Genomic DNA, 54,484 nt, shown 5'->3' with positions numbered 1-54,484 from the left:
CAAAAGCCCGCCCTGGCCGCCTTCGCCCTGAGCGAGCCCGGAAACGGCTCCGACGCCGCCGCCCTCAGGACCCGGGCCGTGCGCCAAGGGGACCACTACGTCCTGAACGGCACCAAGATGTGGATCTCCAACGGGGGCGAGGCGGAGTGGGTGGTGGTCTTCGCCACGGTGAACCCCGAGCTCCGCCACAAGGGCGTGGTGGCCTTGGTGGTGGAAAAGGGCACCCCAGGCTTCCAGGCGGTGAAGATTCACGGCAAGATGGGGCAAAGGGCGAGCGGCACCTACGAGCTCATCTTTGAGGACGTGAAGGTGCCCGTGGAAAACCGCCTGGGGGAGGAAGGGGAAGGGTTCAAGATCGCCATGAACACCCTGAACAAGACCCGCATCCCCGTGGCGGCGGGAAGCGTGGGGGTGGCCCGCAGGGCCTTGGACGAGGCCAAAAAGTACGCCAAGGAGCGGGAAGCCTTCGGCCAGCCCATCGCCAACTTCCAGGCCATCCAGTTCAAGCTGGCGGACATGATGATCGGCATTGAAACGGCCCGCATGTACACCTACTACGCCGCCTGGCTCGCCGACCAGGGCCTACCCCACGCCCACGCCAGCGCCATCGCCAAGGCCTACGCCTCGGAAATCGCCTTTGAAGCGGCCAACCAGGCCATCCAAATCCACGGGGGTTACGGCTACGTGCGGGAGTTCCCGGTGGAAAAGCTCCTTAGGGATGTGAAGCTCAACCAGATCTACGAGGGCACCAACGAGATCCAGCGGCTCATCATCGCCAGGCACGTCCTGGCGGAGTGAAAGGAGGCAGGATGAAGTTCGTTGCGGTGATCCGGCAAGTCCCCGACGGGGAGAGCAGGCTCAAGATCCAAGGGAGCCGGGTGGACCTTTCCGGGGCCACCCTGATCCTGGACCAGATGGACGAGTACGCCGTGGAGGAGACCCTGCGCCTCAAGGAAAAGCACGGGGGCGAGGCCATCGTGGTGGGGTTTGGCCCCGAGCGCACGGAGGAGGCCATCCGCACCGCCTTGGCCATGGGGGCGGACCGGGGCATCCACGTGGTCTATGAAGGCTTCGCCGACCCCGTGGCGGTGGCCGAAGCTTTGGCTGGGGTCATCCAGGAGGAAGCCCCCACCCTGGTCGTCACCGGGGGGCAGCAGGCGGACTGGGACAGCCAAGCCCTGGGCGCCGCCTTGGCGGAGGCTTTGGGGGTGCCCGTGGTGTCCTGGACCACCGCCTTGGAGCTGGAGGGCGAGACCGCCAAGGCCAAGCACGACCTGGACGAGGGGGCGGAATGGGTTAGGGTGCGGCTTCCCGCCGTCTTCACCACGCAGCAGGGCCTGAACGAGCCCCGCTACCCCACCCTGCCCGGGATCATGAAGGCCAAGAAGAAGGAGGTCAAGAAGGTGGCCTTCCAGGGCGCGCCTAAGGTGGAGATCCTCGAGGAAACCATCCAGGAGAAGACCCGCCTGCAAAAGATCCTGGACGGCAAGGACCCCGTGGCGGCGGCGGAGGAGCTGGTGCGGCTCCTCCACGAAGAGGCCAAGGTCCTCTAGGAGGTGGCTATGGTGCTGGTGGTTTTGGACCACGATGGGAACAAGCTGCGGAAGGGAAGCCTCGAGGCCCTCACCCGGGCCCGGGCCCTGGCGGAGGCCCTGGGGAGCAAGGTGGTGGGGGTTCTTCTGGCGGAGGAAAAGGCCCCGGCGGAGGAAGCCCTAGCCTACGTGGAAACCCTTTACACCGCCACCCTAGGCCCCTACACCGCGGAGAAGTGGGCGGCCGGGGTCTTGGCGGCGGCGCGGCAGGTGGGGGCCCAGGCGGTGGTGGCCCCCTCCTCCCGGCAAAGCCGCACCTACTTGGGCCGGGTGGCCTACGCCCTTAAAGCGGGGCTTCTAGAGGACACCCTGGAGAGCACGGTGGAGGGCAGGGCGGTGGTGGCCACCCGCTACGCCTACCTGAACCGGGTGACGCAGAAGGTGCGGGCCGCCTTGCCCGTGGTCCTCACGGCAAAGCCCAACACCACTCCCCTGGCGGAACCCCTCCCGACCCGGGGAGAGGTGAAAACCCTGGAAGTGCCCTCCGTGCCCACCGTGGAGGTGCTGGAACGCCTCCAGGAGGAGAAGAAGGGGGTTTCCCTCACCGAGGCGGACATCGTGGTCACGGGGGGCCGGGGCATGGGGAGCGCCGAGGCCTTCCGCCTGGTGGAGGAGCTCGCCGCCCTCTTGGGCGGGGCCGTGGGGGCCACCCGGGCGGTGGTGGACGCGGGCTGGCGGCCCTACAGCGAGCAGGTGGGCCAGACGGGCAAGACGGTGCAGCCTTCCCTCTACATCGCCCTGGGCGTCTCGGGGGCGGTGCAGCACCTGGCGGGGATGAACAAGAGCAAGTACATCGTGGCGGTGAACAAGGACCCCGAGGCCCCCATCTTCAAGCACGCCGATTACGGCATCGTGGGGGACGTGCACCAAGTGGTGCCCGCCCTCATTGAGGCGGTGAAGAGGCTAAAGGACTAAGGCAAAAGCCAACCCGCCGGGGCGGTCCCCGGCGGGGCTTTTTATCCCTAGCGGCTCGAGGGCGGGGGAGGTCCCCCCTCCTCGGTCATGCGGGAAGCCTCGAGGTCCTCGGGGTTTGGGGTGGGCGCGGAGGCCTTGGCCGCCTCGTACCCCCGCAAGAGCCGCAGGAGGAGGTACAAGAGCAAAGCCGCCGCCACCACGCCCACGGCGTACGGCCACACGGGAGCACCACCTCCCGCCGGCACCTCCGGCAGGGATAGGGGCGGGGCGGGAGCCTTGAAGACCTCCTCCTCCAGCTTCCCCACCCGCTCGGCAAGCCCCTTCACGGCCTCTTCCTGGGCGCTCACCCGGGCCTCCAGGGCCGCCACCTTAGCCTTCAGCCCCTGATAGGCGGCGTACACCGCATACCCTCCCCAGGCCAAAAGCCCCGCGAGGAGGAGCGCTAGGAGATACCAAAACCACTTTCGCACGCTTCACCTCCTTCCCAGGCGGCCTTTCCTGGAAGCCTGCCCGGTTTCCTATTGTATCATGACGGCCAGTATGGCGGACAACGCCCGGCTCATCCTGGACGAGCTCTTGGCGGAGCTTGAAGAGCGGCGCAAAAAGGTGCTTCTGGGCGGGGGAAGGGAGCGCATAGAAAAACAGCACCAGCAGGGCAAGCTCACCGCGAGGGAGCGCCTAGACTACCTCCTGGACCCGGGGAGTTTCGTGGAGCTCATGCCCTTCGCCGAGCACCTGGAAACCGGGCTCATGGAGGGGACAGAAGCCCCCGCGGACGGGGTGGTGACGGGCTACGGCACCATTGGGGGCCGCCTGGTCTTCGTCTTCAGCCAGGACTTCACCGTGCTGGGCGGCTCCCTGGGCAAGATGCACGGCCGCAAGATCGCAAGCCTCATGGACCTCGCGGCCAAGGTGGGGGCCCCCATCGTCGGCCTGAACGACTCCGCCGGGGCCCGGATCCAAGAGGGGGTGGACAGCCTCTCGGGCTACGGGGAGGTCTTCTACCGGAACGCCATCTACTCCGGGGTCGTCCCCCAGATCTCCGCCATCCTGGGACCTTGCGCCGGGGGCGCCGTCTACAGCCCCGCCATGACCGACTTCGTCCTCATGAGCCGGGGCACGAGCTACATGTTCATCACCGGCCCCGAGGTGATCAAGAGCGTCACCAAGGAGGAGGTGACCTTTGAGGAGCTCGGGGGGGCCGACGTCCACATGGAGAAAAGCGGGGTGGCCCACCTGGAGGGGAAGGACGACAAAGAGGTCCTGGACCTCATCAAGAAGCTCCTCTCCTACCTGCCCCAAAACAGCCGGGAAAAGCCCCCCGTCCTCACCCCCACGGACGACCCCTTCCGCCCCACCCCGGAGCTTCTGGAGATCGTCCACCCCGACGCCCGCCGCCCCTACAACATGCACCAGGTGATCCGCACCCTCCTGGACGACGGGGAGTTCCTGGAGATCCAGCCCCGCTTCGCCCGGAACATCATCGTGGGCCTGGGGCGGCTTGGGGGGTACCCCGTGGGGGTCATCGCCAACAACCCCCGCTTCATGGCCGGGGCGTTGGACATCAACGCCTCGGACAAGGCGGCCCGCTTCATCCGCACCATGGACGCCTTCAACATCCCCCTCCTCACCCTGGTGGACGTGACGGGCTTCCTGCCCGGTGTGGCCCAGGAGCACGGGGGGATCATCCGCCACGGGGCCAAGATGCTCTTCGCCTACGCCGAGGCCACGGTGCCCAAGATCACCCTCATCGCCCGCAAGGCCTACGGGGGGGCCTACCTCGCCATGAACTCCAAGGACATGGGGGCGGACGTGGTCCTGGCCTGGCCCACGGCGGCGGTGGCGGTGATGGGGGCGGAGGGGGCGGCGAACATCATCTACCGCAGGGAGATCCAGTCCTCCCCTAACCCCGAGGAGACCCGGAGGAGGAAGATTGAGGAGTACCGCCGGGCCTTTGACAACCCCTGGGTGGCGGCGGGGCGGGGCTACATTGACGACGTCATTGACCCCACCCACACCCGGCGCGTCCTCTACGGGCACCTAAGGATGCTCTGGGAGAAGCAGGAGGAGAGGCCCAGGAAGAAGCACGACAACATCCCCCTGTAGGCACCTTCCCCCGTAGGACCAAAGTCTTAGGACTTTGGTCTGTTTCCCTTTTGGATGGGCCTGGATAGCCTCTAGGCAAGGAGGTGAAGCAGACCTATCTGGCGGAACTCAGCGCTAGCGACCCCGGTGGGGTCTCCGAGCCCGTGAGCCTCACCTGCGCGCCGGCGGAGGGAACGTACATCCCCATCGGGACCACCCAGACCGTGGTCTGTACCGCCACGGAAAGCGCCACCTACCGCGCCCCCGTAAGCTCGGCGCCCCCTCCTCCCAACGTGAGCCAAGCGAGCTTCACGGTCCACGTGACCCTGGATGTCCACCCCGCGGGCTTCCTGTCCCCCTTGCGCATGGCCCCGCCCTACAGCGCCCACAAGCGGGGCTCCACCGTGCCTCACAAGCTCTACCCACCCCGCTACGCCGACGGGACCCCGGCCACGGACCTGGCGGAAGGCCTTCGGTTGGTCCTCTACCCCTTGGGCGCCTGCGATGCCGAACCCGCTTCCGACATTAGCGGCAACGACTACCCCAGCGGCTCCACCACTTGGCGCTACGACCCCAAAAGCGGCCAGTACATCTTCAACCTCAAAACCCAAAGCGCCTGGAACCTGGGTTGCTACCGCGCGGAGGTCAGCTACGCCGGGATCCTCCTGGCCAAGACCCACTTCAACCTGACCCGTTAGGGCTCCTTTAGGTTAAACTGGGGCCAGGCCATGATCCGGGTCTGGCTCCAGTTTCCCTCGCTCGCCTTGAAGGAGGCCGTGGCCGAGGCCTTAAAGGCGGAGGGCCTCGAGGCCGCCCCCCACCCCTTGGGTGCCCAGGTGGCCCTGGTCCTGGTGGAACGGGAGGTGCCCCCTCCCCCACCCCTCCCCTCCCTGGCCCTCCTTCGGGAAAACGACCAAGCCCCCCAGACCCTCAAGCGGGGGTACCGGGGCTACCTCTACCCGGACCAAGGCCTCGATGTACTGGTGAAGGCGCTGAAGGCCGTGGCCCAGGGGGAGGTCTGGGCCGAGCGCCGCAAGGTGGCCGAGGCCCTGGAGGAACCTCCTCCTCATCTCACCCTCCGGGAGAAAGAGGTGGCCGCCTTGGCCGCCTTGGGCCTCAGCAACAAGGAGATCGCCAAGGAGCTCGGCATCTCCGAGAAAACCGTCAAGGCCCACCTCACCCTCGTCTTCCAAAAGCTCGGAATAAAGCGCCGCTCGGAGCTCACCCACGTGCGCTTCCTTTCCTAGGGTTTGGGGCTTACGCCCTTGGACCTAGGCCTTTCTTTTCATAAGGCCTAAGTCCAAAGTCGCTTGAGCCCACGCGGGCCCGGGGCCCACCCTTAAGGGGAAACCTGGTGCCCAAGGACTCCGGGGCCTACACCTTAAGCGAGGTGCCCCCGCCTCCCGGGTGGTGGCCCGCAGGCAGGTGGCTCCCCACCACCCCCACCTCTGGCGAGGTGACCGTGGGCTCCTCCGATGTCCACGGCCCGGACTTCGGCAACGTCTGCCTGGGCCCGGGCGGGGGGAGGACCCTGGGCTTCTGGAGCAACAAGAACGGCCAGAACACCATGAACGGCCTAGGGATGGACGCGATCCTGGCCGAGCTCAGGGCCCTCAACCTGGTGGACGCCTCCGGGAACCCCTTTGACCCCATGGGCTACAGCGGGTTCCGCTCCTGGCTCCTCGGGGCGAACGCCACCAACATGGCCTACATGCTCTCCGCCCAGATGGCGGCCATGTACCTGAACGTGCGGGCGGGCTTCGTGAGCGGGAGCGCCCTCATCTACGCCCCGGGGACGCAAAGCGCGAACCCCGCGGGCTTCGCCACGGTGAGCGCCCTCCTGGAAGAGGCCAACGCCGAGCTTGGCCTCCACCCCACCGCCTACAGCGGCGATCCCTGGCGGAGCTACCAGGAGGCCCTCAAAGACGCCTTTGACCAGGCCAACAACAACCGGACCTTCGTCCAGCCCGGCCCCGAGGCCTGCCCCTTTGACTCCCCCTACTGAGGCCACCGGGCCTAACCCCCCGCCCTTGGGGCGGGGGGTTTGCTACCCTTTTAGGCGTGGACCTCGAGACCTTCCGCACGGAGCTTGCCGCCTGCCGCCTCTGCCCCAGGCTCGTGGCCTGGCGGGAGGAGGTGGTGGGGAGGAAGCGGGCCTTCCGGGGCGAGCCCTACTGGGCCAAACCGGTTCCGGGCTTCGGCGATCCCGAGGCCAAGATCCTCCTCTTCGGCCTCGCCCCCGGGGCCCACGGGTCCAACCGCACGGGCCGCCCCTTCACCGGGGACGCCTCCGGGGCCTTCCTCTACCCCTTGCTCCATGAGGCGGGCCTCGCCAGCAAGCCGGAAAGCCTTCCCGGGGACGACCTCAGGCTCCACGGGGTCTACCTCACCGCGGCGGTGCGCTGCGCCCCGCCTGAGAACAAGCCCACCCCCGAGGAGCTCCGCGCCTGCGCCCGCTGGACGGCGCTGGAGCTCGGCCTCCTCCCCGAGGTGCGGGTCTACCTGGCCCTGGGGAGGGTGGCCCTCGAGGTCCTCCTCGCCCACTTCGGCCTGAGGAAGAGCGCCTACCCCTTCCGCCACGGGGCCCACTACCCTCTCCCCGGGGGAAGGCACCTCCTCGCAAGCTACCACGTCTCCCGGCAGAACACCCAGACGGGAAGGCTCACCCGGGAGATGTTCCTGGAGGTCCTCAAAGAGGCTAAGCGCCTCGCCGGGCTTTGAGCCAGGAGAGGAGGTCCTCGTAGTCCAAAGTGTTGAGCACCCGCTCGGGGCCGATCCAGGCCCTTTGCGCCGTGCCCACAGCGAGCTCCATGAAGCGGAGGTGGTCGGTCTGGTGGGCGTCGGTGGAGAGGCTTACCCAAAGCCCCATGCCGTAGGCCATCCGGGCGAGGTCGTCGGGGAGGTCCATGCGGTCGTAGTAGCCGTCAATCTCCACCGCCACGCCCTTTTCCTTGGCCTTCCGGAAGACCGCCTCCCAGTCGGCCTCAATGGGGGCGCGGCGGCCCAAAAGCCTCGCCGTGGGGTGGGCGAGGACGTGGACGAAGGGGTTCTCCAGGGCCTTGAGGAGGCGCCTGGTCTGGTCGGCCTTGGGGAGGTTGAAGCGGGAGTGGACGGAGACCAAAACCAGGTCCAGCTCCCTTAAGACCCAGTCCGGGTAGTCCAGGGTGCCGTCGGGGTGGATGTCCACCTCGGCCCCGGCGAGGAGGTAGGGGGGGCCATGGGTCTCGTTGAAGCGGCGGATCTCCTCCACGCGCTTCAAGGCCTCCTCGGGGGAAGGCCCCCCCGCCACCCGCACCGCCGGGGAGTGGTCGGTCACGGCGAGGTAGCGGTAGCCCATGGTCTTGGCCGCTTCCCAGAGCTCCTCCAAGGTGTTCTGGCCGTCGGAGTAGGTGGAGTGGACCTGGAGGTCCCCCTTGACCTGGGGAAGCTCCAGGAGCTTGGGAAGCCTGCCCTCCAGGGCGGCCTCCACCTCCCCCTGGTCCTCCCGGAGGGGGGGCGGGATCCAGGGGAGGCCCAAGGCGGCGTAGACCTCCTCCTCCGTCTCCCCGGCGATCCTTTTCTCCCCTCGGAAGACCCCGTACTCGGAAAGCTTCAGGCCCTTCTCCTGGGCGAGGGCGCGAAGGCGGATGGAGTGGGCCTTGCTCCCCGTGAGGTACTGGAGGCCCGCCCCGTAGCTTTCCAAGGGGACCACCCTGAGGTCCACCTGGAGGCCGTTTTTCAGGAAGACCGTGGCCCGTTCCCTGCCCTTGGCGTAGACCTCCTTCACCTGCGGCAGGGCCACGAAGCCCTCCACCACCCGGGCGGGCTCGAGGCTCGCCGCCAGGTAGTCCAAATCGCCCACGGTGTCCTTGTAACGCCGGGCCGAGCCGCAAAGCTCGGCTCCCTGCACCCCCGGTAGGGCGCGGAGGGCCTCGAGGAGGTTTCTGGCCAGGGAAAGCACCGCCCCCAAGGGCCGCCGCTTCCCCGCGGCCTGGGCCAAGGCCAAGCCCTCCCGGATGCGCTCCGCCTTCTTGGGGCCAAAGCCCTTGAGCTTTAGGAGGTCGCCCCGCTCCAGGGCTTCTTTGAGCTTTTCCAGGGAGTCTATCCCGAGCGCATCGTAAAGCTGCCGGGCGGTCTTGGGGCCCACCCCGGGCACCTCCATGACCTGGAGGACGCCCCGCGGCACCTTTCTCGCCAGTTCCCCGTGCTTGGCGATTTTCCCCGTATTCAAAAACTCCAAAATCTTCTCCGCGAGATCAGGCCCGATACCGGGAAGCTCCAGGAGGGCTTCCTTGCCCCTTTTGGCGACCTCCTCAATGGGGGTGTCCAGGTCATAGAGGGTGCGGGCCGCCTGGTGGTAGGCCCGGACCCGGAAGGGGTTATCCCCCAAGAACTCGCTCATAAGCCCGATCTCCTCAAAGAGGCGGGCAAGCTCCTGGTTTCGCATGCCCTCACTATACGGGTATACTGAGGCCCCATGCCCAGGCCGGACCGGTTCCGCAAACGGGTGGTGGCCCTCCTTAAGGAGGCGGGGCGGCCCCTGCACTACACCGAGGTGGGCCGGCGCCTGAAGGAGGAAGGCTTTTGGCAGGCGGTGCGGGAGCCGGAGAAGATCGCCAAGGTAAGGCTTTCCGCCTTGGCCCGGTGGGAGCGAAGCCCGGTGGTGGCCCTGGGAGGCGGGCTTTACGCCCTCAGGGAAGAAGCCGGTACGAACCCAGAACCTTGAGGTAGTTGGCCCGCTCCAAGGCGGCGGGCTCCGCCACCTTCTGGTAGCTCATCACCCCCCGCATCTCCGCCACGCTGGCGTATTCCTTCTCCTCCATGAAGGCCTTTAGCTCGGCCAACACCGTGCGGAAGTGGCCCGGGCCCCGCTCCAGGATGGCCGAGGTCATCATCACCACCTGGGCACCGGCCAGGAGGCCCTTCACCGCCTCCTTGCCCGTGTGGACACCCCCGGTTAAGGCCAGCTCCAGCCCCACCCGGCCATAGAGGAGGGCGATCCAGTGGATGCGCAGAAGCGCCTCGTAGGGCCGGGACAGGGAGAGGGTGGGGACAACGGACAGGGTTTCCAGGTCAAAATCCGGTTGGTAGAAGCGGTTAAAGAGGACGAGCGCCTTGGCCACCGCCCCCAGGCCCGTGGCCTTGGAGGCCTGCCCCCCGGTGTTGGAGTAGACCTCCGTGTCCAAGACTAAAACCTTCACGTTCGCCCCCGAGGCCAGGACGTGGTCCAGGCCCCCGTAGCCGATGTCATAGGCCCAGCCATCCCCGCCCACAATCCAGACCGAGTGGGGGATGAGGGCGTCCGCCACCGCCAGGAGGTCCCGGGCCTTAGGGTCATCCAGCCCGCTAAGCCGCTCCCGCAAGAGGGCCACATCCCTTCGCCGCTCCGTCACGCCCTCCAGCCCCACCTCGGCAAGAAGCCGCGCCAAGAGGTCTTCCCCGAGCACCTCACGGAACTCCGGCAGGAGCTTTTTGGCGTGCTCCGCCTTTTTGTCCAGGGCCAGGCGCATGCCCAGGCCGAACTCAGCGTTGTCCTCAAAGAGGGAGTTGGCCCAGGCGGGGCCCCGGCCTTCCTTGTTCTTGCTCCAGGGGGTGGTGGGGAGGTTGCCCCCGTAGATGGAGCTGCACCCCGTGGCGTTGGCCACGATGAGGCGGTCGCCAAAGAGCTGGGAAAGGAGTCTAAGGTAGGGGGTTTCCCCGCACCCGGCGCAGGCCCCGGGGAACTCAAACAGGGGCTCCAGGAGCTGCACGTCCTTGACCGCGTGGAGCTTGAGGCCGGCACGTGGGGTTTCCGGTAGGGACAGGAAGAAGTTCCAGTGCCGGTTCATGGCCTCCCGGACCTCGAGGCGGGGCACCAGGTGCGGGTGATGAGGTAGATGGCGATGACCTCGGAGAGGCGGTAGGCGACCCGGGCCACCGCCTCGTTCCCGTCCACGGTAATGGGACGCATAGGCTTCACCTCGCCTCCACCTTAGCCCCCAAAAGGGGTGAGGAATGTCCCAGGGCCGCGAAGGTAAGATGGAAACATGGCCGCTTGGGTGCGCTACCTTGTAACCCTGGTCCTTCTCCTTCTGGCCCTGGTCCTGCCCGACCACCGCCCCTTCCTCCTCCTCCTGGCGGGCCTAGCCCTCCTCCTCAGCCGGCCCCGCGCCTGCCCCCGGGCTTGACGGGAAGCCCCAGGGGGAAAAGACTTGGGGGCGTGGACGCTTTTAAGGAACAGCTAGAGAAGCTCGCCGAGCTGGCCATCCGCGTGGGCCTAAACCTGGAAAGGGGCCAAGAGGTCATCGCCACCGCCCCCATTGAGGCTTTGGACTTCGTCCGCCTCCTGGCGGAAAAGGCCTACCGGGAAGGGGCAAGCCTCTTCACCGTGATCTATGGGGACAACGCCCTCTCCCGCAAGCGCCTCTCCTTGACCCCGGAAGAGGGCTTGGATAAGGCTCCCGCCTGGCTCTACGAGGGGATGGCCAAGGCCTTCCGGGAAGGGGCGGCCAGGCTTGCCGTCTCCGGCAACGACCCCAAGGCCCTAGAAGGCCTTCCCCCCGAGCGGATTGGTAAGGCGCAGCAGGCCAACGCCCGGGCCTACAAGCCCGCCTTGGAGGCCATCACCGAGTTCGTCACCAACTGGACCATCGTCCCCTTCGCCCACCCGGGCTGGGCCCAGGCGGTCTTCCCGGGGCTTCCCGAGAAGGAGGCGGTAGGGCGGCTTTGGCAGGCCATCTTCCAGGCCACCCGGGTGGACCAAGAAGACCCCATCGCCGCCTGGGAGGCCCACAACCGCTTCCTGCACGAGAAGGTGGCCTACCTGAACGCCCGCCGCTTCCACGCCCTCCACTTCCGGGGCCCCGGCACAGACCTGGTGGTGGGCCTCGCCGAGGGGCACCTGTGGCAAGGTGGGGCCACGCCCACGAAGAAGGGGCGGCTTTGCAACCCCAACCTGCCCACGGAGGAGGTCTTCACCGCCCCCCACCGGGGGCGGGTGGAAGGGGTGGTGCGGGCCTCGAGGCCCCTAGCCCTCGGGGGCACCTTGGTGGAGGGCATCTGGGCCCGGTTTGAGGGGGGCGTGGCCGTGGAGGTGGGGGCAGAAAAGGGAGAAGAGGTCCTAAGGAAGGTCCTCGCCACGGACGAGGGGGCGAGGCGCCTTGGGGAGGTGGCCCTGGTCTCCGCCGACAACCCCATCGCCAAGACGGGCCTGGTCTTCTTTGATACCCTCTTTGACGAGAACGCCGCAAGCCACATCGCCTTCGGCCAGGCCTACCAGGAAAACCTGGAGGGCCGCCCTTCCGGGGAGGAGTTCCGGAGGCGGGGCGGGAACGAGAGCCTGATCCACATTGACTGGATGATCGGCTCGGAGGAGGTGGACGTGGATGGCCTCCTCGAGGACGGCACCCGCACACCCCTCATGCGGCGGGGGGTCTGGGTGGTGTAGGTCCGAAGGGCTTTCCCACCCCGCCACAGCGGCGGGGTATGTTCTTTTTTTTCACGATAAAATCCGCTTGTGCTTTCCCTCTCCCCTCAGACCGCGGCCAAGGCCTCGCGGAAAAGTGCCTCCAGGTCCCCGGCGTCCTCCAGGCCCACGGAAACCCGGACGAGGCCTGGGGTAACCCCGGCCTCGAGGCGGGCCTCCTCCTTCAGGCGGCTATGGGTGGTGGTCCAGGGGTGGACGAGAAGGGTGCGGGCGTCCCCCACATTGGGCGCCTTGAGGAGGCGGATGGTCCTAAGGAAGCGGCTTGCCGCCTCGAGGCTTCCCAGGTCCAAGGTGAAGATCCCGCCCCCGGCGGCCAAGTACTTCCTGGCGTGGGGGTAGGCGGGGTCGTCGGGAAGCCAAGGGTAGCGGAGGGCCTTCACCTTGGGGTGGCCCCGCAAGGCTTCCGCAAGCCTGAGGGCGGTCTCGCTCATGCGCCTCACCCTGAGGGCCACGGTCTCCAGGCCTTGGAAGAGGAGGTAGGCGTTAAAGGGGGAAAGGGCCATGCCCGCCAGGGAGAGCCCCAGGGTGCGCACCCTTTCTGGGAAGCACCGGGGCCCCAGGGCCTCCCAGGGGACCTGCCCCTTGAGGTCGGGCTCCAGGAACTGGGGAAAGCGCCCCCATAGCTCCGTTTCCCGGGAAAGCGCCGCCCCGCCCAAAACCGAGCCATGGCCCGAGGCCCACTTGGTGAGGCTTTGCACCACGGCGTGCGCCCCCCACCGGAGGGGCTTAGCGAGCGCCCCGGCAGCGCCAAAGGTGTTGTCCACCACCAGGGCCACGCCCCTCTCCTCCGCCAAGGTGGCCAGGGCCTCGAGGTCCGGCACCAAAAGGGCGGGGTTGGCCACGATCTCCACGAAGACCAAGCGGGTCCTTTCCGTAAGAGCCTCCCGCACCGCCTCCGGGGCGGGATCCACATAGCGCACCCGCACACCCCATGGGGCCAAGACCTGGTTAAAAAGCCCAATCGTCTGGCCGAAAAGCCCCTTGGCCGCCACCACCTCGTCCCCGGGGCGCAAAAGGGCGAGCAGAGCAGCGAAGGTGGCCGCCTGGCCCGTGGCCAGGGCCACGGCGTCCAGGGCCTCTTCCAGGGCCTTTAGCCGCTCCTCCAGGGCCCGGGTGGTGGGGTCCTTCTGCCGGGCGTAGACGTACCCTTCCCCCGTGGCGAAGCGCTCCTGCCCCTCTTCCAGCGTCTTGAAGCCATAGGCCGCCACGGCGTAGATGGGAAGGCCCACCGCCCCAAAGGGGTCCTCTGGTAAGCCGGCAAGCACCGCCAGGGTCTCGTACTCCACGGACTCCTCCTAGCGCACCAAGAGCACGGGACAAGGGGCCTCGGCCACCACCTTCTGGCTTTGGCTCCCCAAGAAGAGGCTTCCCAGGGCCCCAAGCCCCCGGGTACCCATGACGATGAGGTCCGCCTTTTCCCCCAAGGCCGCCTGGAGGATGGCGGAGGCGGGCTCCCCTTCCAGAAGCAAGGCATCCGCTCGCGACACCCCAGTGAGGGCCACCGCCTCGGCCAAGACCTTTTCCGCCCGCTCCAGGCGGCGCTTGAGCGCCTCCTCAAAGAAGGGCTCCCCCAGGTAGTCGGGCACGGGCTCGTAGGCGTGGACCACGACAAGCCTTGCCCCGTGGGCCTCCGCCTCGGCTTTGGCCACCCTTGCCGCCCGCTTGGCGTGCTCCGAGCCGTCGTAGGCCAGGAGAATGGTCCTGAACATGCCTTAAGCTTACCCCACTAGGCCTGGGCCCGCCCCGCTGGGAGCTCCACCTTGCGCCCGCAGCGGCAGGTGTCCCCCTCTATGCGAAAGACCGTCCCGTCCGCCTTGGGGTAAAGCCATAGCGCCCCGCAGTCGGGGCAGCGCACCTCCGCCACCAGGGCGCGGATCTCCTCGGGGGAGAAGCGGTAGACCTCGCCGCACCAGTGGCAAACCACCTCCGCGCCCCCGTCTTGGACGATCATCTCCTCCCGCTCCTCGGGGGTGAAGAAGACCAAAGCCTCCAAGGCCTTTTCCCGGTTGCAGCGGCAGCGGAAGCGGGCGGGGATCTCGTTCGCCCCGTAGCCCAAGGCCCTGAGGTCGGTGCGGGCGAAGCCGAGGCCGGCCAAGAGGTCCTCCAAAGCCCCCTCCAAGCCCTTTTCCCTGAGCAGGGGGGTGATGCCGGGAATGCCCTTAAGGTTGGCCTCGAGGCGGCTCAGCACCTCCTCGGAGGCCCCGGGCATCACCTGCACCGCCACCCCTCCAGCCACCTCCACCTCCCCTTCCCCCTTGACCCGAACGCCCAGGAGGATGGCGGAAGGCACCTGCTCGGACTGCCAGAGGTAGTGGGCCAGGTCCTCGGCGATCTCCCCGGAAACCAGGGGCACGGTGCTGGTGTAAACCTCCCCACTGGGCAGGCTCCGGTCCACCCGCAAGACCCCAGCCCCGATAAGCTCGCCCACGTTGAGCTTGCCGTCTTCCCGCAAGGGCACCTCCGCCCTGGGGTTTTGCACATACCCCCGCACGTTCCCCAAGGCGTCCGCCTCCACCACCAGGCCCCCCAAGGGCCCCGTGCCCTCCATGCGCAAGGTGATGCGCTCCTTGGGGGTCTTGAGGAGGAGCTGGGCCAAAAGGAGAGCCCCGGTCATGGCCCGGCCCAAGGCGGCGGTGGCCGTGGGGGAAAGGCCGTGGCGGCGCCGGGCTTCCTCCACGATATCCCCCGTTTCCGCCGCCACCACCCTAAGGTTTCCCTCCCCCGCTAGGCCCCGAAGGATCCTTCCCATACCCCGCCATTATGCCACGAAGCCTATAATCCTCCCTATGGGCCTTGTCCTCTACGATACGCTCAGGCGAAAGAAGGTGCCCTTTGAACCGGCCACGCCCGGGCACGTGGGCATCTACGTGTGCGGCCCCACCGTCTACTCCGACCCCCACCTGGGCCACGCCCGGGGTCCGGTGGTCTACGACGTCCTCCGGCGCTACCTCCTCCATCAGGGCTACAAGGTGCGCTTCGTCTCCAACATCACCGACGTGGGCCACCTCACCGACGACGCCGACCAGGGGGAGGACAAGATCGCCAAGCGGGCCAAGCTGGAGCAACTAGAACCCATGGAGGTGGCGGAAAAGTACATGTGGAGCTACTTTGACGCCATCCAGGCCCTGAACGTCCTCCGCCCCTCCATCGCCCCCAGGGCGAGCGGCCACATCCCGGAGCAGATTGAGCTCACCGAGCGGCTTCTAAACCTGGGGTACGCCTACGAGCGGAACGGAAGCGTCTACTTCCGCGTGCGGGCCTTCCCCGAGTACGGGAAGCTTTCGGGTAAGCGCCTGGAGGAGCTACGGGCCGGGGCCCGGGTGGAGGTGCGGGAGGAAAAGGAAGACCCCCTGGACTTCGCCCTTTGGAAGCGGGCAGAGCCCGGGCACCTCATGCGCTGGAAGAGCCCCTGGGGGGAAGGCTACCCAGGGTGGCACATTGAGTGCACCGCCATGAGCCTCAAGTACCTGGGGGAAGGGTTCGACATCCACGCGGGGGGGATTGACCTGCAGTTCCCCCACCACGAGTGCGAGATCGCCCAGGCGGAGGCGGCGGGCTACCGCTTCGCCCGGCACTGGATGCACCACAACCACGTCCTCCTGGAGGGGGAGAAGATGGCCAAGAGCACGGGGAACCTGATCCTCCTCCACGACCTCCTGCAGGCCCACGAACCCATGGCCCTCCGCTTCTACCTCCTCCAGACCCACTACCGAAGCCCCATGGACTTCACCTGGGAGGGGCTGGAAAGCGCCAAGCGGGGCTACGCCCGCCTCCTCCAGGCCTACCGGGAGGTGCGCCAAAGGCGGAAGGGTGCTCAAAGCGGCACCACCCCCGAGCTGGAACGGGCCCTAGACGCCCTGGAAAAGGCCTTCTTCGCCGCTTTGGAGGACGACCTCTCCACCCCCGAGGCCCTGGCCGCCTTCTTCACCTTCCTGCCCGAGCTCAACCGCCTCCTACCCGAGGCCAAGGGGGATAGCCTGGCCCGGGCCGAGGCCCTCTTGCACACCTTGGGGGAGGGCATCCTGGGCCTCTTCCCCCCACGGGTCTTGGAGGACAAGCTTTCCGGGCCCCTTCTGGAAGGCCTCATCGCCCTCCTTCTGGAGCTCCGGGAAGAGGCCAGGAGGGCCAAGGACTTCGCCAAAAGCGACCGCATCCGCGAGCGGTTAAAGGACCTTGGGGTCATCGTGGAGGACACCAAGGAAGGCCCCAAATGGCGGCTGGAGCTAACCTAAAAAGCCCCCGGGGTACCCCGGGGGCCAAACGCTTGGGAGGCTAGCGGGGGATGGGGTAGCCCCCGGCCTCGAGGACCGCCTCCGCCACCTTCCGCCGCAGGGCCACCAGGTCCACCGGGTCCCGCTTGGTGAGGCGGCGGGCGGCGGAGTAGACCACCCGAGCCTCGTCCCCTTCCACCAGCCGGGGCAAGACGGCCAGGGCCCCCGCCTGGGCCCGGTCCAGGGCCTGGGCCAGGTAGAGGGCCGTCATGGCCTCGGCGATGCCCCCGAGCCGCCTGGCCCTGAGCAGGGCGCTTTCGGCGGCGTAGGCGTCAATCAGGATGTCCGCCACCGCCCCCAGGACCTCCTGCTCCTCCTCCACCTTCTGCCCGTACTTCTGGGCGGCCAGGCCCGCCACCATCAGGGCCAGCTTCTTGAGGTTCGTCACCTGGTGCAGGGCCAGGTCCTCGGGCTCCTCAAAGCTGGGCTCCAGAAGCTCCTTCTGGAGCCGCATGGCCGCCTGGAAGAGGGGTAGCTGCCCCTTTAGCGCCCGCCGGAGGAGCATGCCCGGGATCAGGAGGCGGTTGATCTCGTTGGTTCCCTCAAAGATGCGGTTGATGCGGGCGTCGCGGTAAGCCCGCTCAATGGGGTATTCCTGGGAGTACCCGTAGCCCCCGTGGATCTGGACCCCCTCGTCCACCACGTAGTCCAAAACCTCGGAGCCCAGCACCTTGATGATGCTGGCCTCCACGGCGTACTCCTCAATCCCAGCCATCACCGCCTCGGCCCCCTTCTTGCCCAAAAGGGCCTCGTCAATGAGGCCTACGGTGCGGTAGACGGCGCTTTCCGCGGCGTAGATGCGGCTCGCCATCTCCCCCAGCTTCTGCTGGATGAGGCCGAAGCTCCCGATGGGGCGGCCAAACTGCTCCCGGGCCTTGGCGTACTTGGCGGAAAGCTCCAACGCCCGCTTGGCCCCGCCCACGGCCCCCGCCCCCAGCTTGTAGCGGCCCACGTTGAGGACGTTGAAGGCGATCTTGTGCCCCTTGCCGATTTCGCCCAGGACGTTTTCCACGGGCACCTTCACGTCCTCCAGGATCACCTGGCGGGTGCTGGAGGCCTTAATGCCCATCTTCTTCTCCTCCGGGCCGAAGGAAAGGCCCGGGGTGTCCCGCTCCACCAAGAAGGCGGTGAAGTGCTCCCCGTCCACCTTGGCAAAAACGGTGAAGAGCTGGGCGAAGCCGGCATTGGAAATCCACTGCTTGACGCCATTTAGGATGTAGTACTTGCCGTCCTCGCTCAAGGTGGCCCGGGTCTTTGCGGCCAAAGCATCTGAGCCGGAGCCTGGCTCGGTGAGGCAGTAAGCGGCGATCCACTCCCCGCTGGCCAGCTTGGGGAGGTACTTTCGCTTTTGCTCCTCCGTGCCGAAGTAGACCAGGGGCAGGGTGCCGATGGAGGTGTGGGCCCCGTAGGTAACGGAAAAGCCCCCGCTTCCGGAAAGCTCCTCCGCCACCACCGTGGAAATGACCTTGGGGAGGTCCAAGCCCCCGTACTCCTCAGGCACGTCTATGGCCAAAAGGCCCAGCTCCCCCGCCTTGCGCATGAGGGGAACGTTCAGTTCCAGCTCCCCGTGCTCCATGCGCTCCAGCAAGGGGAGCACCTCCTTCTCCACGAAGGTGCGGGTGGTGCGGGCGATCTCCTTGACGCTCTCGTCAAAGTCCTCCGGGGTGTAGACCCGCTCGGGAACCTCCAAGAGCCAGCCGCCTCCCTTTTGCCAGAGCTTCTTTTCCTCGGTCATGGCTTCCTCCTATGCGGGATAGACTTCAAACACGCCGGCGGCCCCCATGCCGCCGCCAATGCACATGGTGACAAGGCCGTAGCCCCCCCCACGACGGGAAAGCTCGCTGATGAGCTGGGCCGTGAGCTTGGCCCCCGTGGCCCCCAAGGGGTGGCCCAAGGCGATGGCCCCGCCATTCACGTTGGTCTTCTCCTCCGGCATGCCCAGGGTGCGCATCACCGCCAGAACCTGGGCGGCGAAGGCCTCGTTGAACTCTATGAGGTCAATCTGGTCCAGGGTGAGGCCTGCCCGCGCCAGGGCCTTGGGTACCGCCTTCACCGGACCGATGCCCATGACGTCGGGCTCCACCCCCGCCACGGCGAAGCTGACAAAACGGGCGAGGGGCTTTAGGCCCAAGGCCTCCGCCTTTTCCCGGCTCATGACGACCACCGCCGCTGCCCCGTCGGAGTAAGGGCTGGCGTTCCCCGCGGTCACCGTGCCCCCCTTCTTGAAGGCGGGGCGGAGTTTGGCCAGGGCCTCGAGGCTGGTGTCCGGGCGCACCGTCTCGTCCCGGTCAAACACCCTCTCCTCCACCAGCTTCCTCGTCCCCTGGTAGCGCACCTTGGGCACCCGGATGGGCACCACCTCGGTGAAGCGGCCCTCAGCCCAAGCCTGCGCCGCCTTCTGGTGGCTCCGGTACGCCCACTGGTCCTGGTCTTCCCGGCTGATGCCGAACCGCTCCGCCACCCGCTCGGCGGTGAAGCCCATGCCGATATAGGTGGAGTAGGTTTCTGGGCTCCACTCCGTGGGGGTGAGGTCGGGGTGAAGCCGGGTGTGGAAGCCGGACATGGGCACCTGGCTCATCATCTCCACCCCGCCCGCCAGCACCGCATCGGCCATGCCGGTCATCACCGCTTGGGCGGCCATGGCGATGGTCTGCAAGCCCGAGGAGCAAAAGCGGTTAATGGTGGCCCCCGCCACCTCCACGGGGAAGCCCGCCCTCAGGAGGGCCAAGCGGGCGATGTTCAGCCCCTGGGCCGCCTCGGGCATGGCGCACCCCCAAAGGACGTCCTCCACCTCCTTGGGGTCAAGGCCGACCCGCTCCACGGCGTGCCGCATCACCTGGGCCGAGAGGTCCACGGGGTGGAGCTCGGCCAAGGCCCCGTCCTTCTTGCCCCGGGCCACGGGGCTACGCACCGCGCTGACGATCACCGCTTCCTGCATGGTCCCACCTCTAGTTCCTCAGGGGCTTGCCCGTCTTTAGGGTGTAGGCAATGCGCTCTTGGGTCTTGCGGGTGCCGAGGAGCTTCAAGAAGGCTTCCCGCTCCAGGTCCAAAAGGTCCCACTCGGAAACCTCCCGCGCCGGCCCCTCCCCGCCGGAAAGCACATGGGCGATTTCCAGGCCGATGCGCATGTCGTGGTCCGAGATCTCCCCCGCCTCGCGGAAAGCCCACACGGCGTAGCGGAGGTTGCCCAAGGCCTCGCTGCCCAAGACCCGGACCTGGGGGGGCAAAGGCGGGCGGTAGTCGGGGGCGAGTTCCAGAACGCGCCGCTTGGCGTCGGCGATGAGGAAGTCCCGGTTCATGCTGATCCGGTCCCGGTCGCGGAGGAAGCCCATCTTCTTGGCCTCGAGGGCGCTCGTAGAGGTCTTGGCCAAGGCGATGAGGTTGAAGGCCCGCCTCACCCCCTCAAAGGGGTCCGCCTCCTCGTAGGGCAAGAGTTCCTGGGTGAACCGGAGGAGCATCTCCTTGGTGCCCCCCCCGGCGGGCAGAAGCCCCACCCCCGCCTCCACCAAGCCCATGTAGAGCTCGGCGTGGGCCTGCACCGCATCCGCATGCAGGGTGAACTCCGCCCCACCGCCCAGGGTGAGGCCAAAGGGTGCCACCACCACGGGGAAGGGGCTGTAGCGCAAGGACATGGAGGCCTTCTGGAACTGCCGCACCGCCAAGGAAAGCTCGTCCCAGTCCCCTTCCTGGGCCAGGGAAAGGATCAGGGCCAGGTTGGCCCCGGCGGAGAAGGCCCGGGGGTCCTCGTTGCCGATGACGAGACCCACGTAGCCCTTCTCCTCCACGTACTCCAGGCTCTTCTGGAGCATGCGGATGACCCCTTCCCCGATGGCGTTCATCTTGGTGCGGAACTCCAGAAGGGCCACCCCGTCCCCCAGGTCCAGAAGGGCCGCCTCCTTGCTCTCCAAAAGCGTCTTCCCCTCCGCCTTCAGGGCCTTGAGGGAGATGACCCCTTCCCGCTTGGGCAAGGGGTGGTACGCCCCGTCAAAGCCCAAGTAGGTCCCATTCCGGTAAAAGCTCTCCTCCGCCCGCTGCAAAAGCCGAGGCTCACCCAAACCGTGCTCCGCCAGCAAGGCCTTAACCCGCTGGTGGCCCACGGCGTCCATGTTCTTGAAAGGCCCCGCTTCCCAGCCAAAGCCCCACTGCAAGGCTTGGTCCACGGAAACCAGGTCGTAGGCGATCTCCTCCGCCTTTTCCAAGGTGTAGTGGGCGGTGCGGGCAAAGAGCTCGCGCAAAAAGGCCCCGTACTTGCCCGGCAGGTCCAGGGCCCCGCGCAGCCTTTCCGCCAGGGGAAGCTCCCGCAACGCCCTTAGCTCGGGCAGGTCCACCTTGGCCCGGGGCACGTACTCCATGGTCCGGTAGTCCAGGGTGAGGATCTCCCCGTTCACCCGCTTGTAGAACCCTTGGCCCGACTTCTCCCCAAGCCGCCCCTCCTCCACAAGGCGCAAGACCCAATCGGGAAGGGCGAAGTCCTCCCCGGTGGCCTGTGCCAGCTCCTCCGTCACCAGCTTGAGCACGTCCAGGCCCGTGAGGTCGGCGGTGCGGAAGGTGGCGGAGTTGGGCCGGCCCAAAAGGGGCCCGGTGAGGGCGTCCACCTCGTCAATGGTGAGGCCGTGCTTTTCCATGAGGCGCACCGCCTGGACCATCCCGTACACCCCCAAACGGTTGGCGATGAAACCGGGTCGGTCCTTGGCCAAGACGGTGCCCTTGCCCAAGATGCGCTCGCCGAAGCGGCGGATCTCCGCCAGAACCTCAGGGGCGGTTTCCGGCGTGGGGATGAGCTCCAGGAGGTGGAGGTAGCGGGGGGGGTTGAAGAAGTGGGTGCCCAAAAAGCGGCGCCGGAAGGCTTCCGAGCGCCCTTGCAGGAGAATCGCCATGGGGATGCCGCTGGTGTTGGAGCTCACGATGGCGCTGGGCTTGAGGATGGCCTCCAGCTTTTCGTAAAGCGCCCGCTTGGGCTCGGGCTTTTCTATGATGACCTCCACCACCCAGTCGCAGTCTTTGAGCTTGTCCAGGTGGTCCTCGGTGTTGCCGATTTCCACATAGCGGGCAAGCTCGGGGTCCATGAAGGCCGCGGGCTTGGCCTTTAGGGCCCGCTCCAGTCCCCGCTTGGCGAACTCGTTGCGGTCCTCCTTGCCGGGGATGTCCAGAAGGACCACCGGGATCCCGGCGCTGGCCACCAGGGCGGCGATCCCACTGCCCATGGTCCCTGCGCCCACCACGCCCACCTTCTTGATCATGGCCACCTCCTTATACTGAGTCAAAGTTTACGCCAAGGAGGCGATCCCTGTCAAAGGGGACGTCCTATCGGTCGGCGAACAGGTAAAGCACCTCCAGCAGGGCCTCGGGGTAGTCCCGGGGCCTTAGGCCCTTCTTCTCCAGGCGGAAGCCAGGGGGGTACTGGCTGAGCTCCAGGCGGAACGGAAGCGCCTTGAGCCCCCGCGCGTCGTAGTCTAAGGGCCAGTGCCCAAAAATCGCCTGGAGATGGGTGAGGTCCTCCGTGAGGGAGACCACCCCCTTTCGCTCCGCCACCAGGCGGAGCCGAGCGAGGTTCACGAAGTTCTCCGCCTCCTCCGGCAAGGGCCCGTAGCGCTCTTTAAGTTCCCGCACCAGCCGGGAAAGCTCCGCCAAGCTCCTGGCCTCGGCGAAGCGGCCGTAGTAGCGGCTCCTGGCCTCGAGGCTCCCCACGTACTCCGCGGGCAGACGGGCGGAAAGGGCGAGGTCCAGGGTGACGTGGGGCCTTTCCTCCTGGGCCTCCCCTTTGAGCTTGCGGATGGCCTCCTCCAAGAGCTCGGTGTAGACCTCCAGGGAAAGGGCCCGGATGTGCCCGTGCTGCTCGGGGCCCAGAAGGTTTCCCACCCCCCGGATCTCCATGTCCTTTTCCGCCAGGAGGTGGCCCGAGCCCAGGTCCGAGAGGTCGGCGATGGCGGCGAGGCGCTTCTCCGCCGCCTCCGTGAGCCGGGGCGGGTGGAAGAGGTAGGCGTAAGCCTCCTGGTCCCGGCGGCCCACCCGGCCCCGGAGCTGGTAAAGCGTGGCCAAGCCGAGCCGGTCCGCCCGCTCAATCAGGATGGTGTTGGCCTCGGGGACGTCCAGCCCTGACTCAATGATGGTGGTGGCCAGCAGGACGTCGTAAGCTCCTTCGGCGAAGAGGAGCATGGTTTCTTCTATGAGCCCCTCCGGCATCTGGCCGTGGACCACGCCGATGCGGGCCTCAGGAACAAGGTTTTCCAGGTAGCGCCGCCTGGCCTCTATGGAGGCCACCCGGTCGTGGACGTAAAAGACCTTCCCCCCCCGCTCCAGCTCAAAGAGGATGGCCTCCCGCACGAGAAGGGGGTCAAAGGGGGCGAGGAAGGTCTTGATGGGCTTGCGCCCCGGGGGTGGGGTCTTGATGCTGGAAAGGTCCTTTAGGCCCACCAGGGCGCTATAAAGGGTGCGGGGAATGGGCGTGGCGGAAAGGTAGAGGGTGTCCACCTCCGCCTTGAGCTCCCGGATCCTTTCCTTCTGGGCCACGCCGAAGCGGTGCTCCTCGTCCACGATGAGGAGGCCCAGGTCCTTGAAGCGCACATCGGGCTGGAGAAGGCGGTGGGTGCCGATGACGATGTCCACCGTACCCTCCGCCAGGCCCTTAAGGATTTCCGCTTCCTCCTTCTCCGGGGTGAAGCGGGAGAGGACCGCCACCCGCACGGGAAGCCCATGGTAGCGCTCGCGGAAGGTCTTGCCGTGCTGCTCGGCGAGCAGGGTGGTGGGCACCAAAAAGGCCACCTGGGCCCCGTGCCCCACCACCCGGTGGGCGGCCCTCAGGGCCACCTCCGTCTTGCCGAAGCCCACGTCCCCCGAAACCAGGCGGTCCATGGGATGGGGGCTTTCCAAGTCTTTGAGCACCTCCTCCAGGGCCTGGTTTTGGTCGGGGGTGAGGGCGTAAGGGAAGCCCGCCTCCACCAGGGGGTCCCAGTCGGGCAGGGGGGGAAAGGCCCGCCCGGGCGTGGCCTTGCGCTTGGCCTGGAGCACGAGGAGCCGCCCTGCTAGCTCCTCCACATCCTTCCTGGCCTTCTCCTTGGCCCGCTGCCACTCGTTCTTGCCCAGGGAGGAAAGCTCTGGCGGGTCGTCGGTGGTGCCGGGGTGGCGCTTGAGCAAGGGAAGCTGTTCCACGGGAAGGTAAAGCCGCCCTTCCCCTTTGTAGCGCAGGACCAGGTAGTCCCGCCTCGCCCCCAAAACCTCCCGGGTTTCCAGGCCCAGGAACTGGCCGATGCCGTGCTCGGGGTGGATGAGGTAGTCCCCCGGGGCAAGGGCCCCCGGGTCGCTCAGGCCTTCCCCTTTGCGAAGCCGGGCCCGCACACCCCCGGTGGCGAAGACCAAGGCCTCGGTGAGGAAGACCACCTCTCCCCACTCCGCCCCCCCTTCAAAAGCCCCCGTGAGGAGGGTCAAGCGCCCCCTGGGACCGGGGAAGCGTTCCCGCACCACGGGGCCGAAATCCGCAAACCGCCGCCTGAGGTAGTCCAGGGTGCGGCCATGGCCCACGAAGAGGTGAACGCGTTTTCCCTCCTCAAGCCAGCGCTTAAGGTCCTTCTCCAAGGCCTTTAGGCTTCCCCGGTAAGGGGGTAGGGGCCGCGCCCCCAGGTCCAAAGGGGGTAGCTCCACCCCGCCACCCAAGGCCACCAAGGGCCGACCCGCCAGGAGGGGCCAGAGGGCCTTGGGGGCCAGGGCGGGGGTGTCCAGGTAGACGGGGCCGGGGAAGTGGCGGATCTTATGGCTCTGGAAGCCTTCCGCCTTTCCCGGTTTGGGGAGTAGAACGTGCCGGCGCCGCTCTTCCCCCGCCACCTGTAGCCGCTCTAGCTCGTCCCCAAAGAACTCCAGCCGCACCTCCCCAAGCTCCAAAACCTCCCCAAGGACCCGGTAGTCCTCGTCCCGGGCGTAGCCCAGCCGGAGGAGCCGGGAGAGGAGGGCTTCCCGGGGGTAGCTTCGGCCCACCTCCAAGACCAGGCGCCAGGCAGTGGGGTCTTCGGGGAAGGGGGCCAGGGCCTCCTCGTAGGAAAAGACGAAAAGGGCCTTTTCCTCCAGGGCCTCGAGGCCCGGGTTCACGTAAACCGGAACCCCAAAGGCGGAAAGGTCCCGGTAACGCTTGAGGCGCTCTTCCGGAGCCAAGAGGACCGCAGGGGGCGTTTCCTGGGCGAAAAGCCAAGCGGCCACCACCTGGGACACGCTCACGCGGTGGCCGTAAAGGGCGTTCAAAACCACGTCCATGGGTGGGCCCCAAGGGCCACCCGTCATTCTACCGAATAGGCGTGCACGGCCAAAGCCCCAAGGCCCACGTTGGCGGCAATGGTGGCCCCCGAGCGGGTGATGCGGCCCCGCTCCAGGCGCAAGGCGCTTTCCAAGCCTTTCTTTAGCCCCTCAATCCACTCGCTCCTGGCGTCGGTGTGGGCGATGGTGATGCGGGCGGCGCGCCCTTTGAACTCCTCCAGCACAAGCCGGGCCAAGGCCTCGGGCACGGCGTTTTCCCTCGCCACCCTCAAGAAGCGGATATGCCCCTTTTCAATGCGCAAAATAGGCCTAAGGCCCAAAAGGTTCCCCACCACCTCGCCAAAGCGGGGCAAGCGGCCGTTCCTGGCCAGGTGGGATAGGTCGGCCACGCTGAAGTAAAGGCTGGAGCGCTTAAGCCTTTCCAGCTCCCGCACCACCTCCTCTTCCTCCGCCCCGCTCTTTAGCATCTCCACCGCCCGAAGCACCATGGCCCCAAGCCCAGCGGACACCATGCCCGAGTCCACCACCCGGATGCGGGTGGGAGCCACCTTCAAGGCCGCCTCACGGGCCCGGTCCACGGTCTTGGAAAGCTCCCCGGAGACATGGATGGAAAGGAGGCGGTCGTAGACTTGGAGGTGGCGCTCGTACACCTCGGCGAAATCCTCCACCCCAGGGGGCTCGGTCACAGGCTCAGCCCCTGCCCGCATGGCTTGGTAAAGGGCGTCGGGCGTGAGCTCTTGCCAGTCTTTGTACCTTCGTCCCGCCAAGTGGACGTAGATGGGCACAAGGCCCACCGCTTCCTCCTGCAGGACCTTGGGCGAGAGATCCGCCGCCGTGTCGGTCACGAGGCCCAGTTCCACGCCCTTCATCTTATACCGGGTCAAAGGACAGTGGACTATAATGGCGCCTCAGGTTGCGCCATGCTCCTGGTCACCGGTTTTGAACCCTTCGGCGGTCTAGGGCACAACCCCTCCGCCGCTTTGCTTCCCCTCCTACCCCCAAGCGTGGGGGATAGGCCCGTGCGCACCGCCGTTTTGCCCGTGGACACCGGGGCGCTCCCGGAAGCCCTCCGGTCCCTTCACGCCCTAAACCCCCAAGGCGTCTTGCACCTGGGCTTGGCGGAAAACCGCCCCCTCATCACCTTGGAACGCCTGGCGGTGAACCTCCTGGACTTTGAGCGGCCGGACAACCGGGGCGCCTTAAAGTTGGACGAGGAGGTGGTGCCAAATGGCCCCCTGGCCCTTCCCGCCCGCTTTCCCGTCAAGGAAGGTCTGCGGCGGCTCCAGGAAGCGGGCATCCCCGCCCGGGCGAGCCTCTCCGCGGGAAGCTACCTGTGCAACCAGGCGTTATACCTCTCCTTGTTCCACCTGCCCACTTCCGTGCCCGTCCTTTTCGTTCACCTGCCCCCCGACGAAACCTTGGCTCAACGAAAGGGAGGCCCCTACATGCCCCTTTCCGAGCAGGCTCGGGCGGTCCGCCTTCTTTTGGAGATGCTGTGAGGGTGTTCTTTGTGTCCAACGGCCCCACCGAGGACGCCATCGGCGCCCACATCGCCCAAGGATTGGGTCTTCCGGCCTATGCCCTTCCCTTGGTGGGCCGCGGCAAGGCCTATGAGGGGGTGGCTCAGGAGGTCTTGGGGCCACGCCGGGAAATGCCCTCCGGCGGCTTTCTTTTTGGAAGTCTGCGCAACTTCCTGGCGGACCTGCGGGCGGGGTTCTTGTCCATGACCCTCCACCAGTGGCGGGAGGCGCGGGGGTTCCTCCCCGATGCGGTGGTGGTGGTGGGGGACGCCTACGCCCTGAGCGTGGGCCTCTGGTCGGCTAAAGGCAGGCCCACCTTTCACGTCAACCCCTTGGTGTCCGCCCATTACCTGGAGAACGCCTCGCCCCTGGAAATCCTGCTGGACTGGGGGGGAAGCGACTTTACGCCGTACGAGCGGTGGCTCCACCGGCGGGTCCAGGCGGTGTTTGTTCGGGACAAGCCGAGCCAAGACCGCCTGCGGACCCTGGGCGTGGCCCACGCCTACTGGTACGGAAGCTTCGCCATGGATTTGTTGCCCCCGCCCGAGCGGGACCTAAACCCCCTCCTGGGAAAAGAACCCCTTTTAGCCCTGATGCCGGGCACCCGGGGGGACGAAACCTTCAGCCTACCCCTCATGCTAGAAGCCAGCCAGCAGATCCCCTTGGTCCCGGTGGTGGCCTGGCCCAAAGAGTTCCAGGCCTTGCCCCCGCTTCCGGGCTGGTCCCAAGAAAGGGTGGAAGAGGGGGCCTTGCGCCTTTTCAAGGATGGCAAGACCGCCTGGGTCGTGCGAAACGCCTTCTCAGCCATCCTCCACCGAAGCCGCCTGGCCTTGGCCACGGCGGGCACAGCGAGCGAACAGGCGGCGGGCCTGGGCGTTCCCGTGGTGGCCTTTCCCACCCCTGGCCCCCAATACACCCGAGCCTTTGCCCGGAGGCAGAAGCGCCTTCTTGGGGAAGCGTTGCGCCTAACCGTGCCCGACCCGCACCGCATCGCCCAGGAAGCCGTTCGCCTGCTGCAAGACCCCGCCCTTTACACCCAAGCCAGCCTGGCGGGGCGAGAACGGATCGGGCCGCCGGGGGGCATCCTCGGGGCTACCCGCCACATCCGTCAAGCGTTGACCCAACTGGGGCTCTTTAATAAGGTAAGCTAAGCCGCGCATGCGCCTTTACCGCGTGGGCCTCTTCACCGATGTCTACTTTCCCAACCCCAACGGGGTGACCACGAGCGTTTACCTCCTCCTGCGGGAGCTTCGCCGCATGGGGCACGAGGCCTGGGTCATCGCCCCCAAGCACCCCGAGGCCCCGGCGCAGGAGGAAGGCGTGGTCCGGGTCCCCTCCGTGGCCTACCCTTTTTACGAGGGCCAGCAGATCGCCCTGCCCTCGGCCAAGTACCTGCCCACGGAGTTTGAGCTCATCCACACCCATACCCCCCTCACCCTGGGGGTCTGGGGGCTTCGCATCGCCCGCAACAAGGGCCTGCCCCACGTCTCCACCTTCCACACCCACTACGAGAAATACGCCCACTACGTGCCCGGCCTGGCCATCTTGGACAAGTACACGGGCATCGTCCCCCGCCTGGCCAAGGCCTTTTACAACCGGGTGGAGGTGGTCATCGCCCCCACGGAGCCGGTGAAGCGCCTGGCGGAAAGCTACGGCATAGAAAGGCCCATCCGCGTCATCCCCACGGGGATTGACACCCGGCTTTTGGAGGAAGCCCCCCTCCCCTCCCCTTCCCCTTGGCCCACGGGAAAGCGCCGCCTCATCACCGTGGGGCGGTTAGGCAAGGAGAAGTCCTTTGACGTGGTGTTGAAGGCGGCGGTGGAACTCAGCCGGGAAGCGGACGTCTTCCTCGTCCACATCGGCGAGGGGCCGGAGCTGCGCGCCCTCGAGGCCCTGGCCCACGAACTGGGCATAGCGGAACGGGTACGCTTTTTGGGCCCCGTACCCTACCACCGCATCGGCGGCTACTACCGCCTGGCGGAGCTTTTCCTCTTCGCCAGCGAAACGGAAACCCAAGGTCTGGTCGTCTGGGAGGCCCAGGCCATGGGGGTCCCGGTGGTGGCGGTGGGGGCGGAAGGGGTACTGGAGGGGGTGGAAGACGGCAAGACGGGGTACCTGGTCCCCCCGGGGGATTACCGGGCCCTGGCGGAGAAGGCCTTGGAGCTTTTGCGGGACGAGGCCAAACGGGAAGCCATGAGCCAACGGGCGCGCGCCTGGGCCATGGAACGCTCGGCGGAGCGCATCGCCGAGAGGATCGTGGCGGTGTACGACGAGGCGAGCGAGATCCTGCGGGCGGAGCCCCGGCGGCTCATCTTCCCCTTTCCCCGCCTTCCCCGAAGTAGCCTCGAGGATCGCCCAAGAGGTTTCTAAGCTGCCTCAGGAGAAACCTCCCCCACCCGCCCTTTAGCCGCCGGGCCGAGGTGAGGACCAAAGCCTCGGGGACGTAGCGCACCGGGCCAAGCCGGGCCAGTTTGTTCCCCAGAAGCACGTCCTCCCGGGCCTCCACCTCGGGAAACCCCCCCACCCGGAGGGCGGCCTCTTTCAGGACCATCAGGTTGGCCCCCGCCAGGTTGGGCCGGCCCAGGAGGGCCATGAGGTGGAGGAAGGCCCGGTAGCCCCACTCGGAAAAGGCGGCTTCCCAAGGGGAGACGCCATAAAAGCGCAAGGGGCCATAAAGGGCGAGGGCGCCCTCGGCGCGGCGGGAAAGGGCGGCAAGCCAGTGGGGCAAGGGCCTGGAGTCGGCGTCCGTCATGGCCACCCACTCCCCCCGGGCGGCGAGAAGCCCCGCCTGGCGGGCGTGGGCCACCCCCTTTTTTGCGCAGTAGACCACCCGCACCCCGTAGCGTTCCGCCACCTCCCGGGTGCGGTCGGTGGAGGCGTTGTCCACCACGATGACCTCAAAGGGGGGAAGCGTTTGGGCCAGCACCGCCTCCAAAGCCCCAGCCAGGTAGGCCTGCTCGTTGTGGGCGGGGATCACCACGCTGATGCGCACGGGTATACTCTAGCGTGTTTCGCCTGCTCCCGTGGTCCCGGGAAGGGCTCTTCGTCTTCCTGCGCCTCGTCTTGGCCGTGGGCCTCATGGAGGGGGTAAGAAGCGGCTTCTTCGCCGGGCTTATGCCCTTCTACGCCCCCGAATACCTGCGCCTAGGCCCGGCCACCTTCACCCTGGCCTACACCCTCCACCAACTGGCGGAAAACCTTTCCAAAAGCTTCGGCGGCCTCTTGGCGGAGCGGGCCGGTTTCGGCAAGACCGCCACCTTGGCGGGGGCGGTGGGCCTTTTGGTCCTCCTCCTCACCCCGCAAGCGGGGGCCGCCTGGATCCTCTGGTCCTTGGCCATCCTGTGGGGGCTTTCCCTGTCCACCCTCTACCCGGGGCTCATGACCTTGGCGAGCCGCATCGCCGTTCCCGGGCGGGAGGCCAGGGCCCTTTCCTTCACCCTCACCCTGGTCCTGCCCTGGGCGGGCATCGGCCTCGTGGGGGTGGGCCAGGTGGCCCAGCGCCACCCCGAGGCCGCCCTGACCCTGTTGCTCCTGGCCCAGGGCCTTGCCCTCCTCCTTACCCTGAGCCTTTTCGCCTTCCGCATTCCCTTGCCCCCCCCTAAGCGGGGGGCTTACCCTTGGAGCCGGCTCCTCTTTTTCCTTCCCGCCGCCTTCGGCCAAACCTTCGCCCCCGCCTTGGTCTCCCTCTTCCTCCTCCGCTACGCGAAGGAAAAGCTGGGCCTCGAGCCCATCGCCCTGGGGGGGCTCCTGCTTTTGGGCGGGGCACTCGCCTTTGGCCTTCTTCCCTTTACCGGGCGGCTCGTGGACCGCCGCGGCTACCGCCTGGCCCTGGTGGGAGGGCTCGCCCTGTTGGGCCTGGCCATGCTTCGCCTGGCCACCACCACAAGCCTAACGGAAGCGGCCCTCCTCGCCCTTCTGGTCGGGCTTGGGTATAGCCTTTTCATGCCGGGTTGGAACGGCTTTTTGGCCAGAAACCTCCCCGAGGAAAACCGAGCCGCCATCTGGGGGGGGCTCATGACGGTGGAGGGGCTTGGAGTGGCCTTGGGGCCGGCGGTGGGGGGGGTGTTGTGGGAGGCGTTTGGCCCGCAGGCTCCCTTCCTTACGGGTAGCGCCCTCTTCTTCGCCTTAAGCTTCTTTTACGCCCTCATCCTGGGGAGGGGAAGATGGAACTAGCCCTCGGCCTCGTCCTCCTTTATGGGCTTTCGGACCTCCTTTTCCGCTTTCTGGGCCTAGGGGCTTACGCCCACGGAAGCCGCCGCGAGGCCAAGCTGGCCCTCACCTTTGACGACGGGCCTTCGGAGAGAACGGAAGCCCTCCTCGCCCTCCTCCGGCGCCACGGGGTCAAGGCCACCTTCTTCCTCACGGGGGAGAGGGCAAGGCGCCACCCCGAGTGGGTGGAGGCCATCCGGCGGGAAGGGCACCAGGTGGAGGACCACGGGGCCTTCCACCGGGCCCTGGCCCTCTTCCTCCCCTGGGTGGAGTGGCGGCACATGGCGCAAACCCCCGCCCGGTACTACCGCCCACCCCACGGCCTCCACACCCCCTTCACCCGCCTCTTCGCCCGGGCCTTGGGCAAACGGGTGGCCCTTTGGGACCTGGAAAGCAAGGACTGGCTTCCCCTCCCCCCCGAGGCCCTGGCGGAAAGGCTTCTTTACTACCTGCGCCCGGGCTCCATCGTCCTCCTCCACGACGGCCCCGAGCGCACCCTACGCCTTTTGGAGCTCGCCCTTCCCCACATGCTCGCCCTGGGCTACCGGCCCGTGACCCTGGACGAGCTAAACCCCCTCCCCCTAACTCCTAGGCGCGCCCTCATCCGGGGGCTCCAGGGGTTTGAGGAACGGTACAACCGCCGCCACCGGGTGGAGCGGGCGGGGCTTGGCCCCTTTGACCTCTTCCGCCTGGAGAAAAAGCCTTTCCCCGGACCGAGCCTCCCCGGCCTCCCCACGGGAACCCCCGCCTTTGAACTCCACCTGGAAAGCCAAAGGGCCATGGAGCTATCCCCCCTCGAGGCCATCCGCCACGTCCGGGAAAGCCTAAAAAAGGTGGCCCAGCGGGTGGCCCAGGACCCCGAGGTGCGCCTGGTCTACGGGTACAGCTACCTGGCCCCCGGGGGACGGCTTTTCGGCTTCCAAACCGCCCCCCTCCCCCTTTGGCCCCGCCTGGTGGCGAGCCTGGCCAGCGCCTGGTTTTACTGGCTTTACCGGGGAGAGCTCCCCAAGCGGGATAGCTTTTGGGCGAGCCTCGCCTACCTCACCCGGGAGGAGCTCCTACGGCGATACCCACCGTCCACTCCCGCTTCCCCACCCCCGGCACCCGATGTACCCTGAACCCCACCTGGGCCAAGGCCCGGCGGAAGGCTCCTTGTGCCGAGTAGGTGGCAAGCCGCCCCCCCCTTCTTAGGGCAAGGCGGATTTTCCACAGCACCCCCACGCTCCAAGCCTCGGGGTTGGCCTTGGGGCTAAAGGGGTCCAGGTAGACCGCGGTGGCGTAGCCCGGGGGAAGGGCCACCTCCCGAACATCCCCAATGACCAGGCGGAGCTCCCCCCAAGGGCCCCGGAACACCTCCTCGGGCCAGGCCTTTAGGATCTCCGCATAGACCCGTTCCGCCCGGGGCAAAGGAAGGGGGATTTCCGCCAGGAGCTCCTTGGGCAAGGGCGCCTTCTCCACCGCCAAATAGCGGAGCCTCACCCCCCGCGCAAGGGCGCTTTCCAAGGCCACGCGGAAGTTCACCCCCAGGCCGAAGCCCACCTCGAGGACCCGGGGGGCGGGGTGGAGGTGGGTGAGGGTCTTTTCCAGGTAGAGCCTGCGGGCCTGGAGCAGGGCCCCTTGGCGCGGGTGGTAGGCCTCCCCGTAGCCCGGGTGGTAGAAGGTGGGGGTCCCGTCTTGGGTCAGGAGGCGTTCCATCCTTGGGTAGAATACCCCGCATGGAGCTCACCCTGTGGGACAAGCTTTCCGGAACCCTGGTGAACGCCCTCACCGTGGTCCTGGGCACGGGGCTTGGGCTACTCCTCCGGGGACGGCTTCCCGAGCGCATGGCCCGCATCATGGTCCAGGGGGTGGGGCTCACCACCCTCTTCATCGGGCTATCCATGGCCCAGGCCCTGGGAAGGGCCAAGGGAGGGGCCATAGACGGGGTGGTCCTGGGGCTCATCGCCCTGGTGGCGGGGGGGCTTTTGGGGGAGTGGGCCCGGGTGGAAGACAGCCTGGAAAGCCTGGGGGACAAGATCAAGCAGGCGGTGCGGGGCGGGGGGAGCTTCACCGAGGGCTTCGTGGCGGCGAGCCTTCTTTTCTGCGTGGGGCCCATGACGCTTTTGGGCTCCATCCAAAACGGCCTCACGGGGGACGCGAGCCTCCTCCTCCTCAAGGCCACCTTGGACGGCATGAGCGCCATCGCCCTCACCAGCTCCTTCGGCATCGGGGTGGGGTTTAGCACCCTGGTCATCCTCCTCTACCAGGGGGGGGTAGCCCTCCTGGCGGGCACCCTGAGCCAGGCCCTCCCCGACCCCGCCCAAGACCCCCGGGTACTCCTCACCACCGGGGTGGGGGGGCTCATGGTCCTGGGGGTGGGGATCAACCTCCTGGGGCTTACCAAGGTGCGGGTGGGCTCCTTTTTGCCCGCTCTTCTCCTCGCCCCCCTGGTGTGGTGGCTTGCAGCGCTCCTGACGTAGAATGCCCACCATGGAGCTCTCCCTTGACCTCCTGCGCAAGCTGGAGGCCCTCGCCAAAATCCGGCTTGCCCCCGAGGAGGAGGCCCTTTTGCTACAGGACCTGAAGCGGATCCTGGACTTCGTGGACGCCCTGCCCCGGGTGGAGGGGGTGGAGGAAGAAGCCCCCTTGGGCCGCCTGCGGGAGGACGAGCCTCGGCCTTCCCTCCCCCAGGAGGAGGCCTTGGCCCTGGCCCCGGAAAAGGAAGCGGGCTTCTTCCGCGTGCCCCCCGTTTTGGAGTAGCCATGGTGGACCTAAAGCACCTGCGTAAGGAGCCCGAGGTCTTCCGCAAGGCCATCCGGGAAAAGGGCATCCCCCTGGACCTGGACGCCCTCTTGGCCCTGGACCAGGAGGTGCAGGGCCTGAAGCAGCGCTTGCAAGACCTGCAAACGGAGCGAAACCGCATCGCCAAGGAGGTGCCCAAGGCGCCCCCTGAGGCCAAAGCGGCCCTCATCGCCCGGGGCAAGGTCTTAGGGGAGGAGGCCAAGGAGCTGGAGGAAGCCCTAAAGGAGAAGGAGGCGCGGCTCATGGAGCTCCTCCTCCAAGTCCCCCTCCCCCCCTGGCCCGGGGCTCCCGTGGGTGAGGACGAGAGCGCCAACGTGGAGATCAAACGGGTGGGAAGCCCCCGGGAGTTCCCCTTTCCCCCCTTGGACCACGTGGCCCTCCTGGAGAAGAACGGCTGGTGGGAGCCCCGGATCAGCAAGGTTTCCGGAAGCCGCTCCTACGCCCTAAGGGGGGACCTCGCCCTATACGAGATGGCCCTCCTTCGCTTCGCCATGGACTTCATGGCCAAGAAGGGCTTCGTGCCCATGACGCTTCCCTCCTACGCCCGGGAGATGGCCTTCGTGGGCACGGGCCACTTCCCCGCCGCCCGGGACCAGGTCTGGGCCATCGCCGGCACCGACCTCTACCTCACGGGCACGGCGGAGGTGGTCCTAAACGCCCTGCACAGCGGCGAGATCCTCTCCCAGGCTGAGCTTCCCAAGCGCTACGCCGGCTACGCCCCCGCCTTCCGCTCGGAGGCGGGGAGCTTCGGCAAGGACGTGCGGGGGCTCATGCGGGTCCACCAGTTCCACAAAGTGGAGCAGTACGTGCTTACGGAGGCAAGCCTCGAGGCCTCAGACCAGGCCTTTCAAGAACTTTTGCAAAACGCCGAGGAAATCCTCGCCCTTCTGGAGCTCCCTTACCGCCTTTTGGAGGTGTCCACCGGGGACATGGGCCCGGGGAAGTGGCGGCAGGTGGACCTCGAGGTCTGGCTCCCCTCGGAGGGGCGCTACCGGGAAACCCATTCCTGCTCCGCCCTCCTGGACTGGCAGGCCCGGCGGGCGAACCTCCGCTACCGCGACGGGGGAGGCCGGGTGCAGTACGCCTACACCCTCAACAACACCGCCTTAGCCACCCCCCGCATCCTGGCCATGCTCCTGGAAAACCACCAGTTGGAGGACGGCCGGGTGCGGGTCCCCGAGGCCTTGGTCCCCTACACGGGAAAGGAGGTGCTGGAACCGTGCGGCTAGAGGCGGCGGAGCTAAGGATTCTAGAGCTTCCCCTAAAGTTCCGTTTTGAGACCAGCTTCGGGGTGCAGACCAAGCGCACCATCCTCCTCCTTCGGCTTTTCGGCGAGGGGTTGGAGGGGTTGGGGGAAGGGGTAATGGAGCGGCTACCCCTCTACCGGGAGGAAACCGTGGAGGGAGCCCGCTACCTCCTCACGGAGGTCTTCTTGCCCCAGGTCCTCGGGCGGGACTTTCCCAACCCCGAGGCGCTTTGGCAGGCCCTTTCCCCCTTCCGGGGCAACCCCATGGCCAAGGCGGTGCTGGAGATGGCCTTTTACGACCTCTACGCCAAGGGCCTAAGGAGGCCCCTTTACCAGGTCCTGGGCGGGGTGCGCCAGGCGGTGGAGGTGGGGGTTTCCTTGGGCATCCAGGCTTCGGTGGAGGCCACGCTCCAAGCGGTGGAACGGCACCTGGCCCAGGGCTACCGCCGCATCAAGCTCAAGATCAAGCCCGGCTGGGATTACGAAGTCCTCAAGGCGGTGCGCCAAGCCTTCCCCGAGGCCACCCTCACCGCCGACGCCAACTCCGCCTACCGCCTGGCCGACTTCGCCCGCCTGAAGCGGCTGGATGAGCTCGGGCTGGACTACATTGAGCAGCCTTTGGGCTACGACGACCTCCTGGACCACGCCAAGCTACAACGGGAGCTCGCCACCCCCATCTGCCTGGACGAGAGCCTCACCTCCAAGGAAAAGGCGCGGAAAGCCATTGAGCTGGGGGCGGGGCGGGTCTTCAACATCAAGCCCGCCCGGCTTGGCGGCCACACGGAGAGCTTGAAGGTCCACGCCCTGGCGGAAGCCGCCGGCATCCCCTTGTGGATGGGGGGGATGCTGGAGGCGGGGGTGGGGCGGGCCCACAACCTCCACCTGGCGAGCCTTCCCGGTTTCACCAAGCCGGGGGACGTGAGCTCGGCGAGCCGCTACTGGGAGGAGGACATCGTGGAGGAGGCCCTCGAGGCGGAAGACGGCCTCATGCCTGTGCCCCAGGGGCCGGGGATCGGGGTACGCCTGAAGCTTCCCTTTGTGGAGCGGATCACCCTATGGAAAGGGTACGTGTCCGTGAGCTAAGGGGCCCTAGGGAGATGGAGGAGGTGGTGGTCCTCCAGGAGCTCATCTGGGGGCGGGACGCCCGGGACCTGGTGCCCCGGGGCCTCCTCATCGCCGCTCAGGACGAAGGGGGTCTGGTGGCGGGGGCCTTCGTGGAGGGGAAGCTGGTGGGCTTCGTCTTCGGCTTCCCCACGGAGGACCCCACCCGGCACCACTCCCACATGCTGGGGGTCCTCGAGGCCCACCGGGGCACGGGGGCCGCCCTCCTCCTCAAGCGCTTCCAGCGGGACTGGTGCCTGGCCCGGGGGGTGCGGCGGGTGGTCTGGACCTTTGACCCCTTGAGGGGGGTGAACGCCAACTTCAACCTGCGGAAGCTGGGGGCCACCGCCAAGACCTACCTCCCCGACCACTACGGCCCCATGACGGGTATCAACGCCGGGGCCCCCTCCGACCGGCTCCTGGCCGAGTGGGACCTCCTCTCCCCCCGGGTGTACGAGCGGATCTACGCCCCGCCCCCTGCCCCAAGGGTAGAAGGCCTCCCCCAGGCCAACCGGGTGGAGGGAGAGGTGCCCCTAGAAGCCCAGTTGGACCTGGAGGCCCCCAGGCTCCTCTTCCAGATCCCCGAGGACTGGGGGCGGATCCTGCGGGAAGACCCCGCCCTGGCCCTCCAATGGCGGGAGCATAGCCGCCAGGTCCTGGGCCACTACTTCGCCCGGGGCTACGTGGCGGTGGACTTCCTCCGCCACCCCAACCGCTATGTCCTGGCTAAAGACGGAGCTTTGGACCGCTGAGGTGGTCTATGCCGGCTTCGGCACCCCCATGCTGCGGGGGGCCTTGGCGGTGCAGGGAGGGCACGTGGTGGGGGTGGGAAGCCTGGCGGAGCTTCAGGCCCGTTTCCCCGATGCCCCCGTGGTGGCCAAGGGCAAGGCCCTCCTCCCCCCCCCGGTGAACGCCCACACCCACCTGGACCTAAGCCTTCTCCCCCTTTACCAAGGGCCCTTTTCCGGCTTCCTCCCCCACGTGATGGCCCACCGGGAAAGGCGGGGGCTTTTGGGAGCGCGGCGGGGCTTAGAGGAACTCGTGGCGAGCGGGGCCGGGGCCTTCGCTGACATCGTCTTCAGGGAGGAGGTGATGGACTTCCTCCTTGCGGAAAGCCCCCTTCCCGGGGTGGCCTTCTACGAGGTCTTCGCCCCAGACCCTTGGGAGGCGGAAGCCGTCTTCGCCCGGGTGCGGGCCAAGGTGGAGGCCTGGCGCAGGCGGGAGGGAAGGGTAAGGGTGGGGCTTTCGCCCCATGCGCCCTACTCCGTGAGCCCTCCCCTCCTGAAGCGGCTCGCCCAGTACGCCAGGGAAGAGGGCCTTCCCCTCATGGTGCACGCGGCGGAAAGCCTCGAGGAGGTGGCCTTTTTGCGGGAGGGGACGGGCCCCTTGGCCGAGGTGCACCGCCGCTTCAGCCGTACACCCTTCACCCCGCCGGGCCGCACCCCGGTGCGCCACCTACACACCCTTGGGGTCTTGGGTCCCACCACCCTTCTGGTGCACGGGGTGCACGTGGATGAGGAGGAGGTAAAGCTCCTGGCGGAGACGGGAACCAAGGTGGTGCTCTGCCCCCGCTCCAACCACAACCTCCAGGTGGGGGAAGCCCCCTTGGCCCTTTACGCCCGCCATGGGGTGGAGTTCGCCCTAGGCACCGACTCCCGGGTCAGTAGCCCCGACCTGGACGTGCGCCGGGAGGCCCTCTTCCTCTGGGACAAGGTGGACCCCCGCCTCCTGGTGCGGGCCCTCACCCGGGGAGGGTACAGGGCCTTGGGCCTCCCCACGCCCCGGATTACCCGGGGCGCCCCCGCTTCTTTGGTACACTCCCTCTGATGCGCCCCCTGGGCCGCGGCCCCCACCTTTCCTTTCCTCCCCTATGGGACGAGGAGGTGCGCCACACCGGGCCCCTCATCCTCTATAGCGCCTTCACCGGGGCCTTGGCGGGGCTTTGGGTGGCCCTTCTGAACCTCCTCCTCCGGGCCTTAAGCGAGGCGGTGGGAAGCTTTTTCGGCTACCTCGCTCCCGAGCCCCCGGGGGAAGGGGGGCTCCTGCAGGCCTTCACCGGGCCCGCCCTCTGGCCCCTCGCTTTCCTCCTTCCGCCCCTGTTCGCCCTCACCAGCTACCTGGGCACTGGGCAGGGGCTCGCCGCCCTCCTGCGCCGAGCACGGGAGGGAAGCCCAGCCCCCAGGCTTGCCCACCCCCGGGCAGTCCTCGGGGGGGCCCTGCAGATCGCCCTCTACTCCCCCCTGGGCCGGGAAGGCCCCTTCGGCGTGCTCGGGCTTTGGCTTGGGCTCCTATTGGACAGACGCTTTCCCCGCTTGGGTGGGGGGCTCGCCTTCGCCGGGCTCGCCGCCGGGCTCGGCGCCGCCCTCCACGCCCCGGTGGCGGGGGCGCTTCTGGCCACGGAGATCCTCTACCGCTCCCTCCTCCTCGAGGCCCGCGCCCTCACCCCGGCCCTCATCGGGGCGCTTTCCGGCTTCGCCGTCTACGGGGCCTTCTTCGGCTACGAGCCCCTCCTTCCCTTCGCCGTGCGCCTGGACCTGGCAAGCCTCCCAGCCGGCCTCCTCCTGGGCCTCTTGTCCGCCGCCTTGGCCACCGTGTGGACGGAAGGGGGGAGGGCCCTTTCCGCCTGGCTCAAACCCCTTCCCTTTCCCCTTCGCCACGCCCTTTTGGGCCTGGCCTTAGCCCTTTGCCTCCTCTTCCTCCCCGAGGCCCTAGGGAGCGGCCTCGGCTGGGTGGCGGTGGCCGCCACGCCCCTCCTGGCCCCCACGGCGCTTTTCTACCTCCTCCTGGCCAAGCTCCTCCTCCTGGTCCTCGCCCTGGGGGTGCGGGCCTACGGGGGGCCCTTCACCCCGGCCCTGGTGCTGGGGGGGCTTTTGGGGACCTTCCTCTCCCGCATGGCCGGGCCCTTCAACCTGCCGGCGGAGGCCTTGGCCCTGGCGGGCGGGGTGGCGGTCCTGGCGGGGGTGGCCCGGGCCCCCTTCGCCGGCTTGGCCCTGGCGGCGGAGTGGGGCGGTTACGCAAGCCTCCCCCTGGCCCTGCCCGCGGTGCTTTTGGCCTACGCCCTCACCCCCGCGCCCGACCCGGAGGAAGGCCTTAAGGAAGCCCCGGCCACGCCGGAGGCGTATCCGTCTGAAACGCCTCCGCAAAGCGAACCCCCGCCTCGAGGCCCTGAAGCCGCCGCCGAGCCCGAAACTCCTCCAGGGTAAAGGGCCAGCGGTAAAACTCCCGGTAGAACTGGAACACCGCCTCCGCCACCTCCTGGGTGGGGGTGGTGTCCACGTAGACCCAGGGGCGGGCGAGCTCCCGCCGAGGGTAGTGGTAGAGCCTCACAGGCTTCCGGTGGGCCTCCCCCACCAGCTTGGGAATGCGGCAGAGCTTCAGGGCGGAAAGCACCGCCTGGTGGGTGGCCCGGTGGTCGGGGTGCACGTCCCAGGGGTCCCAGGTGATTACGGCATCGGGGCGGAAGGCCGCCATCAAGCGGGCCAAGGCCAAGGCCTCCTCCCTGCCCCCGGTGAGGAGGGTATCCCCAAAGGGCAAAAAGCGGTATTCGGCGCCGATGAGCCCCGCCACATGGGCCCCGTGCCCCTCCCGCACCCGGGCCACCTCCTCGGGGGAAGCGTCACCGAACTGGCTCGCCAGCTCCCCCCTCGTCATCCAAACCAGCATCACCCGGTCGCCCCTCCGGGCGTGGAGGGCCAAGGTCCCCGCCGCTCCGATCTCGTCATCGGGGTGGGCAAACACGGCGAGAAGGTTCATGGGCTAGAGTCTACCCGCCTTGCCCCAGGAGGGGAAACCCCTTAGCATGGGGCCTAATATGGTACGGGGCATACGGGGCGCCATCACCGTGGAAGAGGACACGCCCGAGGCCATCCACCAGGCCACCCGGGAACTCCTCCTGAAGATGTTGGAGGCCAACGGCATCCAGCGCCACGAGGAACTCGCCGCCATCATCTTCACCGTGACGGAGGACCTCACCTCCGCCTTCCCCGCGGAGGCGGCCCGGCAGATCGGCATGCACCGGGTGCCCCTCCTCTCCGCCCGGGAGGTGCCGGTGCCGGGAAGCCTGCCCCGGGTCATCCGGGTCCTGGCCCTTTGGAACACCGACACCCCCCAGGACCGGGTGCGCCACGTCTACCTAGGGGAAGCGGTGAAGCTCCGCCCCGACTTGGAAAGCGCCCAGTAGGCTAAAAGCCCAGCACCTCCGCCCACGGCGTGGGTTCCTTGGGGCTCACATAGCCCGTGTCCATCTGCGCCAGCTGGAGCCGGCCCGAGTACTCCTCGTTCACCGCGTGCCAGTAGGTGTACTCCTCGAGGACCCAGATGCCCGACTCCCGGGCCCCGTTGCCGCTCGCCTTCACCCCCCCGAAGGGCAGGTGGGCCTCGGCCCCCACGGTGGCGTTGTTGATGCTGGTCATCCCGGCGCGGACGCCCACCTTGAAGAGGTAGGCCCAATGGCGGTGGTTGGTGTAGATGGCGCTGGACAGGCCATAGGGCGTGGCGTTGGCCACGGCGATGGCCTCCTCAATCCCGTCCACCTTCACCAGGTTGATGGTGGGGCCGAAGATCTCCTCCTGGAACTGGCGCATGCCGGGCCTCGCCTCCCACACCGTGGGCCAACCGAAAAGCCCCGCCTCCGCGTCACCCAGGAAGCGGGGGTAGGGATTTTCCCGGGTGATGCGCCCCCGCCCGAAAAGGAGCGTGGCCCCGTCCTCCTTGCCCCAAGCGTAGTGCTCTTGCCAGCGCTGGAAAAGCCGTTCGTTGATGAAGGGCCCGTAGGTCACCTCGGGGTTTAGGAGGGGGTTTCCCACCACCGTGGCCTCGGTGCGCTCCAGGAAGCGTTTCTTGAACTCCTCGTAGATGGGGGCGTCCACCAGGATGTTCCCGGCGCTGGTGCACCGCTGCCCTCCCGTGGCGAAGGCGCTCCACCAGGCCCCCTCCACCGCCAGGTCCAAATCGGCGTCCCGCATGACCACCAGGGGGTTCTTGCCCCCAAGCTCCAGGGTGGGCCGGATGAGGTTCCTCCCCGCCACCTCCCCAATCCAGCGGCCCACCTTGGTGCTCCCCGTGAAGGCGAACTTCTGGAAAAGCCCCTCGTCCATGAGCTCCACCAGCCACTGGCCCGTGGAGTCCTTGCCCCCACCGAAGACCACGTTGATGACCCCGGGCGGCAGGCCCGCCTCCTCAAAGAGCCTGACGAAGAGGTAGGAGAGGGTGGGGGAGTCGTCCGAGGGCTTCCAGACCACCGCGTTCCCTGCCAGCACGGCTGGGATGAGCTTCCAGCTGGGCACGGCGATGGGGAAGTTGCCCGCGGTAATCATGCCCACCACCCCCAAGGGCCTGCGGAAGGTGAAAAGCTCCTTGTCCCGCATCTCGCTGGGCACGGTTTGGCCGTAAAGCCTTCGCCCCTCGGAGGCGAAGAACAGAGCGGTGTCTATGGCCTCCTGCACGTCCCCGCCCGCTTCCTTGAAGGTCTTGCCCACCTCCCGCACCATGAGGCGGGTGAGGGTGGGCTTCTCCCGCTCCAGGATCTTGGCCAGGTTGAAGAGCACCTGCCCCCGCACCGGGGCCGGGGTGCGACTCCAAGCCTCAAAGGCCTCCCGCGCCTTTAGGGCCGCCTTGCGCAGGGTGTCCTTGGTGCCTTCGGGGAAACGGGCCACCAGGTCTTCCCGGTCCGAGGGGTTGTGGCGCAAAAGGGCCTCCCCTTCCCATACCTCCTCGCCCCCAATCAGGTGGCCGAACTCCAGGGTGTTCCCGTACTTGGCGGAAAACGCCTTCATGCTGACCTCCAAGGGGATTTTAGCGGAAACTCCCTATACTGGGGCCATGCCGCCCCATCGGGACCCTTTGGTTTACCTGCCTCCCTTCCTCTGGGCGCTCAACGTGGTGGCCTCCCGCACGGCCATGCGGGAGGTGGACCCGGCCTGGGGCTCCTTCCTGCGCTTCGCCCTCGCCCTCCCCTTCTTCCTCCTGGCCCTTCGCCGCCTACCCCACCTCGCCCCCCTAGGAGAGACCCTCTTCCTCGCCCTAAGCGGGGTGGCGGTGTTCAACCTTGTCTTTTTCACGGGCGTGCGCCTCGCCCCAGCCTCGGATGCGGCGGTGGTGGCCGCCCTTTATCCCCTTTCCACCGCCTTCGCCTATAGCCTTTACTTCCGCAAGCCCCTTTCCGCCAGGCTCCTTGGGGGGCTTCTCCTCTCGGGCGGCGGGGTGGTCCTCTTGGCCCTGGCCCACGCCGCGGGCGGGGAAGGAACCAACCGGCTCCTGGGGGACCTCTTCCTCGTCCTGGCAGCCCTCCTTTGGGGCGCCTATAGCGTGGGGGTCACCCTGGCGGTGCGCAGGCGGGAGCCCCTCGAGGCCACGGCGGCCAGCATGCTCTTAGGAAGCCTCCTCCTCCTTCCCCTGGCCCTCCCCCACCCCTTCCCGGAAGCGGGCCCTAAGGGGTGGGCGGCCCTCTTCTACACCGCCTTTGGCGGCGCCTTCCTGGCTTTTACCCTTTGGGGCAAGGTGCTAAAGCGCCATCCCGCAAGCCACGTGGCTCCCTTCATGAACCTGACCCCCGCCTTAGCCCTCTTGTTGAGCATCCTCCTCCTCGGCGAGGCCCCCCAGGGGGCGGATCTCCCGGGGCTTCTCCTCATCGCCCTAGGGGTCTACGTCACCCAGCGGGGCTAGCCAAACTTGGCCTTGAGGGCCCGGAGGGTGGCCGGGGGCACCAGCTTGGAAACATCCCCCCCGTAGCGGGCGATTTCCTTGACCATGGTGCTGGACACGAAGGAGTAGCGGGTGGCCGCCAGGATGAAAAGGGTTTCCAGGCCCGGAAGGAGCTGGCGGTTCAGGTGGGCCATTTGGAGCTCGTACTCGTAGTCGGAAACCGCCCGGAGGCCCTTCACGATGGCCTGGGCCCCCACCCGCTTCACGAAGTCCACCAAAAGCCCGGTGAAGGTGTGGGCCTCCACGTTTTGTAGGTGGGCGGTGGCCTCCCGGATGATGCTTAAGCGCTCTTCCGCAGAAAAGAGGTACTGGCCCCGCTTGTTGGGGTTTTCCAACACGGCCACGGTCACCTTGTCAAAGAGGCGGCTTGCCCGTTGGATCACGTCCAAGTGGCCGTTGGTGAGGGGGTCAAAGCTTCCAGGGTAGACCACGTGCATCTAAACCTCCACCAGGGTCAGGGCGTTTTCCCCGTAAACGCGCCGTTCCCCCAAAGGAAGCACCAGCTCCTTGGGGTGCTGCAGGATGCAAAGCCCGCCCTTTTCCACCAGGCCGCTTTGCAAAAGGGCCTGGAAGGCCGCCACCAGGTCCATGGGGTAAGGCGGGGCCATAAAGGCCACGGCGTAGCGCTCCCCTTTGGCCTTCGCCTCGGCCAGGAAGACCTCCACCGGTAGCGGCACGATGCGCACGGGAAGCCCCGCCCGCCGGGCGTTTTCGCGGAGAAGGCGGATGGCCTCGAGGTCTTTTTCCACCAAGGTGGCCTGCCAACCCTCGCTGGCCGCCTCGAGGCCCACCGCCCCGCTCCCCGCATAAAGGTCCAAGAAGCGCCCCTTGGCGGGGTAGCGGAGGCGCAGGTAGTCAAAAAGCGCCTTCCTGAGGCGCACGGGAGAAGGCCGGGCCGAGGCGGGCACCTTCAAGGGCACCCCCTTGGCCTTGCCGCCCAAAATCCTCACCACGCCCCTTAGCTTAAAGCTCCAGGACCAGGCGGGAAAGCCTCTCCACCCCACCTGCCAGCTCCTCCAGGGTGATGAGGAGGTCCAGGTGGGCTAAGGTGGTGGCCCGGCTCTCCGGCCTTCCCCCCTCGAGGCGGGAAAGGTGGGCCCGGCGCAGGCGGTCCAGGAAGGCTTCCAAAGCGGGGGCCTGCCGCAGCACCTCTTCCGCCAAGGCCTTCTCCCCCGTGCCCAAGGCGGCCGCCAGGAGTTCAAGCCGCCTCAAGACCGCCCGCATGGCCTCCAGGAGGTCCTCCCGCCCCTCGGGGCTAAAGGTGAGCCCCTGGGCCCAAAGCCTCTCCGCTTGCCGGACAATCCGCCGCACCAGGTCCCCCAGGTGCTCCAGCTCCGAGGCCATGACGAAAAAGCGCACCGCCCGCTCGTCATGGGTGCGGGTGGAAAGCTCCGCCGTGTAGAGCACCACCTCCCGGGTGAGGCGGTCCACCTTCTCCTCCAAAGGGGTAAGCTCCGCCTCGCCTCCCTCCTCCTGGGCCAGAACCCGCACCGCCTGGGCCAGCATGCCCCGCACCGCATCCGCCACCCGGGCAAGCTCCCGCTGCACCAAGGCGAAGGCTAGGCTGGGAGTTTCCAGGGCCTCTTGGGAAAGGTACTTGGGGGCCACGCCCCGCTTGGGAAAAAGCGTCTCCGCCCAAGTTTCGTAGCGCCCCCTCAGGGGCAGAAACCCCAAGGCGAAGCTCAGGTGGGCCAGGGCGTGGAACGCCACCACCCCCAAAGGGCCAAGCCACGGGATAAGCAAGAAAAGGGGCAAAGAGAAGAGGAGCCGGTGCGCGAGGAGGGCCGCCCCCAGGGGCAAGGCTTCCCGCCGGCCCCCCAGGTAGGCCCAGAAGAGGGCCCCGGAAACCCCCACCCCCGCCCCCAAGGCCAGGGCCATGGCCCCCTCCCGGCCCAAAACCGGGGTGAGGGCCAAGGCCAAGGCCGCCACCCCGTTGGCGGTGGCGAGCAAAAAGGCCAGGACAAGGCCCAAGAGATAAAAACCCAAGGGGCTTGGGTCCAGGAAGGTGAGGAGGGGCTTAAGGCTTTCCGCTCCCTCCCCCATCCGGACAAAGCCCAAAAAAAGAAGCCCAAGCCCCATGAAGAAGAAGCCCACTGGGCGCAGCCTAGGCCAAAGAAGAAAGGGAAGGCCCAACACCAAAAGGGCCTCCGCCGCCCCCCCTTGCGCCAGGGCCACCACCCCCACCCAAAAGGCCGCCCCCGCCGTGGCGGCTAGGGAAAGGAGGGCGGCCTGCCCTAGCCCCAGCACCCCGCCTTCCAAAAGCCCCAGGGCCAAGAGGGAAAACCCCGTGCCGCTTCCCGAAAGGAGCCCTAGAAGAAACCCCGCCCCCAAAACCCCCAATGGATGCCCCAGGGCCCGGGCCAGGAGGTGCCGCCTGGCCTTCACGGCGGCGAGCCCCTCCCCCACCAGGTGGAGGCCCAAGAGCAAAAGGGCAAGCCCCGCCCAAAACCCCACGCCCGGAGTATACGGAAAAGCCGGCCCAAGGGCCGGCCTCCGTGGTCGGGGAGACTGGATTTGAACCAGCGACCCCCTCGTCCCGAACGAGGTGCGCTACCGGGCTGCGCTACTCCCCGTAGCGGAAGCCAGTATAGGCCATAGGGGGAAAAAGGTCAAAGGGGTTGACGAGGGGCCTCCTTTTCCCTACACTGGCTCCTAACCGCGCCGGGGCGCGGCGAAAACCAGCCCGTTCTCTTATCCAGAGCGGTGGAGGGTACGGCCCAGTGAAACCGCGGCAACCTCCCGCCCCTTCCGTTCCATGGCCGGATGCGGGCGGGGCTGGTGCCAAGGCCGGCCCGGGCGGGGGAAACGCCCGGGGACGATAAGAGAGGGGGGTAAGCGCCACGCCCAACCCCTTCTTGGCGAGAGAACGGTCTTGCCGGGAAGGGGCTTTTTACGGCCCCTTCCAAGCGCCCCAGGCCGGGTCTTGGAAAGGAGGCCGAGGATGCGCTTTGAAACCCTGCAGCTTCACGCCGGCTACGAGCCGGAACCCACCACCTTAAGCCGCCAGGTTCCCATCTACCCCACCACGAGCTACGTCTTCCAAAGCCCCGAGCACGCCGCCGACCTCTTCGCCCTCCGGGCCTTCGGCAACATCTATTCCCGCATCATGAACCCCACGGTGGACGTGCTGGAAAAGCGCCTGGCCGCCTTGGAGGGGGGGAAGGCGGCTTTGGCCACCAGCAGCGGCCACGCCGCCCAGTTCCTGGCCCTCACCACCTTGGCCCAGGCGGGGGACAACATCGTTTCCACCCCCAACCTCTACGGGGGCACCTTCAACCAGTTCAAGGTGACCTTGAAGCGCTTAGGGATTGAGGTGCGCTTCACCTCCCGGGAGGAAAGGCCTGAAGAGTTTTTGGCCCTCACCGACGAAAGGACCCGGGCCTGGTGGGTGGAGTCCATCGGGAACCCGGCCCTGAATGTCCCCGACCTCGAGGCCCTGGCCCAAGCCGCCCGGGAAGCGGGGGTGGCCCTCATCGTGGACAACACCTTCGGCATGGGGGGCTACCTCCTGAGGCCCTTGGAATGGGGGGCCGCCTTGGTGACCCACTCCCTCACCAAGTGGGTGGGGGGGCACGGGGCGGTGATCGCCGGGGGCCTGGTGGACGGGGGTAACTTCCCTTGGGAAAACGGGCGCTACCCCCTCCTCACCGAGCCCCAGCCGGGCTACCACGGGCTGAAGCTCACCGAGGCCTTTGGGGAGCTGGCCTTCATCGTCAAGGCCCGGGTGGACGGCCTGCGGGACCAAGGGCAGGCCCTCGGCCCCTTTGAGGCCTGGGTGGTCCTCCTGGGGATGGAAACCCTCTCCTTGAGGGCCGAACGCCACGTGGAAAACACCCTTCACCTGGCCGACTGGCTCCGGGAGCACCCCAAGGTGGCCTGGGTGAACTACCCCGGGCTCGCGGACCACCCCCACTATCCCAGGGCCCAGAAGTACTTCCGGGGCAAACCGGGAGCGGTCCTCACCTTCGGCCACAAGGAGGGCTACGAGGGGGCTAAGCGCTTCATCTCCCGCCTCAAGCTCATCTCCCACCTGGCCAACGTGGGGGACACCCGCACCCTGGCCATCCACCCCGCCTCCACCACCCACTCCCAGCTTTCCCCCGAGGAGCAGGCCCTGGCGGGGGTTTCCCCGGAGATGGTGCGGCTCAGCGTGGGCCTGGAGCACGTGGAGGACCTGAAGGCCGAGCTCAAGGAGGCGTTGGCATGAGCGAGATCACCCTCGAGGCCTGGGGCGACCACGAGGCCCTTCTCCTCAAACCCCCCCGCTCCCCCCTTTCCATCCCCCCGCCCAAGCCCCGCACCGCCGTCCTCTTCCCTCGGCGGGAGGGTTTTTACACGGAACTGGGGGGCTTCCTCCCCGAGGTTCGCCTGCGCTTTGAAACCTACGGCGGGCTCTCCCGCAAGCGGGACAACGCCGTCCTCGTCTTCCACGCCCTCACGGGAAGCGCCCACCTGGCGGGCACCTACGACGAGGCCACCTTCCAAAGCCTTTCCCCCTTGGAGCAAGCCTTCGGCCGCGAGGGATGGTGGGACAGCCTGGTGGGCCCAGGGCGCATCCTGGACCCCGCCCTTTACTACGTGGTCTCCGCCAACCACCTGGGAAGCTGCTACGGCTCCACCGGGCCCCTCTCCCTAGACCCCCGCACGGGCAAGCCCTACGGCCGGGACTTCCCGCCCCTCACCATCCGCGACCTGGCCCGGGCCCAGGCGAGGCTTTTGGACCACCTGGGGGTAGAAAAGGCCGTGGTGATCGGGGGAAGCCTGGGGGGAATGGTGGCCCTGGAGTTCGCCCTCATGTACCCCGAGCGGGTCAAAAAGCTCGTGGTCCTGGCCGCCCCCGCCCGGCACGGGCCCTGGGCCCGGGCCTTCAACCACCTCGCCCGCCAGGCCATCCTGCAGGACCCCGGGTACCAGAAGGGCAACCCCGCCCCCAGGGGCATGGCCCTGGCCCGGGGCATCGCCATGATGAGCTACCGGGCCCCCGAGGGGTTTGAGGCCCGCTGGGGCGCCGAGCCCGAGCTTGGGGAAACCTACCTGGACTACCAGGGGGAGAAGTTCCTAAAGCGCTTCCACGCGGAAAGCTACCTGGTCCTCTCCCGGGCCATGGACACCCACGACGTGGGCCGGGGCCGGGGCGGGGTGGAGGAGGCCCTGAAGCGGCTCCGGAGTATCTCCTCCCTCTTCGTAGGGATTGACACCGACCTCCTCTACCCCGCCTGGGAGGTGCGCCAAGCCGCCCGCCTGAGCGGGGGCCGCTACCGGGAGATCAAAAGCCCGCACGGCCACGACGCCTTCCTGATTGAGACGGACCAGGTGGAGGAGATCCTCGAGGGCTTCCTGCCCTAGCGAATGGTTTCCACCCGAACGCCCTCCACTTGAAGCCAGGCCCTATCGGCGGTAAGGGCAAGGAGGCCGTGGACCTTGGCCGTGGCGAGACAAGCCCGGTCCCCCAAGGACAGGCCCAGGCCACGGGTCTGGGGATCCAGCTCCGCGGCCACCATGGCCTCCTCTTGGGTAAAGGGAAGGACCTCCAAGCCTAGCGCCAGCACCTTGGGGAGGAGGCGTCCCGGGTCTTTTCCCCTTCCCTTCAACTTGCCCAAGACCTCGGCCAAATTCACCGCGCTGATCCCTACCCCATCCCAGATGGCCTCCCGCACCCGCGCAAAGCCCGGCTCCCGGTGAAGGTAGGCCAAAAGCGCCGAGGCATCCAAGAGGGTTCTAACCATCCTTCAAGGCCTCGAGGCGGCGCTCCCGAATGAGTTCCGCCGCCAGGTCCCCCGCCACGTCTTCCAGCTCCGTCCAGATTTCAGCCTCTAGCCTTTCCCAAGGCACAAGCACCAAGCGCCCTCCCTCCACCCAGGCCACCATGCGGGTCCCCGGAACGACACCCAGGGCTTTTCGCAAGGCCTTGGGAAGGACGAGCCTTCCTTGGTGGTCCAACTTGAGTATGGCTGGTTCGTTTTCTTTAACCATATTCCCCCATTATATGGGGGAATGCCGTCACTTCCCCACGCAAAAGTTCTGGAACACCCGGGCCACCACCACCTCGGTCACTTCCCCCCGGCCGCGGAGGGCGCTTAGGGCCTCCAGGGCCTCCTGCAGGGCGAGGCCCACAAGGTCCTGGGGGAGGCTTAGGGCCTCGAGGAGCCTCTCCCGCGCCCGGTGGAGCGCCTCCACCTGCCGCTCCGTGAGCAAAAGCTCCCCCCCTCCTTCCCCCAGGAGCGCCCGGTGAATGGCCTCCTTTAGCCCCTCCATCCCCTCCCCTGTGCGGCTGGACACGGGAAGGAAGCCGGGGTCCTCCCAGGCGGGGGGCAGGTCCGCCTTGGTGGCCACCTTGAGGGTGCGCTCCCAAGGGAGGGGGGGTGGGGCGGGCCTCGGGAGGGAGCGGTCCACCACGTAGAGGACGAGGTCCGCCTCCTCGGCGATGCGCAAGGCCCGCTCCACCCCGGCCCGCTCCAAGGGGTCCTCCGTGTCCCGCACCCCGGCGGTGTCCACCGCCACGAGGGGAATGCCGAAGAGCTCCAGGGGGGCCTCGAGGTAGTCCCGCGTGGTGCCGGGAATGGGGGAAACAAGGGCCCTTTCGTAGCCCAAAAGGGCGTTTAGGAGGCTACTCTTGCCGGCGTTGGGGGCGCCGATCAGGGCCAGGCGCGCCCCCCTTTGCGCCAGCCGGGAAGCCCGGGCCTGGGCCAAAAGGCCCTCCACCTCCGCCAGAACCTCCCGGATGGTCCTTTCCGCCTCCAGGGGCTCCACCCCCTCCTCGGGGTAGTCCAAAAGGGCCTGGATGTGGGCGAGGAGGTCCAAAAGCCTCTGCTCCAGGGCCTCAATCTTGCGGGAAAGAGCCCCTTCCAAGGCCCTAAGGGCCTGCCTGCGGGCGAGGTCCCCCTCCGCCTCCACCAAGGCCAAGACCGCCTCCGCCTGGGCCAGGTCCAGCTTGCCGTTGAGGTAGGCCCTTAGGGTGAACTCCCCCGGACCCGCGGGCCTGGCCCCGGCGGCGTAAAGGGCCTCCAGGATCCGCCTCAGCACCGCGGGGGAGCCGTGGGTGTGGAACTCGCAGGCGTCCTCCCCGGTGTAGGACCTGGGGGCGCGGAAGACGAGGAGAAGGGCCTGGTCCAAAACCTCCCCCGTGGCGGGGTCCACCACCTCCCCCAGGGTGAACCGCCCCCCCTTAAGCCGCCTCGGGTCCTTGCCCCGCCACACCCGGGCCGCCACCTCCAAGGCCCCCTCCCCGGAAAGGCGCACCACCCCGATGGCCCCCTTCCCCGGGGGAGTGGCCACGGCGCAGATGGGGTCCTTGAGGCGCGTCATAGGGCCTGGCGCACCGCCTCCAAGGTCCTGTCCACCTCCTTTTCCGTGTGGGCCACGGAGAGGAAGGCCGCCTCAAAGTTGGAGGGGGGCCAGTAGATTCCCCGGTCCAAGAGCCCGTGGAAGAAGCGCTTGAAAAGCCCCGTGTCCGTGCGCCTGGCCTCCTGGAAGGTGCGCACCGGGCCCTCGGTGAAGAAGACGGTGAGCATGGAGCCCATGCGGTTCACCGCGTGGGGGATGCCCTTCTCCCCCAGCGCCTCCCTAAGCCCCGCCTCCAGCCTGGCCCCCAGGGCCTCGAGGTAGGCGTAGTAGGCCGGGTTTTTCTCCAGGATTTCCAAGGTGGCGAGCCCCGCCGCCATGGCCAAGGGGTTTCCCGAAAGCGTCCCCGCCTGGTAGACGGGCCCCAAGGGGGCCACCTTCTCCATGATCTCCCGCCTCCCGGCGTAGGCGGCGGCGGGAAGCCCCCCGCCCAGGATCTTCCCCAAGGTCACGAGGTCGGGCTTGAGGCCAAACCGCTCCGTGGCCCCGCCGAAGGCCAGGCGGAAGCCCGTCATCACCTCGTCGGCGATGAGGAGGACGCCGTAGTCCTTGGCCTCGTGCAGGGCCTGTAAAAACTCCTCCGTGGGGACGAGGACCCCAGCGTTCCCCACCACCGGCTCAAAGATGATGGCGGCGATCTCCTCGCCCCGGGCGCGGAGAAGCGCCCGGAGCCCCTCGGGGTCGTTGTACTCCAGGACCAGGGTGAGCCGGGCGTACTCCTCGGGCACGCCGGCGCTGGAGGGAACGCCGAAGGTGAGGGCCCCCGAGCCGGCCTCCACCAGGAGGCCGTCCGCGTGGCCGTGGTAGTTGCCGCGGAACTTCACCACGTACTTCCGGCCCGTGTACCCCCGGGCGAGGCGGATGGCGGACATGGTGGCCTCGGTCCCGGTGCTCACGAAGCGCACCAGGTCCACCCCCGGGTAGGCCCGCTTCACCGCTTGGGCCAAGCCCACCTCCAAGGGGTGGGGCGCCCCGAAGGTGAGCCCCTTTTCCGCCACCTCCTTCACCCGCGCCACCACCTCGGGGTGGGCGTGGCCGAGGATGAGGGGTCCCCAGCTCATCACGTAGTCCACGTACCGGTTCCCGTCCGCGTCAAAGGCGTAGGCCCCTTCTCCCCGCACGAGGAACACAGGGGTCCCCCCCACGGCCCGGAAGGCCCGCACGGGGCTGGAGACACCGCCTGGGATGTGCTCGCTTGCCTCGGCGAAAAGGCGAGCGGAGGTGGAGCGCTCCATGCCTCCCACTCTAGCGGCTTGGGGCAGGAAGGGGGTAGCCCTGCCCCCAAAGAGGCACCGCCTCAGTGGGTGAGCACCCTCCGCAAGGCCGCCAAGACCCGTTTGGCGTTCGGGCGGTAGTGGTGCTCTATGGCGCTGAAGGGCGGGTAGGGCGCGTCGTACCCCGCCACCCGCACCACAGGAGCCTGGAGGTAGTCTATGGCCCCCTCGGCGATGCGGGCGGCGATCTCCGCCCCGAAGCCCCCGGTGCGCATGGCCTCGTAGACCACGATGGCCCGGCCCGTTTCCTTCACGGCGGAAAGGAGGGTGTCCTCGTCCAGGGGCACCAGGGTCTCCAGGTCCACCACCATCACCTCCACCCCCTCCTTGGCCGCCACCTCCGCCGCCTCCAGCATCACCTCCACCATGCCCCCGTAGCCGATGAGGGTGGCGGCCTTCCCTTCCCGCAGGATGCGGGCCTTGCCCAGGGGAAGGGTGTAGTAGCCCTCGGGGACCTCCGCCCTTGCACCCCGGTAGAGCTTGATGGCCTCGAGGAAAAACACGGGGTCCGGGTCCTCAATGGCCGCGAGGAGAAGCCCCTTCGCCCGTTCCGGGCTGGAGGGGATGACCACCTTCACCCCCGGGGTGTGGCAGAGGATGGCCTCCGGGGAGTCGGCGTGCTGCTCGGGGGTGTGAACCCCACCGCCATAGGGGGCCCGCACCACCAGGGGAAGCCCCACCCGGCCCCGGCTCCGGTGCCGCCAGCGGCCCAGGTGGGAGAGGATCTGGTCCAAGGCGGGGTAGAGGAAGCCGGCGAACTGGATCTCCGCCACCGGGCGCATCCCGCCCATGGCGAGACCGATGGCCAGGCCCAGGATGCCGCTTTCCGCCAAGGGGGTGTCAAAGACCCGGTTCTCCCCGTACTTCTCCTGTAGCCCCTCCGTGACCCGGAACACCCCCCCAAGCCGCCCCACGTCTTCCCCAAAGACCAGGACCCGCTCGTCCCGGGCCAGGGCCAGGTCCAAGGCCTCGTGGATGGCCTGGACCAGGTTGAGGACGCGCGTCTTCTCCTTCACCATACCTCCTCCACGTGAAGGCCTTGGCGCAAGGCCTCCCAAGCCCGCCTCTGGTCCGGCCCCATATCGGCATAGACGTGCTCCACGATCTCCTCGGGCCGGGGTTCGGGGGCGCTGTCCGCCCGGGCGAGCTCCCGCTCAAACTCCTCTTCCAGCTCCTGAAGAAGCGCCCTTTCCCTTTCCTCGCCCCAAAGCCCCTTTTCCTCCAGGGCCTTCCGCAGGCGAAGCACGGGGTCTTTTCGCCGCCAGGCCTCCTCCTCCTCCTTGGAGCGGTAGCGGGAGGGGTCATCGGAGGTGGTGTGGGGGGCGAGGCGGTAAGTGAGGGCCTCGAGGAGGGTGGGGCCTTCCCCCTTCCGCGCCCTCTCCACCGCCTTCTTGGCCTCGAGGTAGACGGCGAAGGCGTCGTTCCCGTCCACCACCACCCCCTCCATCCCGTAGCCCTCCGCCCTTTGGGCGATGTACTCCACCCGCATCTGCCGGCTCTTGGGAACGCTGATGGCGTAGCCGTTGTTCTGCACCAAAAAGAGGACCGGGGCCTGGAACACGGCGGCGAAGTTGAGCCCCTCGTGGAAGTCCCCCTCGCTCGTCCCCCCATCCCCGATGCTCGTGGCCACCACCCAGTTCTCCCCCCGGTGGCGCCCCGCCAAGGCCAGGCCCACCGCCTGGGGGATCTGGGTGGCGATGGGGATGTAGGGGTTCACCGCCCGCACCCCCTCGGGAAAGCGCCAGCCCGCGGGGTGCGCCCGCCAATAGAGGAGGAGGGTGTGGATGGGAAGCCCCCGGGCGAGGAGCAGGGCGCTTTCCCGGTAGCTGGGCACCACCCAGTCCCCCTCCCCCAGGGCCAAGGCCACCCCCACCTGGGCCGCTTCCTGCCCCATGAAGGGGGCGTACACCCCAAGCCGCCCCTGCCGTTGCAGGGTCATGGCCTTCTCGTCAAAAAACCGGGCCCGCCGCATGGCCCGGTAGAGGGCGAGGGCCTCCTCCGCCCCCAGGGGGAACTCTCCCCGATCTAGGTACCGCACCACCTTAGGCTTCACGGGGGGAGTTTACCACACGCCCAAGCCGCTCCAGGGCTAAGGTTAGCTCCTCCTCGCTCTTGCAAAAGGCGAAGCGGAAGAGGTAAGGGGGTGGGTCCTCCCGGTAGAAGGCGGAGGCGGGGATTAAGGCCACCCGCGCCTCCCGCACGAGCCAGAAAGCGTCAAAGCCCGGAAGCTCCGCCATGAGGAAGTAGGTGCCTTCAGGGGGATAGACCCTTAGCCCCAAAGACCTTAGGCCCGCCAAGAGGAGGTCCCGCCGCTTCCGGTAGCTTTCCCGCAGGGCCTCGTAGTACCCCTCCTTTCGCGCCACCCGCAAGGCCTCCGCCACCCCCGCCTGCAAGGGGGTGGGGGCGGAAAAGCTCGTCCACTGGCGCATCCCCGCCAGGGTGGGCATGAACTCCGCCGGCCCCACGATCCAACCCACCCGGTAGCCCGTGGCCTCGAGGCGCTTCCCCGCACTCCCCACGGTGAAGGTGCGCTCGGGGGCAAACTCCCCGAGGCGCCTTGGCCTTTCGCCGAAGTAGAGCTCGTCGTAAACCTCGTCGGAGACCAAAAAGAGCTGGTATTTGCGGGCCAAGGCGGCGATGGCCTTCAGCGCCTCCTCCCCGAAGACCAGGCCCGTGGGGTTCATGGGGGTGTTGAGGAGAATGGCCCGGGTCCTTTGGGTGACGGCCCTTTCCAAGGCGGCGAGGTCTAAGCGGAAGCCCTCCGGGGTTAGGTCCAGGCGCACGAGCCGCGCCCCCGCCCCCGCTAGAAAGGCGTCGGGCAGGTAGACGTCAAAAAAGGGCTCCAGGACCACCACCTCCTCCCCCGGGCCAGCGAGGCTCTGCAGGAGGACGTAAAGGGCCTCCGTGGCCCCCGAGGTCACCACCACGCCCTCCGGGGAAACGCCAAACTCCTCCGCCAAGGCCTCCCGCAGGAGGGGAAGCCCCGCCGGGGGGGCGTACTGGTCGTACCGGCCCAAAGCCTTGCGCACCGCCTCCAGCAGGAAAGGGGGCGGGGGGTTAGAGGGAAAGCCCTGCCCCAGGTTCACCGCGCCAAGCTCCCTTGCCAGGGCGCTCATCTTGGGGAAGATGCTCTCCTTGGCCACCTCGGTGCGGGGGTGGAGGCGCATGGAGATAGGGTAGCGCAAAGTTATGCGCTGGGGAAAGGGCTGGCCTCCCCGAAGAGGTGAAGGAAGAGGGCCTCCAAGCTCGGCGTCCCCCTGGAGACCTCGAGGACCTCCACGGGGAGCGTACCCAAAGCCTCCCGCAGCGCCTCCCACGGCCCCAGGAAGAAGAGGACCTCGGGGCCTTCCGCGCTCCAGCCAGGGCCTAAGGCTTTGAGAAGGACCTCCGCCTTGGGCCCGGCGAGGCGCACCCGGTACCCCTCCCCGGCCCAGTCTAGGAGGAGGGCCCGGGTGGGGCCTTGCCGCCGCACCTCTCCCCGGTGGAGGAAGGCCACCCGGTCGCTCACCCGCTCCACCACCTCCAGGTCGTGGGAGGTGAGGAGGATCCCCCACCCCTCTTTCTTGAGCTCCAAGAGGATGCCCTCAAACTCCCTCCGGCTCACGGGGTCCAGGCCCAGGGTGGGTTCGTCCAGGAGGAGGAAGCGGGGCTTGAGGGCGAGGGCCAGGGCCAGGGCTGCCTTCTGCTGCATGCCCCGGGAGAGGGAAGCGAGGGGGGCGTGGAGGCGGTCCTTTAGGCCGAAGCGCTCCAGCCAGGCCTCAA

At 67.7% G+C, this 54,484-nt stretch carries 55 protein-coding genes, 1 tRNA gene and 1 riboswitch (1 of these 57 cut by a window edge); of the genes, 28 read left to right on the top strand and 28 right to left on the bottom strand.

The features are described 5' to 3' along the window. The 3 genes in view from L0D17_RS03415 to L0D17_RS03405 are tightly spaced (at most 11 nt apart) and all read left to right on the top strand, a layout consistent with a single transcriptional unit that may run on beyond the window. Positions 1-798, top strand: the 3' portion of a protein-coding gene (locus L0D17_RS03415; protein ID WP_039460016.1) for an acyl-CoA dehydrogenase family protein. It extends 348 nt beyond the left edge of the window; the window shows 798 of its 1,146 coding nt (coding positions 349-1,146); its start codon lies off the left edge, out of view; the stop codon is at positions 796-798. A gap of 11 nt (positions 799-809) precedes the next feature. Beyond that, entirely contained in the window at positions 810-1,553 is a 744-nt protein-coding gene (locus L0D17_RS03410; RefSeq protein WP_243093881.1) for an electron transfer flavoprotein subunit beta/FixA family protein, read from the top strand. Positions 1,554-1,562: 9 nt separating this feature from the next. Then, positions 1,563-2,507: an electron transfer flavoprotein subunit alpha/FixB family protein gene (locus tag L0D17_RS03405; RefSeq protein WP_243093880.1), complete on the top strand. Its 945-nt coding sequence runs from the start codon at positions 1,563-1,565 to the stop codon at positions 2,505-2,507. A 47-nt stretch (positions 2,508-2,554) separates the two neighbouring features. Here the strand turns inward: L0D17_RS03405 and L0D17_RS03400 are convergent, their stop codons facing one another. After that, entirely contained in the window at positions 2,555-2,977 is a 423-nt protein-coding gene (locus L0D17_RS03400; RefSeq protein WP_243093879.1) for a hypothetical protein, read from the bottom strand. Positions 2,978-3,047: 70 nt separating this feature from the next. Here L0D17_RS03400 and L0D17_RS03395 point away from each other — a divergent pair, with 70 nt between their 5' ends. The 5 genes from L0D17_RS03395 (at position 3,048) to L0D17_RS03375 (ending at position 7,313) form a co-directional block, all read left to right on the top strand. Continuing rightward, a complete protein-coding gene (locus L0D17_RS03395; protein ID WP_243093896.1) occupies positions 3,048-4,613 on the top strand; it encodes an acyl-CoA carboxylase subunit beta in 1,566 nt (521 codons plus the stop codon). An 83-nt stretch (positions 4,614-4,696) separates the two neighbouring features. Then, the gene (locus L0D17_RS13775) at positions 4,697-5,290 is read left to right on the top strand and encodes a PxKF domain-containing protein (RefSeq protein ID WP_243093878.1); all 594 of its coding nucleotides are present in this window, start codon (positions 4,697-4,699) and stop codon (positions 5,288-5,290) included. A gap of 30 nt (positions 5,291-5,320) precedes the next feature. Next, the gene (locus tag L0D17_RS03385) at positions 5,321-5,839 is read left to right on the top strand and encodes a helix-turn-helix transcriptional regulator (protein ID WP_243093877.1); all 519 of its coding nucleotides are present in this window, start codon (positions 5,321-5,323) and stop codon (positions 5,837-5,839) included. 107 nt (positions 5,840-5,946) lie between these two features. Then, positions 5,947-6,597, top strand: coding sequence for a hypothetical protein (locus L0D17_RS03380; protein ID WP_243093876.1), 651 nt, complete (start codon positions 5,947-5,949; stop codon positions 6,595-6,597). Positions 6,598-6,653: 56 nt separating this feature from the next. Then, positions 6,654-7,313 carry a uracil-DNA glycosylase gene (locus L0D17_RS03375; protein WP_243093875.1) on the top strand — a complete coding sequence of 220 codons (660 nt, stop codon included), beginning with the start codon at positions 6,654-6,656 and terminating at the stop codon, positions 7,311-7,313. Here the strand turns inward: L0D17_RS03375 and polX are convergent. Then, positions 7,291-9,018 (bottom strand): DNA polymerase/3'-5' exonuclease PolX, encoded by a 1,728-nt coding sequence (gene polX / locus L0D17_RS03370; protein WP_243093874.1) that lies wholly within the window; start codon positions 9,016-9,018, stop codon positions 7,291-7,293. The genes L0D17_RS03375 and polX overlap by 23 nt on opposite strands. Positions 9,019-9,048: 30 nt before the next feature. Between polX and L0D17_RS03365 the strand changes: the two genes are divergently transcribed. Further along, positions 9,049-9,297 carry a hypothetical protein gene (locus L0D17_RS03365; protein ID WP_039460004.1) on the top strand — a complete coding sequence of 83 codons (249 nt, stop codon included), beginning with the start codon at positions 9,049-9,051 and terminating at the stop codon, positions 9,295-9,297. Here L0D17_RS03365 and L0D17_RS03360 read toward each other — a convergent pair. Together L0D17_RS03360 and L0D17_RS13495 are read right to left on the bottom strand one after the other, a co-directional pair. Then, positions 9,263-10,399, bottom strand: a complete 1,137-nt coding sequence (locus tag L0D17_RS03360) for a hypothetical protein (RefSeq protein ID WP_243093873.1) — start codon at positions 10,397-10,399, stop codon at positions 9,263-9,265. The two genes, L0D17_RS03365 and L0D17_RS03360, sit on opposite strands and share 35 nt — an antisense overlap. Further along, the gene (locus L0D17_RS13495; RefSeq protein ID WP_279231521.1) at positions 10,396-10,521 is read right to left on the bottom strand and encodes a hypothetical protein; all 126 of its coding nucleotides are present in this window, start codon (positions 10,519-10,521) and stop codon (positions 10,396-10,398) included. Before L0D17_RS13495 ends, L0D17_RS03360 begins: the two co-directional genes overlap by 4 nt. 76 nt (positions 10,522-10,597) lie before the next feature. Here L0D17_RS13495 and L0D17_RS03355 point away from each other — a divergent pair, with 76 nt between their 5' ends. Beyond that, complete coding sequence (locus L0D17_RS03355; RefSeq protein WP_200883401.1) at positions 10,598-10,738, top strand: hypothetical protein; 141 nt, start codon at positions 10,598-10,600, stop codon at positions 10,736-10,738. Positions 10,739-10,770: 32 nt separating this feature from the next. Then, positions 10,771-11,997 carry an aminopeptidase gene (locus L0D17_RS03350; protein WP_243093872.1) on the top strand — a complete coding sequence of 409 codons (1,227 nt, stop codon included), beginning with the start codon at positions 10,771-10,773 and terminating at the stop codon, positions 11,995-11,997. An 86-nt stretch (positions 11,998-12,083) separates the two neighbouring features. On the opposite strand, the gene L0D17_RS03345 is transcribed toward L0D17_RS03350, so the two are convergent. Genes L0D17_RS03345 through hslO form a run of 3 tightly spaced genes read right to left on the bottom strand, consistent with a single transcriptional unit; the run spans position 12,084 to position 14,785 of the window. Beyond that, positions 12,084-13,322 (bottom strand): aminotransferase class I/II-fold pyridoxal phosphate-dependent enzyme, encoded by a 1,239-nt coding sequence (locus L0D17_RS03345; protein ID WP_243093871.1) that lies wholly within the window; start codon positions 13,320-13,322, stop codon positions 12,084-12,086. A gap of 9 nt (positions 13,323-13,331) precedes the next feature. Continuing rightward, entirely contained in the window at positions 13,332-13,745 is a 414-nt protein-coding gene (locus tag L0D17_RS03340; RefSeq protein ID WP_039459994.1) for a universal stress protein, read from the bottom strand. A gap of 17 nt (positions 13,746-13,762) precedes the next feature. After that, a complete protein-coding gene (hslO, locus tag L0D17_RS03335) occupies positions 13,763-14,785 on the bottom strand; it encodes an Hsp33 family molecular chaperone HslO (protein WP_243093870.1) in 1,023 nt (340 codons plus the stop codon). 37 nt (positions 14,786-14,822) lie between these two features. Here hslO and cysS point away from each other — a divergent pair, with 37 nt between their 5' ends. Continuing rightward, complete coding sequence (gene cysS / locus L0D17_RS03330; RefSeq protein WP_243093869.1) at positions 14,823-16,268, top strand: cysteine--tRNA ligase; 1,446 nt, start codon at positions 14,823-14,825, stop codon at positions 16,266-16,268. 40 nt (positions 16,269-16,308) lie between these two features. On the opposite strand, the gene L0D17_RS03325 is transcribed toward cysS, so the two are convergent. The 5 genes from L0D17_RS03325 to L0D17_RS03305 all read right to left on the bottom strand — a co-directional run bounded on the left by L0D17_RS03325 (position 16,309) and on the right by L0D17_RS03305 (position 25,408). Then, positions 16,309-18,042, bottom strand: coding sequence for an acyl-CoA dehydrogenase family protein (locus L0D17_RS03325; RefSeq protein WP_243093868.1), 1,734 nt, complete (start codon positions 18,040-18,042; stop codon positions 16,309-16,311). A 9-nt stretch (positions 18,043-18,051) separates the two neighbouring features. Continuing rightward, positions 18,052-19,245: a thiolase family protein gene (locus tag L0D17_RS03320; RefSeq protein WP_243093867.1), complete on the bottom strand. Its 1,194-nt coding sequence runs from the start codon at positions 19,243-19,245 to the stop codon at positions 18,052-18,054. A 10-nt stretch (positions 19,246-19,255) separates the two neighbouring features. Continuing rightward, a complete protein-coding gene (locus tag L0D17_RS03315) occupies positions 19,256-21,547 on the bottom strand; it encodes a 3-hydroxyacyl-CoA dehydrogenase/enoyl-CoA hydratase family protein (RefSeq protein WP_243093866.1) in 2,292 nt (763 codons plus the stop codon). 64 nt (positions 21,548-21,611) lie between these two features. Beyond that, a complete protein-coding gene (mfd, locus tag L0D17_RS03310) occupies positions 21,612-24,548 on the bottom strand; it encodes a transcription-repair coupling factor (protein WP_243093865.1) in 2,937 nt (978 codons plus the stop codon). A 23-nt stretch (positions 24,549-24,571) separates the two neighbouring features. Further along, positions 24,572-25,408, bottom strand: a complete 837-nt coding sequence (locus tag L0D17_RS03305; protein ID WP_243093864.1) for a DegV family protein — start codon at positions 25,406-25,408, stop codon at positions 24,572-24,574. Between the two features lie 60 nt (positions 25,409-25,468). Between L0D17_RS03305 and L0D17_RS03300 the strand changes: the two genes are divergently transcribed. The 3 genes from L0D17_RS03300 to L0D17_RS03290 are packed head-to-tail and all read left to right on the top strand — an operon-like array spanning position 25,469 to position 28,438. Continuing rightward, positions 25,469-26,047: a pyroglutamyl-peptidase I gene (locus tag L0D17_RS03300; RefSeq protein WP_243093863.1), complete on the top strand. Its 579-nt coding sequence runs from the start codon at positions 25,469-25,471 to the stop codon at positions 26,045-26,047. Next, positions 26,044-27,219, top strand: a complete 1,176-nt coding sequence (locus L0D17_RS03295) for a lipid-A-disaccharide synthase-related protein (protein ID WP_243093862.1) — start codon at positions 26,044-26,046, stop codon at positions 27,217-27,219. The genes L0D17_RS03300 and L0D17_RS03295 overlap by 4 nt, the downstream gene beginning before the upstream one ends. 7 nt (positions 27,220-27,226) lie before the next feature. After that, entirely contained in the window at positions 27,227-28,438 is a 1,212-nt protein-coding gene (locus L0D17_RS03290) for a glycosyltransferase family 4 protein (RefSeq protein ID WP_243093861.1), read from the top strand. Here the strand turns inward: L0D17_RS03290 and L0D17_RS03285 are convergent. Then, the gene (locus L0D17_RS03285) at positions 28,377-29,060 is read right to left on the bottom strand and encodes a glycosyltransferase family 2 protein (protein WP_243093860.1); all 684 of its coding nucleotides are present in this window, start codon (positions 29,058-29,060) and stop codon (positions 28,377-28,379) included. The two genes, L0D17_RS03290 and L0D17_RS03285, sit on opposite strands and share 62 nt — an antisense overlap. Before the next feature lie 14 nt (positions 29,061-29,074). On the opposite strand from L0D17_RS03285, the gene L0D17_RS03280 reads away from it, so the two are divergent. Both L0D17_RS03280 and L0D17_RS03275 read left to right on the top strand, forming a co-directional pair. Then, a complete protein-coding gene (locus L0D17_RS03280; protein ID WP_243093859.1) occupies positions 29,075-30,241 on the top strand; it encodes an MFS transporter in 1,167 nt (388 codons plus the stop codon). Further along, positions 30,232-31,395 (top strand): polysaccharide deacetylase family protein, encoded by a 1,164-nt coding sequence (locus L0D17_RS03275; RefSeq protein ID WP_243093858.1) that lies wholly within the window; start codon positions 30,232-30,234, stop codon positions 31,393-31,395. The genes L0D17_RS03280 and L0D17_RS03275 overlap by 10 nt, the downstream gene beginning before the upstream one ends. On the opposite strand, the gene mnmC2 is transcribed toward L0D17_RS03275, so the two are convergent. Continuing rightward, a complete protein-coding gene (gene mnmC2 / locus L0D17_RS03270) occupies positions 31,319-31,972 on the bottom strand; it encodes a tRNA (5-methylaminomethyl-2-thiouridine)(34)-methyltransferase MnmC2 (protein ID WP_243093857.1) in 654 nt (217 codons plus the stop codon). The genes L0D17_RS03275 and mnmC2 overlap by 77 nt on opposite strands. A 20-nt stretch (positions 31,973-31,992) precedes the next feature. Between mnmC2 and L0D17_RS03265 the strand changes: the two genes are divergently transcribed. Genes L0D17_RS03265 through L0D17_RS03235 form a run of 7 tightly spaced genes read left to right on the top strand, consistent with a single transcriptional unit; the run spans position 31,993 to position 38,608 of the window. Then, complete coding sequence (locus L0D17_RS03265) at positions 31,993-32,736, top strand: DUF554 domain-containing protein (RefSeq protein ID WP_243093856.1); 744 nt, start codon at positions 31,993-31,995, stop codon at positions 32,734-32,736. Positions 32,737-32,746: 10 nt separating this feature from the next. Continuing rightward, the gene (gene gatC, locus L0D17_RS03260; protein ID WP_243093855.1) at positions 32,747-33,016 is read left to right on the top strand and encodes an Asp-tRNA(Asn)/Glu-tRNA(Gln) amidotransferase subunit GatC; all 270 of its coding nucleotides are present in this window, start codon (positions 32,747-32,749) and stop codon (positions 33,014-33,016) included. 2 nt (positions 33,017-33,018) lie between these two features. Next, positions 33,019-34,287, top strand: a complete 1,269-nt coding sequence (serS, locus tag L0D17_RS03255; RefSeq protein WP_243093854.1) for a serine--tRNA ligase — start codon at positions 33,019-33,021, stop codon at positions 34,285-34,287. Then, positions 34,278-35,387: an o-succinylbenzoate synthase gene (gene menC / locus L0D17_RS03250; protein WP_243093853.1), complete on the top strand. Its 1,110-nt coding sequence runs from the start codon at positions 34,278-34,280 to the stop codon at positions 35,385-35,387. Before serS ends, menC begins: the two co-directional genes overlap by 10 nt. After that, positions 35,360-36,157 (top strand): GNAT family N-acetyltransferase, encoded by a 798-nt coding sequence (locus L0D17_RS03245; protein ID WP_243093852.1) that lies wholly within the window; start codon positions 35,360-35,362, stop codon positions 36,155-36,157. The genes menC and L0D17_RS03245 overlap by 28 nt, the downstream gene beginning before the upstream one ends. Then, positions 36,123-37,232, top strand: coding sequence for an amidohydrolase family protein (locus tag L0D17_RS03240; RefSeq protein ID WP_243093851.1), 1,110 nt, complete (start codon positions 36,123-36,125; stop codon positions 37,230-37,232). The genes L0D17_RS03245 and L0D17_RS03240 overlap by 35 nt, the downstream gene beginning before the upstream one ends. Continuing rightward, entirely contained in the window at positions 37,232-38,608 is a 1,377-nt protein-coding gene (locus L0D17_RS03235; protein WP_243093850.1) for a chloride channel protein, read from the top strand. The genes L0D17_RS03240 and L0D17_RS03235 overlap by 1 nt, the downstream gene beginning before the upstream one ends. Here the strand turns inward: L0D17_RS03235 and L0D17_RS03230 are convergent. After that, positions 38,496-39,158 carry a PIG-L deacetylase family protein gene (locus L0D17_RS03230; protein ID WP_243093849.1) on the bottom strand — a complete coding sequence of 221 codons (663 nt, stop codon included), beginning with the start codon at positions 39,156-39,158 and terminating at the stop codon, positions 38,496-38,498. The genes L0D17_RS03235 and L0D17_RS03230 overlap by 113 nt on opposite strands. 58 nt (positions 39,159-39,216) lie before the next feature. On the opposite strand from L0D17_RS03230, the gene aroH reads away from it, so the two are divergent. Next, on the top strand, positions 39,217-39,585 hold the full coding sequence (aroH, locus tag L0D17_RS03225; protein WP_243093848.1) for a chorismate mutase: 369 nt from the start codon (positions 39,217-39,219) through the stop codon (positions 39,583-39,585). A gap of 1 nt (position 39,586) precedes the next feature. On the opposite strand, the gene L0D17_RS03220 is transcribed toward aroH, so the two are convergent. Continuing rightward, the gene (locus L0D17_RS03220) at positions 39,587-41,179 is read right to left on the bottom strand and encodes an aldehyde dehydrogenase family protein (RefSeq protein WP_243093847.1); all 1,593 of its coding nucleotides are present in this window, start codon (positions 41,177-41,179) and stop codon (positions 39,587-39,589) included. A 46-nt stretch (positions 41,180-41,225) separates the two neighbouring features. Between L0D17_RS03220 and L0D17_RS03215 the strand changes: the two genes are divergently transcribed. Next, positions 41,226-42,068, top strand: a complete 843-nt coding sequence (locus L0D17_RS03215) for a DMT family transporter (protein ID WP_243093846.1) — start codon at positions 41,226-41,228, stop codon at positions 42,066-42,068. On the opposite strand, the gene coaD is transcribed toward L0D17_RS03215, so the two are convergent. From coaD to L0D17_RS03195, 4 genes are all read right to left on the bottom strand, one after another. Then, positions 42,065-42,544 (bottom strand): pantetheine-phosphate adenylyltransferase, encoded by a 480-nt coding sequence (gene coaD / locus L0D17_RS03210; RefSeq protein ID WP_039459941.1) that lies wholly within the window; start codon positions 42,542-42,544, stop codon positions 42,065-42,067. The genes L0D17_RS03215 and coaD overlap by 4 nt on opposite strands. Beyond that, positions 42,545-43,060: an RsmD family RNA methyltransferase gene (locus L0D17_RS03205; RefSeq protein ID WP_039459939.1), complete on the bottom strand. Its 516-nt coding sequence runs from the start codon at positions 43,058-43,060 to the stop codon at positions 42,545-42,547. A gap of 10 nt (positions 43,061-43,070) precedes the next feature. Further along, positions 43,071-44,561: a PhoU domain-containing protein gene (locus L0D17_RS03200; RefSeq protein ID WP_341474674.1), complete on the bottom strand. Its 1,491-nt coding sequence runs from the start codon at positions 44,559-44,561 to the stop codon at positions 43,071-43,073. A 42-nt stretch (positions 44,562-44,603) separates the two neighbouring features. Continuing rightward, a tRNA-Pro gene (locus L0D17_RS03195) sits at positions 44,604-44,680 on the bottom strand. A 115-nt stretch (positions 44,681-44,795) separates the two neighbouring features. Next, positions 44,796-44,932: riboswitch (SAM riboswitch) on the top strand. 116 nt (positions 44,933-45,048) lie between these two features. Between L0D17_RS03195 and L0D17_RS03190 the strand changes: the two genes are divergently transcribed. Together L0D17_RS03190 and metX are read left to right on the top strand one after the other, a co-directional pair. Beyond that, the gene (locus L0D17_RS03190; RefSeq protein ID WP_243093845.1) at positions 45,049-46,314 is read left to right on the top strand and encodes an O-acetylhomoserine aminocarboxypropyltransferase/cysteine synthase family protein; all 1,266 of its coding nucleotides are present in this window, start codon (positions 45,049-45,051) and stop codon (positions 46,312-46,314) included. Beyond that, positions 46,311-47,453, top strand: a complete 1,143-nt coding sequence (gene metX / locus L0D17_RS03185; RefSeq protein WP_243093844.1) for a homoserine O-acetyltransferase MetX — start codon at positions 46,311-46,313, stop codon at positions 47,451-47,453. The genes L0D17_RS03190 and metX overlap by 4 nt, the downstream gene beginning before the upstream one ends. Here metX and L0D17_RS03180 read toward each other — a convergent pair. The 8 genes from L0D17_RS03180 to L0D17_RS03145 form a co-directional block, all read right to left on the bottom strand. Beyond that, on the bottom strand, positions 47,450-47,833 hold the full coding sequence (locus L0D17_RS03180) for a type II toxin-antitoxin system VapC family toxin (protein WP_243093843.1): 384 nt from the start codon (positions 47,831-47,833) through the stop codon (positions 47,450-47,452). The two genes, metX and L0D17_RS03180, sit on opposite strands and share 4 nt — an antisense overlap. Next, positions 47,826-48,080, bottom strand: a complete 255-nt coding sequence (locus L0D17_RS03175; RefSeq protein WP_243093842.1) for an AbrB/MazE/SpoVT family DNA-binding domain-containing protein — start codon at positions 48,078-48,080, stop codon at positions 47,826-47,828. Before L0D17_RS03175 ends, L0D17_RS03180 begins: the two co-directional genes overlap by 8 nt. Positions 48,081-48,107: 27 nt before the next feature. After that, a complete protein-coding gene (mnmE, locus tag L0D17_RS03170) occupies positions 48,108-49,412 on the bottom strand; it encodes a tRNA uridine-5-carboxymethylaminomethyl(34) synthesis GTPase MnmE (protein ID WP_243093841.1) in 1,305 nt (434 codons plus the stop codon). Then, positions 49,409-50,683: a glutamate-1-semialdehyde 2,1-aminomutase gene (gene hemL / locus L0D17_RS03165; RefSeq protein ID WP_243093840.1), complete on the bottom strand. Its 1,275-nt coding sequence runs from the start codon at positions 50,681-50,683 to the stop codon at positions 49,409-49,411. The genes mnmE and hemL overlap by 4 nt, the downstream gene beginning before the upstream one ends. A gap of 62 nt (positions 50,684-50,745) precedes the next feature. Further along, positions 50,746-51,741 carry an alpha-ketoacid dehydrogenase subunit beta gene (locus L0D17_RS03160; protein WP_243093839.1) on the bottom strand — a complete coding sequence of 332 codons (996 nt, stop codon included), beginning with the start codon at positions 51,739-51,741 and terminating at the stop codon, positions 50,746-50,748. Continuing rightward, positions 51,735-52,775, bottom strand: a complete 1,041-nt coding sequence (gene pdhA, locus L0D17_RS03155; protein WP_039459219.1) for a pyruvate dehydrogenase (acetyl-transferring) E1 component subunit alpha — start codon at positions 52,773-52,775, stop codon at positions 51,735-51,737. Before pdhA ends, L0D17_RS03160 begins: the two co-directional genes overlap by 7 nt. Beyond that, positions 52,765-53,889: a pyridoxal phosphate-dependent aminotransferase gene (locus L0D17_RS03150; RefSeq protein ID WP_039459365.1), complete on the bottom strand. Its 1,125-nt coding sequence runs from the start codon at positions 53,887-53,889 to the stop codon at positions 52,765-52,767. The genes pdhA and L0D17_RS03150 overlap by 11 nt, the downstream gene beginning before the upstream one ends. Positions 53,890-53,909: 20 nt before the next feature. After that, the coding region (locus L0D17_RS03145) for an AAA family ATPase (RefSeq protein ID WP_243093838.1) at positions 53,910-54,484 on the bottom strand (575 nt) is incomplete at its 5' end.

The organism is Thermus thalpophilus (genome assembly GCF_022760915.1).
In the GTDB taxonomy this organism is placed as follows: Bacteria; Deinococcota; Deinococci; order Deinococcales; family Thermaceae; genus Thermus; species Thermus thalpophilus.
This window is presented reverse-complemented; position numbering and strand designations above follow the sequence as displayed.

Coding starts and splice junctions, on each gene's coding strand:
- serS (WP_243093854.1), top strand. CDS start 33,019: ATGGTGGACCTAAAGCACCTGCGTAAGGAGCCCGAGGTCTTCCGCAAG.
- metX (WP_243093844.1), top strand. CDS start 46,311: ATGAGCGAGATCACCCTCGAGGCCTGGGGCGACCACGAGGCCCTTCTC.
- coaD (WP_039459941.1), bottom strand. CDS start 42,544: ATGCACGTGGTCTACCCTGGAAGCTTTGACCCCCTCACCAACGGCCAC.
- L0D17_RS03175 (WP_243093842.1), bottom strand. CDS start 48,080: ATGGTTAAAGAAAACGAACCAGCCATACTCAAGTTGGACCACCAAGGA.
- mnmC2 (WP_243093857.1), bottom strand. CDS start 31,972: ATGGAACGCCTCCTGACCCAAGACGGGACCCCCACCTTCTACCACCCG.
- L0D17_RS03325 (WP_243093868.1), bottom strand. CDS start 18,042: ATGACCGAGGAAAAGAAGCTCTGGCAAAAGGGAGGCGGCTGGCTCTTG.
- L0D17_RS03365 (WP_039460004.1), top strand. CDS start 9,049: ATGCCCAGGCCGGACCGGTTCCGCAAACGGGTGGTGGCCCTCCTTAAG.
- cysS (WP_243093869.1), top strand. CDS start 14,823: ATGGGCCTTGTCCTCTACGATACGCTCAGGCGAAAGAAGGTGCCCTTT.
- L0D17_RS03150 (WP_039459365.1), bottom strand. CDS start 53,889: ATGCGCCTCCACCCCCGCACCGAGGTGGCCAAGGAGAGCATCTTCCCC.
- L0D17_RS03190 (WP_243093845.1), top strand. CDS start 45,049: ATGCGCTTTGAAACCCTGCAGCTTCACGCCGGCTACGAGCCGGAACCC.
- L0D17_RS03160 (WP_243093839.1), bottom strand. CDS start 51,741: ATGGTGAAGGAGAAGACGCGCGTCCTCAACCTGGTCCAGGCCATCCAC.
- L0D17_RS03230 (WP_243093849.1), bottom strand. CDS start 39,158: ATGAACCTTCTCGCCGTGTTTGCCCACCCCGATGACGAGATCGGAGCG.
- L0D17_RS03395 (WP_243093896.1), top strand. CDS start 3,048: ATGGCGGACAACGCCCGGCTCATCCTGGACGAGCTCTTGGCGGAGCTT.
- L0D17_RS03410 (WP_243093881.1), top strand. CDS start 810: ATGAAGTTCGTTGCGGTGATCCGGCAAGTCCCCGACGGGGAGAGCAGG.
- L0D17_RS03235 (WP_243093850.1), top strand. CDS start 37,232: ATGCGCCCCCTGGGCCGCGGCCCCCACCTTTCCTTTCCTCCCCTATGG.
- L0D17_RS03355 (WP_200883401.1), top strand. CDS start 10,598: ATGGCCGCTTGGGTGCGCTACCTTGTAACCCTGGTCCTTCTCCTTCTG.
- L0D17_RS03290 (WP_243093861.1), top strand. CDS start 27,227: ATGCGCCTTTACCGCGTGGGCCTCTTCACCGATGTCTACTTTCCCAAC.
- gatC (WP_243093855.1), top strand. CDS start 32,747: ATGGAGCTCTCCCTTGACCTCCTGCGCAAGCTGGAGGCCCTCGCCAAA.
- polX (WP_243093874.1), bottom strand. CDS start 9,018: ATGCGAAACCAGGAGCTTGCCCGCCTCTTTGAGGAGATCGGGCTTATG.
- L0D17_RS03245 (WP_243093852.1), top strand. CDS start 35,360: ATGGAAAGGGTACGTGTCCGTGAGCTAAGGGGCCCTAGGGAGATGGAG.
- L0D17_RS03315 (WP_243093866.1), bottom strand. CDS start 21,547: ATGATCAAGAAGGTGGGCGTGGTGGGCGCAGGGACCATGGGCAGTGGG.
- L0D17_RS13495 (WP_279231521.1), bottom strand. CDS start 10,521: ATGCGTCCCATTACCGTGGACGGGAACGAGGCGGTGGCCCGGGTCGCC.
- L0D17_RS03215 (WP_243093846.1), top strand. CDS start 41,226: ATGCCGCCCCATCGGGACCCTTTGGTTTACCTGCCTCCCTTCCTCTGG.
- L0D17_RS03275 (WP_243093858.1), top strand. CDS start 30,232: ATGGAACTAGCCCTCGGCCTCGTCCTCCTTTATGGGCTTTCGGACCTC.
- L0D17_RS03385 (WP_243093877.1), top strand. CDS start 5,321: ATGATCCGGGTCTGGCTCCAGTTTCCCTCGCTCGCCTTGAAGGAGGCC.
- aroH (WP_243093848.1), top strand. CDS start 39,217: ATGGTACGGGGCATACGGGGCGCCATCACCGTGGAAGAGGACACGCCC.
- hemL (WP_243093840.1), bottom strand. CDS start 50,683: ATGGAGCGCTCCACCTCCGCTCGCCTTTTCGCCGAGGCAAGCGAGCAC.
- L0D17_RS03240 (WP_243093851.1), top strand. CDS start 36,123: ATGTCCTGGCTAAAGACGGAGCTTTGGACCGCTGAGGTGGTCTATGCC.
- L0D17_RS03220 (WP_243093847.1), bottom strand. CDS start 41,179: ATGAAGGCGTTTTCCGCCAAGTACGGGAACACCCTGGAGTTCGGCCAC.
- hslO (WP_243093870.1), bottom strand. CDS start 14,785: ATGGGAAGGATCCTTCGGGGCCTAGCGGGGGAGGGAAACCTTAGGGTG.
- L0D17_RS03265 (WP_243093856.1), top strand. CDS start 31,993: ATGGAGCTCACCCTGTGGGACAAGCTTTCCGGAACCCTGGTGAACGCC.
- L0D17_RS03180 (WP_243093843.1), bottom strand. CDS start 47,833: ATGGTTAGAACCCTCTTGGATGCCTCGGCGCTTTTGGCCTACCTTCAC.
- L0D17_RS03360 (WP_243093873.1), bottom strand. CDS start 10,399: ATGAACCGGCACTGGAACTTCTTCCTGTCCCTACCGGAAACCCCACGT.
- L0D17_RS03340 (WP_039459994.1), bottom strand. CDS start 13,745: ATGTTCAGGACCATTCTCCTGGCCTACGACGGCTCGGAGCACGCCAAG.
- mfd (WP_243093865.1), bottom strand. CDS start 24,548: ATGGACGTGGTTTTGAACGCCCTTTACGGCCACCGCGTGAGCGTGTCC.
- L0D17_RS03320 (WP_243093867.1), bottom strand. CDS start 19,245: ATGCAGGAAGCGGTGATCGTCAGCGCGGTGCGTAGCCCCGTGGCCCGG.
- mnmE (WP_243093841.1), bottom strand. CDS start 49,412: ATGACGCGCCTCAAGGACCCCATCTGCGCCGTGGCCACTCCCCCGGGG.
- L0D17_RS03300 (WP_243093863.1), top strand. CDS start 25,469: ATGCTCCTGGTCACCGGTTTTGAACCCTTCGGCGGTCTAGGGCACAAC.
- L0D17_RS03405 (WP_243093880.1), top strand. CDS start 1,563: ATGGTGCTGGTGGTTTTGGACCACGATGGGAACAAGCTGCGGAAGGGA.